Raw genomic sequence first — 57,273 nt, forward strand, 5'->3', positions numbered from 1 at the left:
GCTGCGGTGGAACCTGCGCCAAATGCAAAGCCACCAGTTACAGCAGAGCCTGCGCCGCTTGAGCCGCCGAAGCTGCCATTCCATTTGACCGATTGTGCTGCTGCTGGCAGAGCGCTCGCAGCAAGCAATGCGATAGATGCGATAATGATCTTTTTCACGATAAAACTCCTCTTGTTTCATAAAAACAAAGAGACAGAGCGGTTCTGATGCGTTGAGTAAGATGAAAGCTGCTCTAGGTCCCTCTCATGCCAGCATATCCCGACGATATACCCCGCTAATCATCATAAGCTTCATATGAGTAGAAGGCTGTATCGACGCTTTGCATCGGCCCAAAACGGCTTTCGGGCCGATGCAGGTTGCTTATTGTCTTTTCACATCAAGGGGCGCGAGCAGTACCATGCCTGACTATTGTTCGCCGTTGTGCGCAAAACACACCCTTTGGCCTTCAACTGATTTGAATTCAGGCCAAGTGCCTTGGCGGAGTAAGTGCGTTTACCGCCTGGCGTTTGTGTTGTGGCATTTGTTGCTATTGTGCGTGCAGGAATTGATGCGGGTTCTTCGTTAGATACCGAAGCAAAAAGCGGTACTCTTGTCCGGACCGGTTGAGCTGCAGCGCGGGTGGCGAGCCCCTGTGACGGGCAGACTACGCCTGTTGCATTCAGCGATGCTCTGACTTCCTTGTTGAGGCAGATCAGATCAAGTGCGGCCCTGTTTTGCCCCATGCCAAGAAGTGCTGCGGCATAGGCGCGCCGGTTACATTCACGCATTTCATAGGTGCTGCCAAAGCCTAAGCCCCAGCCGGTAGCGCCAACGCCGACACTTGTCGAGCCTGCACAGGAGTGAACGCCTGCCGCAACAAGTCCCGGTGCGAATGCAGGAACAGTGGTTTTGATTTTATCCGGCGAATTGCCGCCGCCGCCGATTGCAATAGCTGTTGCACCTGCTTGCGATGCGGAGTTTGTGTTGTTGTCGACGTTGACGGCTTGAGCGAATGCGCTTCCATTGAACAGAAGTATTGCGCCAGATAAGCAAAGGATACCCAGTTTAGACATAGCTAACCCCTTTAACTTCTACTTTCTATATTCGAGTTTTTATTATGATAAAGGCGCCGTTATCATTTATTATATTTTTCCATTTTGTGTATCAAAAAGGATTACTGAGATATGATGTAAAATATAGATTCTGTGAATATAAATGTTGTGCTATTTTTTACCTACAATGTGTAAGTGGTTTATTATTATTAATCTTTATTGTTATCGTTCGGATGTTTTTAGATGAAAAATTATGACCTTCGTTTTACTTCTAAACGAAAGTTTATGGGTTTTCGGTGGCTTTCGGTTCACAACCTTGGCCGCGGATTATGAAAATGCGGGCTTTCGCGCCACTTTCCCGCTGATTTGTCATCAAGCGGTTGCTTTCTCTTGCAAAAAAGCGAAATTAAAACACTCTAGAGCGGTTCCAGTTTAGAAAGAATCGTAGGAAACGCTCTATCCTTTGGTTTTTACGCATTATCCAACGCAAAACCGCTTCTCACTTTTGCTGGAAATGCTCTCGTTAGAACACTTCTATTGCCGGGCACAAAATGCAGCTTACTCCTCGCCACAATGCAATTCTGGATATAGCCCGCCGACAGGGTCAGGTTCTTGTCGATGATCTCGCGGCTGCTTTCGATGTAACGCCGCAAACGGTGCGCAAGGATCTCAATGATCTTTGCAAGGCGCGCCTGCTGCGGCGCATCCATGGTGGTGCGCTTTATCCATCCGGTGTCGAGAATATGGAGTATGAGGCACGTCGCCGTATTGCCGCCCATGAGAAGGAGCTGATCGGGCGGGCTGCTGCCGAAATGATCCCCGATGGTGCTTCGCTGTTCATAAATATTGGAACAACCACCGAAGCCGTCAGCCATGCGCTGATCGACCACAATAATCTGATGGTCATCACCAACAATATCAACGTCGCCAACACACTACGCGTCTATCCTGAAATCGAAGTCATTATTGCAGGCGGCGTGGTGCGTGCTTCCGATGGCGGTATTGTCGGCGAGGCGGCAGTTGATTTCATCCGCCAGTTTAAAGTTGACTTCGCAATCATCGGTGCATCGGCAATGGATGAAGACGGCGCACTGCTGGACTTTGATTTCCGCGAAGTGAAAGTGGCGCAGGCGATTATCGCCAATGCGCGTCATGTCATTCTGGTGAGCGATTCCACCAAGTTGGAACGCACGGCACCTGTGCGCCTTGGCCATATATCCCAGGTGCATACGTTTATCACTGATCGCTGCCCGTCGCAGCAATTGCGCGATTTGTGCCGCGAAAATGAGGTTGAGCTGATTGAAACAGCCCCTCAAAGCTCTTCCGAAGAGAAAGAATCGTAGTTTCGTTTCATTTTCGTTTTGCTTTCGTATTAAATAAATTATATTCGTTTTGGTGGTTGGAGATGATCTTCAGGGTTCACCATGGCGCAGCATAAAATATTCGACATTTTCGTAATCGGTGGCGGCATTAATGGCTGCGGCATTGCAAGAGACGCGGTTGGTCGCGGCTTTTCTGTCGGTCTCGCCGAGATGAGCGACCTTGCAAGCGGCACTTCATCGCGCGCTACCAAGCTTATTCATGGCGGCTTGCGCTATCTGGAGCATTACGAGTTTCGTCTGGTGCGCGAGGCATTGATGGAGCGCGAAGTGCTATGGGCCAATGCTCCGCATTTGATCCATCCAATGCGTTTTGTGCTGCCTTTTCATAAGGGTGGGGTACGCCCTGCATGGCTCTTGCGTCTGGGCCTGTTTCTCTATGATCATCTGGGTGGCCGCAAAATGCTGCCTGCAACCCGCACACTTGATATGCGCACCGATCCGGTCGCCGCGCCGCTCAAGCCGCTTTTCACCAAGGCTTTCGAATATTCGGATTGCTGGGTCGATGATGCGCGTTTTACGGCGCTCACTGCACGTGACGCCGCTGATCGCGGTGCGATGATCCGCACGCGCAGCAAAGTTGTTTCCGCCCGCCGTGATCATGAAGCATGGACAGTAACGCTTGAAAATATCGACACCGGTGCGCGGGAAGAATTTCGTGCGCGGCTTCTGGTCAATGCCGCCGGCCCCTGGGCCGACAAGGTGTTGCAGGGTGTCGAAGGTCACCGGCAATTGCACAATGTGCGTCTGGTTCAGGGTAGCCACATTGTAGTGCGCAAGAAATTCTCTGATCCGCGTTCCTATTTCTTTCAGAACAATGATGGCCGCATCATCTTTGCTGTCCCTTATGAGGATGATTTCACGCTGATTGGCACGACTGATCAGGATTATAAGGGCGATCCGGCCAAGGTTGCGATCACGCCGAGCGAAACAGATTATCTCTGCAATGCGGCGAGTGAATATTTCCGCGAGCCGGTGCGGGTGGAAGATATTGTCTGGACCTATTCCGGCGTGCGTCCGCTCTATGATGACGGCGCAAGCAAGGCGCAGGAAGCGACCCGCGACTACGTACTGAAGGAAGATGCGCCGCAGGGGGCCGCCCCGCTGATCAATGTGTTTGGTGGAAAGTTGACCACTGCACGCAAGCTGGCCGAGCATATGCTTGAGAAGATCGAGCATCATCTTGGCAAGAAAGGCGCGCCATGGACGCATGCTGCGTCTCTGCCGGGGGGGGATTTTGACGCGACGGCTTTCGACCAGGAACTCGAAAAGCTGAAAGCTGAGTATCCATTCCTATCCGCTCCCCATGCTCGTCGCCTGTTTAAGCTCTATGGGACACGCGCCCGCGTTTTGCTGGGTAAATCCAAATCTCTGGAAGAACTTGGCCGACATTTGGGTGCTGATCTTTATGAGGCGGAAGTGCGCTATCTCATCGAGCATGAATGGGCGCATACGGCGGAAGATATTCTCTGGCGCCGAACCAAACTTGGCCTGCGTATGAATGCGATGGAAGTCGCAGCCCTGGAGACTTTCGTCGAACCTGCCAAAGTCGCGTAACGGCTCGCTTGCAACCGGTCCGATAAAAAGTCATTATCTTTCCAGTGGGCCGTTTCCAGCCTTTCTGGGAGGAAAACATGGGTGCGCCGCAAGACCGGATACACGCAGATCGTATCCATTCCGAGATTGAGACAGGAGGAGCCGCTCGCTCGGCGCTGGTTGCTTCATGGCGACGCTCTGCGCGTCTCTATGGACTTGACCCTGCGGAAGTGGGCTCCGTTCAAACGCTCTCTGATCATGAATTGCGCACCGCCCGCCAACGTATGGAACGGGTAATTAGCATTGCACAAGCAAGCATGGATCGGCTTTACATGGCGGTTGGCGGTGTTGGCTGCTGCGTGCTGCTGGCTGATAGCCAAGGTGTGCCGGTTGAACGTCGCGGTGCTGCGGGTGATGACGATACGTTTTACGACTGGGGTCTTTGGACGGGTGCTGTCTGGAGCGAAGCAGTTGAAGGTACCAATGGCATTGGCACCTGCATTGCCGAGCAGCGTGCTTTGACCATTCATCGCGACCAGCATTTTCACACCCGCAATATCGGGCTTTCCTGCACAGTCGCGCCAATTCATGACCATCAGGGGCGCATTATGGCAGCGCTTGATGTTTCGTCCTGTCGCAGCGATTTGACAGAAGCCTTTGTGCAACTGATTTCAGTGGCTGTGATAGATGCCGCGCGCCGGATCGAGGCCGAGAATTTCCGCCAGGCTTTCCCGGATGCGCGTATTGTACTTGCCCCTAGTGCTGACAGAACAGGCGGCGCATTGATCGCGGTTGATAAGGATGACTTTGTAATTGGTGCTACACGTGCAGCCCGACTTTCGCTTGATCTGACGGATGAAGCGCTTTCGACCGCACTGCCGGCCGCTGACCTACTCGGCTGGAATGCCGATCCGCGTGAGGATATGGCAGAGTCTGAGCGCAGCGTTATTTTGCGCGCGATTGCGCGTTCAGAAGGCAATGTGTCATCGGCTGCCAAGCTTCTCGGCATCAGCCGGGCCACGCTTCATCGTAAGCTTAATCGCCTGAAAATTATCAGGGCACATTAGTTTTCCCGATGTGTCTCAATATTGAGACACATTGATACAGCATATTATCCAGCGCTGGATGACTCCTCCCAAGAGCCGCGCCACATTGTGTCTGAAACGCCGTTAGGAGCGGCGTTGAATTTTGGGAGGAATATATAATGAATAAGGTTGAATTTCATCGCTCCGTAAAGCCGGAGTTTGCCAAACGTTACGGCAATTTCATTGGCGGCAAATGGGTAGAACCCAAGTCTGGCCGCTATTTCGACAATACATCCCCGGTCAATGGTCAGGTTCTGTGTGAAGTCGCACGTTCCGATGCAGCCGATATTGATGCAGCACTTGATGCGGCACACGCCGCCAAAGAAGCATGGGGCAAAACAAGCCCTGCTGAACGCGCTGTAATCCTCAACAAGATCGCAGATCGTATTGAAGCCAATCTGCCAAAGCTTGCAGCGGCTGAAACATGGGACAATGGCAAGCCGATCCGCGAAACCACCCATGCCGATCTGCCGCTGGCAATTGACCACTTTCGTTATTTCGCCGGTGCGATCCGTGCGCAGGAAGGCGGCATTTCCGAAATCGATCACGATACGGTTGCCTATCACTTCCACGAGCCGCTCGGCGTTGTCGGTCAGATCATTCCATGGAACTTCCCACTGTTGATGGCTGTGTGGAAGCTCGCACCAGCACTTGCTGCGGGTAACTGCGTGGTGCTGAAGCCTGCGGAACAGACACCGGCTTCGATCCTCGTTCTGATGGAAGTAATCGGCGATCTTCTGCCAGCAGGTGTACTCAATGTGGTCAATGGTTTTGGCCTTGAAGCAGGCAAGCCGCTGGCATCAAGCCCACGCATTGCCAAGATCGCGTTTACGGGTGAAACGACGACGGGTCGTCTCATCATGCAGTATGCCAGCCAGAACCTTATTCCGGTCACGCTGGAACTGGGCGGCAAGTCGCCAAACATCTTCTTCTCCGATGTCACCGCCGAAGATGATGATTATTTCGACAAGGCCATCGAAGGCTTTGTCATGTTCGCGCTCAATCAGGGCGAAGTCTGTACCTGCCCAAGCCGTGCTCTGATCCATGAAAAGATCTATGACAAGTTCATGGAACGCGCACTGAAGCGCGTTGAAGCGATCGTTCAGGGTGATCCGCTTGATCCGGCAACCATGATCGGTGCGCAGGCCTCCAGCGAACAACTCGAAAAAATCCTGAGCTATATCGATATCGGCAAGCAGGAAGGCGCGGAAGTGCTGACGGGCGGTGGGCGCAATGAACTGGCTGGTGACCTTGCAGGCGGCTATTACGTCAAGCCGACCGTGTTCAAGGGCACCAACAAGATGCGAATTTTCCAGGAGGAAATCTTTGGTCCTGTTGTTTCTGTCACGACGTTTAAGGATGATGCTGAAGCGCTCGCGATTGCCAATGACACACTTTACGGTCTTGGTGCCGGTGTTTGGACACGTGATGGCACACGTGCCTATCGCTTTGGTCGCGCTATTCAGGCCGGTCGTGTCTGGACAAACTGCTACCACGCCTATCCTGCCCATGCTGCATTCGGTGGCTACAAGCAGTCGGGTATCGGTCGCGAAAACCACCTTAAGATGCTCGACCATTACCAGCAGACCAAGAACATGCTGGTGAGCTACAGCCCGAAGAAGCTTGGCTTCTTCTAACAATGAAAGCGATCCGCAGCATATCAGCTGCGGGTCGCTGCCTTTGAAATTTCACTGATTCAGTGCGGCTTTACAGCAGATCACGCCGAAGCCGCTCCCCCCTGTTTCCTCCCAGGAAAGGGTCGGGTCGGCAGGACTTTGTGCCTGTCTATCCGACCCAAAAGTTAGAAGGATGTTCTCGTAATGGCTAAGACAATGAAAGCTGCCGTGGTTCGCGAATTCGGTAAACCACTGACCATTGATGAAGTGCCGATTCCGGTGCCGGGTGATGGCCAGATTCAGGTGGCAATTCAGGCTTCGGGCGTATGCCATACTGATCTTCATGCCGCCGAAGGCGACTGGCCGGTCAAGCCGAACCCGCCGTTTATTCCGGGCCATGAAGGAGTTGGTTTTGTCTCGGCGGTTGGTCGTGGCGTCAAGCATGTGAAGGAAGGCGACCGCGTTGGTATTCCTTGGCTCTACACCGCTTGCGGTCATTGCGTGCATTGTCTTGGCGGCTGGGAAACCCTTTGCGAAGAGCAGCAGAATACAGGCTATTCGGTGAATGGTGGTTTTGCTGATTATGTTGTTGCTGATCCGAATTTCGTTGGCCATCTGCCGAAGAACATCGCTTTCAACGAGATCGCCCCGATCCTCTGCGCTGGTGTTACGGTCTATAAGGGCCTCAAGGTCACGGATACCAAGCCCGGTGATTGGGTTGTGATTTCCGGCATCGGTGGTCTTGGCCATATGGCGGTGCAATATGCGAAGGCCATGGGGCTGAATGTTGCTGCTGTCGATATTGACGACAAGAAACTCGATCTTGCCCGCAAGCTGGGCGCAACGGTTACGGTCAATGCCAAGACGCATAATGATCCGGCAGCTTATATCAAGAAGGAAACCGACGGCGGCGCGCAGGGTGTGCTGGTGACGGCTGTTTCGCCCAAGGCTTTTGAGCAGGCTATCGGCATGGCTGCTCGCGGTGGAACGATTGCCTTGAACGGCCTGCCAGCGGGTGAGTTTCCGCTTTCGATTTTCAATATGGTGCTGAACGGTATCACCGTGCGCGGTTCCATCGTCGGCACGCGTCTTGATTTGCAAGAGTCGATTGATTTTGCTGCAGACGGTAAGGTCAAGGCGACGATCCGCACCGACAAGATCGACAATATCAATGCGATCTTTGATGAAATGCGCGCTGGCCAAATCGAAGGCCGTGTCGTGATGGACCTGACGCAGTAATCGGTTCATACTAAAGCATGTCTCCCAAAATTGGGAACCGGTTTTGGGTTGAAGACATGCGCAAAAACAAAAAAGTAAAGCCGCCGTAGCGATGCGGCGGCTTTGTTCATGGGAGGAGGAACCATGCCACAAGTCTCTGAACAAGAGCAGGTCACTGCTACCGATGCAGCGCTGGAGCTGATCGCTGAATTGCAGGCTGAATATGGGCCAATCATGTTCCACCAATCGGGTGGCTGCTGCGATGGGTCATCGCCCATGTGCTATCCGCAAGGCGATCTGCTGCTGTCTGACGCTGACGTGAAGCTCGGCGAAATCGGTGGTGCGCCGTTTTATATCAGCGGCTCGCAATATGAAGCATGGAAGCATACCGAACTTATCATTGATGTTGTCCCCGGACGCGGTGGTATGTTCTCGCTCGATAATGGCCGCGAAAAGCGCTTTCTCACCCGGTCCAAGATATGTTCTATTTAGCTCTTTGCGCGCAGCAGCAAAGCGGATACTAAATTGCGTATATTTGTGGGAGAGAGTGCATAACGGCCATGGCCGCATCCAATAAAAGAGCGACGATCCATGATGTGGCACGTCTTGCAGGCGTATCTATCAAGACAGTTTCGCGTGTTTATAATGACGAGCCGAATGTCCGCGATACGATCCGTGAAAAGGTCAGACAGGCGGGTGCCGAGTTACGCTATCGCCCCAACGCGGCAGCGCGCAATCTGGTTGAGCGACGCTCGCATCTGATCGGGCTTTTCTTTGAAAATCCGAGCCAGAGCTATGTCACGGAATTGCAGGTCGGAGCGCTGGACCGTCTGCGCGGCACGCGCTACCGGCTTCTAATATTCCCGGTTGAAAACCGGGCGGATATTCGCGGATCGCTCATCGAGACAGCCCATGCGTCGGGTCTTGACGGGATTATCGTTACGCCACCCATGTCGGATGATCCTGAGATTTTGCAGGAACTAATTGCTTCGGCCATGCCATTTGCGCGGGTGGCGGGTGACTTCAATGTGCATCCGACTGACAGCGTTGCCATTGATGACGAAGCTGCAACGCTCGATCTCATGCAATATCTTCTTGATCTGGGGCACAAGAAAATCGCGATTGTTATTGGCGATTTGACCCACCGTTCGGCGCAATTGCGACTTGAAGCCTATCGAAAAGTTCTTGGTCAGGCCGGCATTGCGCATAATCCTGAGTACGAAGCAGAAGGTGGTTTCAGCTTTGCAAGCGGGCTGGAGGCAGGGCGAAAACTTTTATCGATGGAAGACAGGCCGACGGCAATTTTTGCTTCCAATGATGATATGGCTGCTGCCGTTCTGCAAATCGCCTATAATCAAAACATCGACGTGCCAAGCGATCTGACCGTTGTTGGCTTCGATGACAGCGCCATTTCGCGCATGGTTTCGCCGCAGATTACCACCGTTCACCAACCAATCCGCGAAATGACCTATGATGCGGTGGATATGCTGCTCAGCCAGATTGAAACTGGTGAAGCATCACCATCCCGCCAGATCGAATATGAGCTCATCATCAGGCAGTCTTCTGGCAAGGTAGCACCATAATAAAACGGGGCCGGTATTTCCGGCCCCATTCTCCTTCTTTATGATGGAAGAACGTCTTCCAACCCCTTGGTCAGTTCCAACGCCTGACGTTCGAACATACGGCGATAGATACCGCCGGGTTTGCGGATGAGCGCATCATGATCGCCTTCTTCAAGGATTTTGCCCTTGTCGAAAACCAGCAAGCGGTCAAGTGCACGAACCGTTGAAAGCCTATGTGCAATGACAAGCGTGGTACGACCTATCATCAGCCGTTCCATCGCCTGCTGGATCAGCACTTCCGATTCTGAATCAAGGCTCGATGTTGCCTCGTCCAGAATAAGGATTGGAGCATCGGCCAGAAATGCACGGGCAATCGCCACACGCTGACGTTCACCACCCGAAAGCTTCACACCGCGCTCGCCAACGAGCGTTGCATAGCCCTTCGGCAGACGCATGATGAAGTCATGTGCGCTGGCGAGCATGGCTGCATGCTCGATTTCGGCCTGTGTCGCACCGGGACGGGCATAGGCGATGTTCTCCGCCAGTGTGCGGTGAAACAGGATTGGTTCCTGCTGCACAATAGCAATCTGCGAACGAAGTGACCCCTGGGTGACCTCAGCAATATTCTGCCCATCAATGCGGATTGCGCCGCCACTCACATCGTAAAGACGCTGGATGAGCTTGACGAAAGTCGTCTTGCCCGAACCCGAGTGACCGACCAGACCAACCCGTTCCCCGGCTTCAATTTTGACCGAGAAGTCGCGATAGAGAGCTGTGTCATGGCTACCATAATGGAAGGTGACATTATCGAAGGTGATTTCGCCATTTCCGATCATGATCGCGTTCGAACCCGGCCTATCAGCGATACCGTAAGGCTCGGCTTCGATCTGAACCAGCTCTTCCATGTCGTTGACCGAACGTTGCAGGTTGCGGATATGCATGCCCACATCACGCAGATAGCCCTGCAACATGAAGAAAGCTGTCAGAACAAAAGTAATGTCACCTGCCGTTGCCTTGCCCTGGCTCCAGAGATAAAGCGCAAAACCAATGACCACGCCGCGCATGACCAGTAGGTTTGCACCCTGAATGAAGCCGTTCAGCGTGCCGATCAGCCATGTGCGGCGTGTACGCGAGCGCCACTTGGTGACGACCTTGGCAAGACGACCATCTTCACGGCCTTCAGCACCAAATGCCTTCACAACGGCATTGCACGAAATGGCATCGGCCAAAGCGCCGCCCATGCGTGTGTCCCAGCTATTGGCAAGCGTTGCGGCAGGCGCAACGAAACCCAGCGAAATCACAATCGTGCAGACGATGAAAAGCACCGAGCCGATGGCGACCAGTACGCCCATCATCGGCCAGTACCATGCGAGAAGTGCGACCGAGCCGAGCAGCATCAGGATGGATGGCAGCAGCGCAAGCAGCAACGTATCATTGAGCAAGTCAAGCGCCCACATGCCACGCGAAACCTTACGCACGGTCGATCCGGCAAAAGCATTTGCGTGCCAGTCGGTCGAAAAGCGCTGTAGCTTATGGAACGCGCTGGCTGCCATGTCGCTCATGATCTTCAGCGTGAAATCTGTGATGACATAGAAGGTCAGCTGGCGCGTGATCAACGCAACGGCGCCTAAGACAAGCAGAATGATTAGCGCGTGAATGGCAGCATCCCATGCTCCGTCCTGCCCAAGCGAAAGCGCATCGACCAGCTTGCCTGAATAAAGGGGTGTGAGGACGTCTGCGGCCGTTGCAAGCAGCATGCTGATAATAATCAGCGTCAGCCGCAGAGGCTGACTTCGCCAGTGGCTGACGGTGTAGCCGAGGACATTGCGGAAAGCAGGTCCCCGGAAATTGATACGAAACCGAGTCATATGAATAATACCAGGCCGCGCGAAGACGGATTCTGGTTCCTTTAAAATCATTTTCATTAAAAGTACGAAGCGGTTTTGCGTCGAACGATGTTTGAAAACGAAGACAAAACAAACAGCTGCTGAGAGCTGCGGCAAATTTGGAAGTTGTTAGGAATATGCCCTCTTAGGGAGGGCGGTCAGGCCTTAGCCTGCGACACGGGCCAAAGACTTAAAGCTTGGATGCGCCCGCGTTAACACCGGGCACCGACGGAAATGGATAGGATCGCATCTCATACCTCTTGCCAGTGTTTCAGATGCCTGCACAATAAATGAGCAAATCTATTTGCCAAGTGGCAAAATGCAGAAATTTAATTTCAATCTATTGGGTGTGACAAAAATGCTGCCTTACAGCTTTCGCGGCCATGCGGCCAGCTTGAGCGAAAAATGCGAGATCGTTGCATGTAAAAGCATGGTGAAGGCGGCCAGCACGAACAGGCTTGCGAACATCAGATCGACCTTGGCGCGACCATTGGCGAGCAGCATCAGATAGCCAAGACCTTTTGATGCTCCGACCCATTCGCCGACCACAGCACCGATGGGTGCGTAAACGGCTGCTAAGCTTAAACCCGAAGCGAGCGACGGGAAAGCCGCCGGAATGCGAATGCGAAACAGAATCTGCATGCGTTTTGCGCCAAGATTTTCGGCGGCATTAATCAGTGTCGGATCAGTGCGCTGCATACCATCGAGAAACGTAGAAGCGACCGGAAAGAAGATCATCAGAATGGTGACGGCAATTTTCGATGCCGGTCCATAGCCGAGCCAGAGTGTTAAGATCGGAGCGAGTGCAAAAATCGGGATCGCCTGAGAGAACACCATCATAGGCATGACCAGCCGTTGTGCAAGCGGCGACATCATCAGCCCTATGGCGGTCAACACGCCAATGGCAGAGCCGAGAAACAGTCCGCCCAGCACTTCGCCAAATGTCACGACTGCATTATCAGCAATCAACTGCGCATTGGTAATGAGCGATTGTACGACATCAAGCGGGCCGGGCAGGATGAAGCGCGGCATCTGCCAGATGCTCACCACAGCCTGCCAAAGTGTCAGCACAGCAAACGCCGACAGAAACCCGTCGGCGATGCGTTTTTTGCGCGAGCGAGGAGCGATGCTCGTCATGCTACTTTGAGACCCCCAGAAATACCCATTGACCAGAAGTTCGCTTCAAGCCTGCTTGCAGTAGCAAAAATCTGGCAGAGCTTTGGCCAGCGCGGGCTGCTCTCGAAATCCGTACCGATGCGGTCTTTTGCAGCCTGATCAAAAAGCTTGCCAACCGTGTGGCACATGTCCTGATAATCAGCGCCCGCATAGGTGTCGATCCACTCCTGATAGGGTGTGCCGGCTGTAGCGGTGGCTGCGAGATTGACCCCGATTTCGCCATAGCCATGCGCACAGGGAACAAGTGCGGTCAGCAGGTCGAGGAAATCGCCTGCCTGCCCGCAATCGAGCACATAACGCGTATAGGCGAGATTTTCCGGCTCTTCTTTTGTGTTGTAAAGATCGTCTTCGGTTATGCCTTCGCGTGCGCAGATTCCGACATGCAGCGGCAGTTCTGTGACCGCCAGCCCATGCATAATCTCGGCGCATAGCCGCGTTTCCTGCAAGCTCCCTGCCTTCACGACACCCAGCGCAAAGGCGCGGGCATAGTGATGCAGATAAACGTAGTCCTGCCTGAGATAATGCAGGAATGCCGATTTCGGCAGCGTGCCATCGCCAAGCCCGCGGACAAATTCATGATCGATATAGGGGTTCCAGTCATCAAGCGTTGCGGCACGCAAACGGGTGAACAGTTCAGATGAATAAAGCGTGTCACTCATGACTTGTCACCTCCCGCGTTGACGTCGATTGCAAATTTCTCGACAGGCAGGATCGAAGGCACGAGACCGTTATCCTTGAGATAGGTTTCGTAGCGGCTCCAGCGTCCATAATCGAGGCTTGCGGGTGAGCGCGAAAAACGGGCAACCGTGTCTTTCCAGGCGCGCTGGTTCAGCTCGTCTTTGAGTTCAGAACTATAAGACGCGAACAGGTCGTAGCTTTGCTCTGGATGATTGACGATATATTGCGCGGCTTTTTCAGTGGCTGCTAGAAAGCGCGAAATTCGCTCTTTTTCGTTCGCATCCAGCTTGTTTGAGTTGGCGACATAAACCAGCTCGTCATAGACCGGCACGCCTTCCTCCTCGACGAAGAAGCATTTGCCCGCAACCCCTTCAACCGCCATCTGGTTGAGTTCAACATTGCGATAGGCCCCCATTACCGCATCAACCTGTTTCGACATCAGCGATGGTGCGAGCGAAAAGTTCACATTGATGAGTTCAACATCGGACAGTTGAATGTCGTGCCGTTTGAGAATGGTGCCAAGCACTGTTTCTTCAACACCCGCGACCGAGAAGCCGATCTTCTTGCCTTTGAGATCGGCAATTGAATTGACTGAACCATCGTCACGCACCATCAGGCAATTGAGTGGGGAATCGACCAGAGTGCCAACGCGGATCAGCGGAATATCGGCATGAACATCGAGATGCACTTGCTGCTGATATGAAATTGCCAGATCAGCCTGTCCAGCCGCAACCATTTTCGGTGGCACGGATGCATCCGCAGGGGCGATGATTTCCACATCAAGACCCGCATCCTTGAAGTAACCGAGCTTGTCGGCCACGATGATAGGCCCATGATCCGGGTTCACATACCAGTCGAGTATGAGTTTGAATTTATCGTTCGCCTGAGCTGCCTGAGCTGACATCAGGGCGAACGAAGCCGTGGCGCTGAAAAGCGCAGCAAAAATCAGTTTTTTCAATGTTTCCTCCGGTTAGAGCGCATCCCGAAAAGTGTGAAGCGGTTTTCGGACAAAGATGCGCGTTAAAAAAATACTAAGCCTACTTTACATAGGGGCGTGTAACTTCGATCCATTGCCGCACGCGGGCTTCGGGATCGGGGTTGAGAGTGATGTCGGTGACGACTGAAACAATGTCGGCTCCGGCATTAAATACGCCCGCCGCTCGCTCCACATTCATGCCGCCAATGGCAACAAGCGGAATATCGCCAAGTGTGGCTTTCCATTGGCTGACGCGGTCCAATCCCTGTTCATGCCATTTCATCTTTTTGAGAATGGTCGGATAGACAGGGCCGAGCGCGATATAGGCTGGCTTTAGCGCTAATGCACGATCAAGTTCAGCCTCATCATGGCTGGATACACCGAGCTTCGCGCCGCTTGCGCGGATCGCATCAAGATCGGCATCGTCAAGGTCTTCCTGACCGAGATGAATGAAATCACAGCCTTCCTCAATTGCCAGCTTCCAGTAGTCATTGATGATGAGCTGGCAATCATGCCGTGCGCAAACTTCGCGGGCGGCGCGGATTTCTACGCGCAGTTCAGCGACGTTCTTATCCTTGATGCGCAGCTGCACGAGTTTGATGCCGAGCGGCACCATGCGCTCACAACAGCTGGCGCTATCAAAGATCGGGTAAAACGGATCAAGGGCCATTACAAAAATGCCTTTCCGAGTAATGGAGTGGAGGGGGCAGCCATGTCGCGGGCTTCAATCGGATCGGCTTCATAGGCGATGCGACCAGCCTCAACAGCGAGTGCAAAAGCGCGGGCGATAGCGGCTGGATCACCTGCTTTGGCAACCGCAGTGTTGATCAGCACGGCATCAAAGCCAAGTTCCATTGCGGCGGCTGCATGCGACGGCACGCCAATACCGGCATCCACGACCAGTGGAATATCGGGGAAATGCGCACGCATGGTTTTAAGCGCATAAGGATTGTTGAGGCCGCGACCTGAACCAATCGGCGCACCCCATGGCATCAACACCTTGCAGCCTGCTTCCAGCAATTTTTCCGCAACCACAAGATCGTCATTCATATAGGGAAAGACCTCAAAGCCTTCATCGCAGAGAATACGGGCTGCTTCGACCAGCCCGAAAGGATCAGGCTGCAACGTGTCGTGATCGCCGATGACTTCAAGCTTGATCCAGTTGGTGCCGAAAACGTCACGCGCCATTTTTGCCGTGGTGACTGCTTCGCGTGCGGTATGGCACCCGGCTGTATTGGGCAGAACCGAAACACCCAGATCCTTGATCAGTGTCCAGAAATCCTGACCGGCACGCATATTTCCGCTCTCGCGCCGCAGCGAAACTGTAACGATTTCCGTCTTTGACGAGCGGACGCTGTCAGTAAGAATAGAGGGAGATGGATATTGCGCCGTTCCCAATAGTAGGCGGCTTTCAAATGTTTTCCCATAAAATTCCAGCATCTTAGCCTCCCTGCATCGGCGCGAGCACTTCAATGCGGTCACCTTCACCGATGAGCGTTTCCTCGCGTTCATCGCGTGCAATGAATTCGCCATTGAGCGCGGTTGCCACCACGGCCTCATCTAGTTCGATTTCGGCAAGCAGGGCCAAAAGATTGGCGCTTTTGGTCTCAAAGACCTCGCCATTTAAAACGATGGTCATGAAAGGTTCTCCAGAAGTTCAGGTTGTTGTTCGGCCTCGGTTGCTGCCGCAACCGCCATGCGTGCAACCGCAGGCGAGAGTAGAAAGCCGTGCCGGTAAAGCCCGTTGACATAGATTGTTTGGCCACGCTTGCGCACACGCGGCAGATTGTCGGGGAAGGCCGGGCGTGCATCGACGCCGGTTTCCAGAATTTCCGCCTCGCCAAATGCCGGATGCAGCGCATAGGCGGCGCTTAACATTTCCAGCGTCGAGCGAACGCTGATGCCGCCTCTTTCATCGCTTTCGATCATGGTTGCGCCGATCATATGAATGCCGTCACCGCGCGGCACGATATAAAGCGGAATGCGCGGGTGCAGCAGGCGCACAGGGCGCGAAAGATTGATGTCGCGGGAGCGAACAATAAGCATTTCGCCCTTCACGCCGCGCAGATCCTGCAATTGATCGCGTGCTGCAAGGCCACGCGCATCGACAGTAATATCGGTATCGATTTTTACGTCTTTCGCATCTTGCCCGAGATGAAAGACGACGCCTTTCTTCTGCAGGTTTTCGGCAAGTTCGATCAGTGTGTTGCGTGGGTTGAGATGGCCTTCCTCAGCAAAGAAAAGCCCCTGCCGGAAACGGCCTGCAATATCCGGCTCCAGCGCATCGATCTGTTCGGAATCGATTGTGTCGAAGGCTTGTGTGCGGCGGGCAAAGCGGCGCAGCTCAGTCGTATCGCGTGTGTGGGAAATGACGAGCGTCCCCTTGCGGTGGACTGTCGAAACATGCCGTTCCCACCAGCCAATCGCTTGCTTCCCCAGCCTTACGACGGGCTCTTCCGCACTCTCGCCTTCGCACCACGGGGCCAGCATTCCGCCCGCAAACCACGAACAGCTGTCGGAGCCGATTGCGGTGCTTTTTGCAATGACAGTGACGACGTGGCCTTGGTCACTAAATTCTGCAGCGCAGGCAAGGCCCGCAACACCTGCGCCGATGATGGTGACGCGCATTATGCAATCTCCCACAAAGCGTGGAAGTGATGCACGGGGCCGTGCCCGCTGCCGACCTGCAATGTGTTAGCGGACCGGATGGCCGCTTGCAGATAAGTATGCGCTTCACGAAGTGCGCGTTCCAGCAAAAGGCCTTTGCCAAGACCTGCTGCAATTGCTGACGAAAGCGTGCATCCGGTTCCATGGGTGTTTTGCGTATAGATACGCGGCGCTTCCAGCTGGATAGTCGGCAGATGGGCACGGATGAGAAGGTCGGTGCAGATGTCGCCCTCAGCGTGCCCGCCTTTCATCAGCACGGCCTTTGCACCAAGCTTGAGCAAAGCGCGCCCCTGTTCTTCCGCCTCATCATTATTTCGCGCGATGGCACAATCGAGCAGGCAAGCAGCTTCTGGCCTGTTCGGTGTTAGAAGGCATGCAAGCGGGATCAGTTTTTCGCGCAGTGTCGAAATCGCGGCTTCGCTTAGCAGTCGGTCGCCGGATTTAGCCACCATCACCGGATCAAGAACCACTGGGCCGGAGAAACGCCCAAGGCCTTTGGCTATTGCCTGAATGGTTTCCGGCACTGACACCATGCCGATCTTGACCGAAGCCACATTGAGATCGCTGAAGACCGCATCGATCTGTGCAGCAACAATTTCAGACGGAACATCGTGGACAGCCGTGACCGCTAATGTGTTCTGTGCGGTGATCGCTGTAATGACGCTTGCGCCATAGACGCTCAGCGCTGAAAAAGTTTTGAGATCAGCCTGAATGCCAGCACCGCCGCCGCTGTCGGAGCCAGCAATAGTCACGCAAATAGGCACGGATGCCACATGACTGGCGCATGTCTTGGTTCGGGAGAGGCTTTGTTTTTGGTCCATAATATCGTCTCTCATTCCGAACGGAAAAGTGAGACGTCATGAACCTGATTGGAGTCTGAACTCCGTTGAGGGAAGCCCTCGGCCGCGACGCGTCAAACTCCGTTCCCTACGCAGGTATTACCCGGATCAGGTTCAATGGGTTAACGCGATAGCGTCTCTCAGCCTTTGGTGTCGCAAGAGCGGACGGAAAAACGCAATGCACTTTTCCTGATCTTGCTTCGAAGGCACCCCAACGAATTTTGTGCTTTAGGCATAGGCCGGAACCGCAGGCGGGTCAAGTCAGTGGCATTGTTGCTATTTAAGAATAAATTTATATGCTTCCAAATTTTCTCTATTTTCTTTTATATTACAGTGCACTAATCAATACATGGAAACTGTGGTCCTGCTGCAGACGATTTATTTGATTCTTGGGAACGGATCCTCTTTTGAGGACAGGGATTATGGGGTCAGTATCAGTCTGATGAGGGGGCTATCATGAGGAAGCGGGAAGCCGATCTGGCTCACTCGGATGTCGCTATGGCGCAAACATCCGAACAGGATTTCCGCATTCTTTTCACAACCCATCCGACCCCAATGTGGGTCTATGATCCTCAAACGTTACGCTTCATTGTTATGAATGAGGCAGCGCATGCGCTTTATGGTTATCCGGCTCATAAAATACCCGAAATGACAGTGCTCGACATTCGTCCGCAAACTGAGCGTGATCGGATGCTTGCTGCTGTACGCAGTGGCAGCGATCTTGAGCGCCCCGAACGCTGGCAGCATCTTAAATCCAATGGCGAGATCATCGATGTCATAACCTATGGGCGTGAGGTTATTTTTAATGGCAGGCAGGCAATTCTTGCGATTGTTCAGGATATGACCGCGCTTGAAGAAGCCAATCGGCAGGCAAGTCATGCACAGACGCTTCTCGATAATCTGGTTAACAACATGCCACTCGGTGTCTTTGTCAAGGACATGCAGGATAACGGGCGCTATGTGCTCTATAATCAGGCGGCATCGACTATCAGTGGTCATAAGCTTGATCATGTCGTGGGTTCGGTCGATACAGAAATTTTCCCCGAGGAGGAAGCGAAACTTCTGACGCAGCAAGATCGCCTTGCCATGCGTCGGGGAAATGTTCTGACGATTGAACGCGATATTCGATGCGCGGATGGTAATCCGCGCAGAATGCGCATTATAAAACGATCCATTCTGCTGTCGGAAGGTGGTCAACCGCGTTATTTGATCGGAATTGTCGAGGATATTACCGAGCGAAGGCTGATTGAACAGCGCATGACACATGTGGCCATGCATGACAGTCTGACTGATTTGCCCAATCGCGCCTATTTTTCGCAACACATTGAAAGTGTTCTGAAAAAAGGAGAGGCTGCAGCGGCATTTGCGCTTTATTATCTCGATATAGACCATTTCAAAAACATCAATGATAGCAGAGGGCATCAGGTCGGAGACCGATTGCTGCAACAGGTGGCAGGCCGCCTTAAAAGTATTACGTCTGGCCAATTCATCGCGCGTCTAGGTGGCGATGAATTTGCAATTATATATCGCTGCGATACGGTTTCGCAGATCGCAATGTTTGCCGATCTCCTTCTTTCGGTCTTTCAGGACCCGTTTGAGCTTGGCGATATTTCTGAATTTGTCTCGTGCAGTATCGGAATTTCCCAAGCACCGCTACATGGTAATAATCCTGATGTTCTTATGCGTAATGCCGATCTTGCGCTTTATGCTGCAAAAGCCGATGGCAGACGGACGTTCCGCTTCTATCAGCATTCCTTACGATTGGCAGTTGAGAAGCGCCATGCCATGACGACTGACTTGCGGCTGGCATTAGCAGCACAGCAGTTTGAGTTGCATTATCAACCCATCTTCAATCTTGGATCGGGTTGCATATCCGGGTTTGAAGCATTGTTGCGCTGGCGTCATCCTGTGTTGGGAACCGTATCGCCGGCTGAATTTATTCCAATTGCCGAAGAGGCTGGACTGATTGGCCCGATTGGTGACTGGGTGTTGCGGCAAGCATGTCGTCAAGCGGCGTCTTGGCCGCATGATATTAAAGTTTCCGTCAATCTATCTCCGGTCCAGTTCAAACAAACGACACTTCTTGATTCAGTTACTGATGCGCTTGGCGCGGCGTGCATTTCCCCTGATCGCCTGGAATTGGAAATTACGGAATCCGTATTCTTGCAAAACAGCAAGCACAATACCGAATTGCTGTTTGAGCTGCGTAGGCTGGGTGTGCGGATTGCGATGGATGATTTTGGAACCGGCTATTCGTCGCTGAGCTATTTGCGCTCGTTTCCCTTCGACAAGATCAAGGTCGACCGGAGTTTTGTATCCGGCATTGAAACCGATACACGTGATCTTGCGATCATTCAGGCTGTTGCCACGCTCGGTGCGGGATTTAGCATCGTCACAACAGCCGAAGGCGTGGAAACTGCGCAGCAGCTTGAATGCTTGCGTGCGCAGAATTTCGATGAGGTGCAGGGCTTTCTCATGGGACGCCCAATGCCAGCATCAGACGTGCTCGAATTCATCCACAGCCGCTGTGGTTCGATACTGGCAGCCGTGCAGCCGCAGAACGAAATGGCCGTTTGAAAGATCCTTCAGTTTAACGCTTGACCTTCCAACGGTGGGAAGGGGTACTTATCGTGAAACGCGTTATTTAACTCCTTGAAAGAGGGGGATGCAGCATCGGCCCAAAAATCGGGAACGATTTTTTGGAAGCAGGGTGCGCAGAAGAAGGAATTGCCGTGAACAAGCCTGTAAAACCCCAAGCCACAAGTTTTGCCATTCCTGTTGAGGGAATAAACTGCGCATCGTGCGTGTCATCCGTTGAAAAAGCTGTTGCGAAACTGCCTGGCGTCGAGCAGGTTTCGGTCAATCTGGCGACAGAGCGTGCCGATGTGACGTTTAAGGCGGCTCCCGATCTGCCTGGTGTCATCAATGCCATTCGCAGGGCCGGCTATGATGTGCCAACCAGCAGTGCTGATCTTGCCATTGAAGGTATGAGCTGCGCGTCCTGTGTGAGCAATGTCGAGAAAGCATTGAATGCAGTTCCCGGCGTAACGCGTGCAAGCGTCAATCTTGCGACGGAACGTGCCCATATTGAACTTGCAGGTCAGGTGCCGCTTTCCGATTTGATTAAAGCAGTCGAAAAGGCAGGCTATGAAGCGCGTTCGCTTGACGAGACAAGCAGTGACGCCAAGCAGGAAACGCAATCTGACAAGCGTGATGCGGAAGCACTTGAGCTGAAAAAGAACGTCATCCTTGCTGCTGTTCTGACGCTTCCCGTTTTCATTCTTGAGATGGGTTCGCATATATTTATGACCATGCATATGTTCGTCATGGACATAATCGGAATGCAGAATAGCTGGTATTTCCAGCTCGTGCTGACCACGCTTGTGCTCTTCGGCCCAGGTATGCGCTTTTTCAAAAAGGGTATTCCTGCTCTGTTGCGTGGCACCCCCGATATGAATTCGCTGGTTGTTGTCGGCACAACGGCCGCGTGGGGCTTTTCGGTTGTTGCGACCTTCTGGCCGGATATCCTGCCCGACGGCACGGTCAACGTCTATTTCGAGGCCGCAGCTGTTATTGTGACGCTGATCCTGATTGGCCGTTATCTTGAAGCACGCGCCAAGGGGCGCACTTCGGCGGCAATCAGCCGTCTGGTGGGTTTGCAGGCAAAGTCTGCGCGTGTGGTGCGCAATGGCGAAACGCTGGATGTGCCGCTTGATGATGTGCGCACGGGTGATATTGTTCAGGTTCGTCCGGGCGAAAAAGTCCCCGTCGATGGCGAAGTGATTGAGGGTTCATCCTACGTGGATGAATCGATGATTACCGGCGAGCCTATCCCCGTCGTCAAGGAAACGGGCGCAGAAGTTGTCGGCGGCACGATCAACAAGACAGGTGCTTTTACTTTCCGCGCAACCAAGGTTGGCCGCGATATGGTCATCTCGCAGATTGTGCGGATGGTGGAAGATGCACAGGCCGACAAGCTGCCCATTCAGGCCAAAGTCGATAAGGTCACGGGCTGGTTCGTGCCTGCGGTTCTCGGTGCAGCACTTGTGACTTTCATCGCATGGCTGATCATTGGTGGCACGGGCATGATGGGTTTTGCGCTGGTCAATGCGATTGCGGTTGTCATCATTGCTTGCCCCTGTGCGATGGGGTTGGCAACGCCGACCTCGATTATGGTTGGCACAGGCCGCGCTGCCGAATTTGGTGTGCTGTTCCGCCGTGGTGACGCGCTGCAAACGCTGCGTGATGCATCGGTGATTGCGGTTGATAAGACCGGAACACTCACACAGGGCAAACCCGCTTTGGCACATTTCGCCGTTGTCGATGGTGTCAACAAAGACGAAGCACTCGCTTTGATCGCTGCTGTCGAGGCCCGTTCGGAACATCCGATTGCAGATGCGATTGTAAATGCCGCCAAGGAAAAGAACCTTAAACTTAGTGATGTATCGGCCTTTGAATCGATTCCGGGTTTTGGCCTGAAAGCTCACGTTGCGGGTCACGAAGTTGCCATTGGTGCAGATCGTTACATGGCAAAACTCGGCCTTGATGTGGTGGTCTTTGCCGATGATGCAAGTCGCCTTGGTGATGAAGGCCAGACTCCGCTTTATGCAGCAATTGATGGCAAGCTGGCGGCGATTATCACGGTCGCTGATCCGATGAAGGAAACTACACCTGCCGCAATCGCTGCCATGCACGAGCAGGGCTTGAAAGTTGCGATGATCACCGGCGATAATCGCCGTACTGCGCAAGCCATTGCAAAACGTCTTGGCATTGATGAGGTGGTTGCGGAAGTGCTGCCGGACGGCAAGGTCGAGGCGTTGAAGCGTTTGTCGGCTGGCGGAAAACGTATTGCCTTTGTGGGCGATGGCATCAATGACGCACCAGCTTTGGCTTCCGCCGATGTGGGCATTGCTATTGGCACTGGGACGGATATCGCGATTGAAAGTGCCGACGTGGTGCTGATGTCGGGCGATCTGCGCGGTGTGGTCAATGCCATTGCAATCTCCAAGGCCACGATCCGCAATATCAGCGAAAACCTGTTCTGGGCCTTTGCTTACAATGTGGCGCTGATCCCTGTTGCAGCCGGTGTTCTTTATCCAATTACCGGAACGCTTTTGTCGCCGGTTTTGGCAGCGGGTGCTATGGCGCTTTCGAGCATTTTCGTGCTCAGCAATGCGCTCCGGCTGCGGGCTTTCAAAAGCCCAATGGCCTGATAGATTACGCAAAGATCGGCGGCCTTTTTGGTCGCCGGCAATTCTTGAGTTCTTTTGCATAATTGCCTCTGGATTTTTTGTTTTGCCGCCTATCTTTCAGGGCAGGCAGTGTTGTGTTGCGTGCAAGGTCTTTTGCTGCAACACTTCCACCAATCAGGAATACCTCGATTTTTCTTTATCCGTGCAGCTCTTTCAGTCGAACAGCAGTGCACGGTGGGATGGCAGTTACAGCTTTAAGGGGGTAACGTCTTGCTTGTTTCTCTGACTTCAATTGTTTTGATATTGATTGGCTTGGGACTGGGTGCCGCGGGCATTTACCTTGTCACACTGGGCGGCAGTTGGTTTTTCGTCATCGCTTCCATTGGCTTTTTGCTGACGGGCTTTTTTCTTTTTAAAAGAAGTGCGGTTGCACTTTGGATTTACGCACTTGTCATTCTCGGCTCACTTGGCTGGGCGGTCTCTGAAGTCGGTTTCGACTGGTGGGGATTGGGGTCGACAGGCGGCGTGATTGTTCTGCTTGGCCTGTGGCTGCTTACACCGTGGATCAGAAAGCCGCTCAATGGTGGTGGTTTACCGCTGACCGTTGCCACATTGGCAGCTCTGGTGGTCGCGGGTTATTCGATGACACAGGATCCGTGGAATATTTCGGGTGATCTGCCGACCGAAAGGGTCGCCGCGACAGCTGATCTGGGCGGCAATGTGCCCGATGGGGAGTGGCATCAATACGGACGTACACCCTATGGCCAGCGTTATTCGCCATTAACGCAGATTACACCAGAAAATGTCTCGAAACTTCAGGTTGCCTGGCAATATCAGACGGGTGATGTGAAACAGCCCGAAGATGTTGGCGAAACCACCTATCAGGTAACTCCGCTTAAAATTGGCGATTCGCTTTACCTGTGCACGCCGCATAACTGGGCCATTGCGCTTGATGCTGCGACCGGCAAGGAAAAGTGGAAATTCGACCCGAAGGTTGGCTTCAACACGGATCGCCAGCACCAAACCTGCCGTGGCGTAAGCTACTGGAAGGATTCGACTGCAACTGCTGGTGCCAAATGTTCCGAACGTGTTTATCTGCCAACCTCGGATGCACGTCTGATTGCGCTTGATACCCAGACGGGTGAAATCTGCACAGATTTTGCCAATGGCGGCACACTCGATCTCAGCCATGGCATGAAGTACAACCCGGCTGGTTATTACTACTCGACATCGCCACCAGCCGTGGTTGGTGACAAGATCATCGTCGGCGGTGCGGTCAATGACAACTATTCGACCGAAGAACAGTCGGGTGTTATCCGCGCGTTTGATATCCGTACAGGCAACCTCTTGTGGAATTGGGATTCTGGCAACCCGGATGTCACGACCCCACTGCCGGAAGGCCAGCATTACACGACCAACTCGCCAAACAGCTGGTCGGTTTCCAGTGTTGATGAAGGGCTTGGCCTGATCTTTATTCCGCTTGGCAATCAGGTTCCTGATCAGCTGGGCATGAACCGCAGCGATAATGTCGAGAAATACTCGTCGTCTATCGTGGCGCTGGATGTAAATACCGGACAGCCGAAATGGGTGCGTCAGACCGTACACCACGACCTGTGGGATATGGACGTTCCAGCCCAGCCAGTTCTTTTGGACATTAATGGCGTGCCTGCGCTGGTTGGACCAACCAAGCAGGGCGATATTTATGTACTTGATCGCCGCACGGGTGAGCCGATTATTCCGGTTCGTGAAATCCCAGCGCCGACGGGTGCGATACCGGAAGATCACACATCTCCTACGCAGCCGATTTCTGATCTGACATTCAGTCCCGCACCACTGACTGAAAGCAGCATGTGGGGCGTGACCCTGTTTGATCAGCTGGCATGTCGCATTGCTTTCCGTAAGCACTTCTATGAGGGCCGCTACACGCCGCCTTCACTGAAAGGCACGATTGTCTATCCGGGCAATTTCGGCGTCTTCAATTGGGGCAGTGTGGCCGTCGATCCGGTGCGTCAGGTAATGTTTGGCATGCCGACTTATCTGGCTTTCACATCGCAGCTTGTACCGCGTGCGGATATTCCGCCGCGTGGACAGGATGAGAAGGGCAGCGAGCAAGGGCTTAATCGCAATGACGGCGCACCTTATGGCGTCTTCATGGGTCCATTCGTTAGCCCGCTTGGCATTCCATGCCAGACACCGCCATGGGGCTTTGTCGCTGGTGTGGATCTGCGTACAGGCAAGATCGCCTATAAGCACCGCAACGGCACCATTGAGGATATGGCGCCGGTTCCGCTGCCGCTTAAAGTTGGCGTTCCGGGCATCGGTGGGCCAATGATCACGGCTGGTGGCGTTGTGTTCCTCGGTGCGGCGGTGGATGACTATCTGCGCGCTTACGACCTCACCAATGGTAAGGTATTGTGGGAAGCGCGCCTTCCTGCGGGCGGTCAATCAACACCGATGACCTATACCGTCGATGACGAGCAATTCGTGCTGATGGTTGCAGGTGGTCATGGTTCGGTGGGCACAAAGCCCGGCGACTACGTGATCGCCTACACGTTGCCGAAGTGATTGAGTTCAGCAAACAAAAACGCCGGGAAATTCCCGGCGTTTTTTAATTATATCTTGCCGTGCAGCAATTCGCCTTTTCGCGGCGCGGGTCTGTAGGACTTCTCAGAACTGCTATTGGCCAGTTCCTGAATGATCGGGCAATCGGGACGGTTATCGCCATGGCAATTATGTGCAAGATGGCGCAGCGTGTCGGCCATGTCCTGAAGCTGGCGCATCTTGGCTTCGAGTTCCTCGACGTGAATAAGTGCTACTTTCTTCACATCCGATGAGGCGCGATTGCGATCACGCCAGAGTGCGAGCAGCGCTTTAATCTGATCGACCTGAAAACCGAGATCACGGCTTGAGCGGATGAAGCGCAGCGTTTCGACATCTTTTTGCGTATAGACGCGATAGCCGGAACTGGTCCGATCGGCAGCCTCTATCAGTCCGATGGTTTCATAATGGCGGATCATTTTCGCCGATATGCCCGATGCGGTGGCTGCCTGCCCGATATTCATTCCGTTCCTCGCTGATTTAGCCTTCTACGGCATATAGGAACGCTTTATCGTCATTCATAGACTTAGCCGTTAATTTGTCCCATGCGTTTTGCAAGCAAGCGTTCAAGTGCCTGAAAGCAATCGAAAATAAGAATGGCAAGCGCTGAAACGACCAGCCCACCTTGCATGACAAAGGCAAGATTGTTGGAAATAAGCCCTGCAATAATCACTTCCCCAAGCGTCTTTGCGGCCACAGTTGAACCGATGGTGGCCGTTGCAAGTCCGATCACGGCAGAAAGCCTTATGCCTCCGAGAATGACCGGCGTTGCAAGAGGCATTTCCACTTTGACTAAGCGCTGCATGCTCGTCATTCCCATGCCGCGTGCGGCTTCGACAACGGGGGCTGAAAGGGTGGTTAAGCCCGTCAGCGTGTTCTCAAAAATCGGCAACATGCCATAAAGAAACAGCGCAATGAGCGTTGGCTTGTCACCAAACCCAAACGCCGGAACGCTAAGCGCCAGTACGGCAACGGGTGGAAAGGTCTGGCCGATATTCACCAGACTTCGTGAAAGCGGCAGGAACTCCGCACCCGATGAGCGCGTAACGCCGATTGCCATCGAAACGGCGATAAGTGCCGATGCAAAAGTTGCGACAGTGACAAGCCCCAAATGCTGCAATGTCAGCGTCATGAGATTGGCACGGTCATAGATGACCGGCGCACCTTCTTTAACGAGCGGACGCAACAACGGCTCGAATAGATATGGATTCAAAAGAAACAGCATCAAAACCAGAAAAAGCATCAGACGTGGAGCGAGAGACACGAACAATTTCATACGGGACGCTCTGCCTGATTGAGAAGTTTTTCCAGTGTCACGCGACCCAACGGCCGGCCATCATGATCGTGAATTGGCAGTGCTTTGCGCCCTGACCATAGCAGTTCGGCCAGTGCGTCGCGTTGTGAGGCTGTGACAGGAAAGCCATCACCCGTAGCTTCTCCCGATTGCAGCACAGTTTTCAGATCGGTCAAAGACAGCAGCCGGAAAGGGCGTTCGCCGGTTCCAACAAGCCGCTCCACAAATTCGGTCGCGGGATGCGCAAGAATTTCAGCCGGGGTGCCATATTGCAGCAGCTTTCCATCGTCCATCACCGCAATGCTGTCACCAAGCGAAATCGCTTCTTCCATATCATGTGTAACAAGCAGAATGGTTGTGCCGAGACGCTTCTGAATGGCTTTGAGGTCTTCCTGCGCTTTCAACCGTACGATGGGGTCAAGCGCTCCGAAAGGCTCATCCATCAGCAGAATATTCGGGCTTGCCGCAAGGGCGCGCGCAACACCGACGCGCTGCGCCTGTCCACCTGAAAGCTCATGCGGATAGCGATCACGATAATCTTGCGGCTCAAGCTGAAACAGTTCGAGCAATTCATCGACGCGGGTTTGAATGCGGCTTTTCGGCCATCCCAAAAGCACAGGAACAGTGGCGATATTTTCGGCAACGGTTCGATGCGGAAAAAGTCCATGTTGCTGGATGACATAGCCGATACGCCGCCGCAATTCATAGCCCGGCTCATCCATGATGCTTTTATTGTCGATGCGGATTTCGCCATCCGTCGGCTCGACCAAGCGATTGACCATGCGCAACAAGGTCGTTTTTCCTGACCCGGATGTGCCGACAATCGCCGCAATACTGTGTGGCTTGACCGTGAAGCTGACGCTATCCACTGCCGCGCGCCCATTATATCGCTTGGTGATATGATCAAACTCTATCATGCGGATCTGCCTTTCTGGGACATTTCTATGATGGCATCAAGAATAACACCCGCAGCAAAGGCCAGCAGAACGGTGGGCAGTGCACCCAAAAGCACCAGATCCATGGCATTCTGGCCAATGCCCTGAAAGACAAAGACGCCAAAACCGCCGCCGCCGATCAGGGCGGCAATTGTTGTCAGCCCGATATTCTGTACCATTACGATACGAATGCCGGTGAGAATGACCGGAAAGGCCAGAGGCATTTCGGTTTTAAAAAGCCGTTGCAACTGCGTCATGCCCATGCCGCGTGCAGCATCGGTTATAGGTGCAGGCACATTTCCAAGTCCTGTGACCGTATTGGCAACAATCGGCAGCAGTGAATAGAGAAACAGCGCCACAAAAGCGGGTGCTGCACCAATGCCGCGAATGCCAAGATTTGCCGCCCATGGAAACTGCATCGCAAACCAGCCAAGCGGTGCGATCAGTAGCCCGAAAAGCGCCATGGATGGGATCGTCTGAACGATGTTGAGACTATTGAGAACCAGGGCGCGCAGTTTTGGTATGCGATGGCAGATGAGGCCCAACGGAATGCCAAGCAGAGTTGCGGCAATCAGTGACCCCAACGCCAGTTCAACATGCCGCCGTGCTTCGTTCCAGAAATTGTCCGCACGGCTTTGATATTCCTTCATGAAAGAAATATTGTCCCAAAGCTGAGACGCTAACAGCAACCACAAAAGCATCATTGCAATTAACAAGAGCCCGATGCGTAAAAGCGGGCGCACCTGCAAGCGCACAAGACTGTCGGCGACATAAAGCGCACTCATGAAAATCAGCAGCCAGAAACCCGAAGCGGGCGACACGCGGGCATAGCTGTTGCCGTCTGGCGAGAGGTGGGAGGCCGCATATCCAAGCGCAACAAGCAAAAGCCCCAGCGAAAAACTGCTCGCCGCAAGCCTAACTATCCGATGATGGACAAAAAGCGCAATCAGCAGACTTGCAATCATGATAATCAGAAGCAGTGAGGCCATTGAAACCGGCAAGGCATCGAACAGGAAGCGCGGCTCTCCCTGCACGATGCGGTTTTGCCGAAACGTCGCAAAAGGCAGCAGCAATCCAAGCAGGCCCAGCACTGTGAAAACCAGACCAAGCCTGTCAAACAGGCGCGCTTTAGAAAGGGCTGGCTGGCGATGATTTGCAATAATGTCTGACAAGAATTCGCTGCCCTGTCAGCTTACTTGATGAAGCCGTTCTTTTTGAGAAAGTCGTCCGCAACTGCCTTCGCAGGTTCGCCGCCAAGCTGCACACGACTGTTTAAGTCCTGAAGCGTTGTCAGGTCGAGCCTCTCAAAGACCGGTTTTAGCAATTCCTCGATTTTTGGGTTCTTCTTGAGCACTTCCTCACGAATGATGGGGGCTGGCTGATAGACCGGCTGCACATGTTTGTCGTCTTCTAGAACCACCAAACCAGAAGGTGCAATGCCGCCATCCGTGCCATAGACCATGGCTGCATTCGCCCCGCTTGTCTGATTGGCTGCTGCTGCTATTGTTGCAGCCGTATCACCGCCGGAAAGCGTGATGAGCTGATCGGGTTTCAGCGTGAAGGCATAGGCCGTCTGAAATGCAGGCAAGGCCGCAGCCGAATTTACAAATTCGGACGATGCAGCCAACACGATCTTGCCGCCATCGGCAGCGTATTTTCCGAAATCGCTGAGATTCACCAGTCTGTTTTCGTCAGCAATATCCTTGCGGATAGCGATGCCCCAAGTGTTATTGGCAGGCGAGGGCGTTAGCCAGACGATCTTGTTGGCGTCATAATCGAGCTTTTTTGCCGTTTCATAAGCCTTGGCTGGATCTTTCCAGAGAGGATCATCGGCCTTGTTGAAAAAGAACGCCGCATTGCCGGTATATTCGGGATAAATGTCGATTTCACCTGCCGTTATGGCCTGACGAACAACAGGTGTTGCGCCAAGCTGGATGCGATCGGTGGTCTCGATATTATTGGCGTTGAGCACGGCAATGATAATATTGCCAAGCACGCCGCCTTCGGTGTCGATCTTGGATGAGACGACAACTTGTGCCTGCGCCATGCTTGCAAAAGCGCTTGTACCGGCGAAAAGGACGAGTGCGAAAGCAGTCCCCTTCACAAAGCTCTGATAAGACATGTTTCTCTTCCCACTGCGCTGATTTTCTTCTGTTGAGATAAATAAGGCGCGCGGGCAAAAAGAAAAGTTAGTTAAACTCTCCCTCCTGACAGCAAGCTGGCAGGAGGGATTTCGTCAAGGCAGAGGATCAGGCCGCAAAATCGTTTTGCGTACCGTGTGCTTCGATGGCCTGTGCCAGCCGCTCAAGCGCATGCACGTAAGCAGCCGTACGGACACTGACGCCATGTTGCTTGGCGTGGTTCCAGATGGCGCGGCCTTCTCGTTCCATAATGGTCTTGAGGCGTTCATGGATTTCTTCGAGCGTCCAGTAATAGCCCTGACGGTTCTGTACCCATTCGAAATACGAAACTGTCACGCCACCAGCATTTGCCAAAATATCTGGCAGGATGATGACGCCCTTTTCAGCCAGAATTTTGTCGGCCTCAGCGGTCACGGGACCATTCGCAAGTTCCACAATCAGCTTGGCCTTGATCGAACCGGCATTGTCGGCGTGGATCATGTTTTCCATGGCGCTTGGTACCAGAACATCACAATCAACCGCGACCAGTTCGCTCGCTGTAACGGCTTCGTGACCGTTGCGACCTGCGGTGGAGACGACCGACTTGTTCGCATTCTTGGCTTCAAGCAGAATGTCGAGATCAAGTCCGTCAGCGCAGTAGACAGCGCCTGATGAATCCGAAACGGCAACGATTTTATGCCCATCGCTGGCCATAAGCTTGGCGATGAACTGACCAGCATTGCCAAAACCCTGAACTGCGACACGAAGCGTTGAGGCAAGTCCCAAATCGTCCGACAGGTGACGCACAAGATAAAAACCGCCGCGTGCGGTCGCATCGTTACGGCCGAGCGAGCCGCCGAGTGCCAGTGGCTTGCCAGTGATAACTGCCGGTGATGACTGGCCCACGATCTGCGAATACTCATCTGCCATCCAGCCCATAATCATGGAGTTGGTATAGACATCCGGTGCTGGAATATCGCGATCCGGGCCGATAATGCCGGAGAAAGCCTGAATATAGGCACGCGAAAGACGCTCAAGCTCGGCCTTGGAAAGCTGGCGCGGGTCAACCTGAATTGCACCCTTGCCACCGCCATAAGGCAGGTTCATCACGGCGCATTTAAACGTCATCCAGAATGCGAGCGTCTCGACTTCCTCAGCGGTTGATTCCGGGTGGTAGCGGATTCCGCCCTTGGTTGGACCGCGGGTGTCGTCGTAGCGGCAGCGCCATGCAAGAAAGGATTTACGCGAACCATCGTCCATACGGATCATAAGCCGCACTTTCATGGTCTCACGGGCATATTTCAGTTTTTCGATAACATCCGGATCAATGTTGATGTGGCTTGCTGCTTCATCAAGACGAACGAGTGCACTTTCAAGTAGATTTTCCCTAGTCACGAAATCACCTTTCTTGCGCTTAAGTGTTTTTAAATGCGATTTTGCGCAAGTCTGCGTAGCTCCTCACGCAATAAAAGAAAAGGGGATAGGACAACATTATTGTCCTATTAGCTGGGAATCTTTTTGAGGGTTTCTAATGTATGTCCACTTATGAACTGCAGGGATTTAGTTTCGTCGCAATCTTCACACTGGCCGCATATTGGCCCCATGTCGCGAAATGGTGTCGATGTCGTATTTGTGACGTGTTTTGACGCAAGCCTGCTGTCGATATCCGGTTCTAAATAATACAAATGGAATCTATGGCTTTGTAAGTGTGGCGTTGCTGCACGCAGACGCGCAAATGGTGGTTAGTGATGTCCCGCTTTTCTCTGGCTTCAGTCGTTAAGAATGCTTTTTCCGGCAATAAGAACTGGGAGCCGCAATGGCCCGATTCAGAGCCGAAGGCTGAATATGACGTTATTATCGTCGGGGCTGGTGGTCATGGTCTTGGCGCTGCTTATTATCTTGCAAAAGAGCATGGCATTACCAATGTCGCGGTGATTGAAAAGGGCTGGTTGGGTGGCGGCAATACGGGGCGCAACACCACGATTATCCGCTCCAATTATCTTTATGATGAAAGCGCCCATCTCTACGAACATTCCATGAAGCTGTGGGAGGGGCTCAGTCAGGACCTCAACTACAATGTCATGTTCTCGCAGCGCGGCGTGATGATGCTGGCGCATACGGTGCATGACGTGCAGAGCTTCAAGCGCCATATCCATGCTAATCGCCTCAATGGCATCGACAACGAATGGCTGACGAAAGAAGAGGCCAAAGAGTATTGCCCGCCGCTCGATATTTCACCCAATGCCCGCTATCCGGTGGTGGGTGCAAGTTTGCAGCGGCGCGGCGGTGTAGCCCGTCACGACGCGGTTGCATGGGGCTATGCGCGCGGTGCGACTGAACGCGGCGTCGACATTATCCAGAATTGTCCGGTTACAGCCATTCGTCGGGATGCTTCGGGGCGTGTAACGGGTGTGGAAACCCCGCGCGGTTTCATCAAAGCAAAGAAGGTAGCGGTTTCTGCTGCAGGGAGCACGTCGATTGTGATGGACACAGCAGGCGTGCGCATGCCGCTTGAAAGCTATCCGCTACAGGCGCTGGTATCAGAACCGGTCAAGCCGATCTTTCCATGCGTAGTCATGTCCAATACCGTTCATGCCTATATCAGCCAGTCTGATAAGGGCGAGTTGGTGATTGGTTCCGGCACCGACCAATATGTATCTTACAGCCAGCGCGGCGGTCTGCCGTTAATTGAGCATACGCTGGCTGCAATCTGCGAAGTGTTCCCGATCTTCACCCGCATGCGCATGCTGCGTAAATGGGGTGGCATTGTTGACGTTACGCCGGATCGTTCGCCGATCATCGGCAAGACGCCGGTTCCAGGTCTTTATGTAAATTGCGGCTGGGGAACTGGCGGCTTCAAGGCAACGCCGGGGTCGGCCAATGTCTTTGCACATACAATTGCCCGCGACGAACCACACTGGATCAACGCACCGTTCACGCTTGAACGCTTCACCACCGGTCGTTTGATCGATGAAGCTGCTGCGGCTGCCGTGGCTCACTAAGGAAATAGGGGAACCATCAAATGCTTCTTATCCGTTGCCCTTATTGCGAAATGGAACGTCCTGAGCTGGAGTTTGCCTATGCAGGCGAAGCCCATATTGCGCGTCCCGCCGTTCCTTCGACGCTCTCCGATGATGAATGGCGCGATTTCCTGTTCACGCGCTCCAATCCACGCGGCACCCATTATGAACGCTGGCGGCATATCAATGGCTGTGGCCGCTTCTTCAATGCGGTGCGCGACACGGTGAGCGACAAGTTTGTCACCACCTACAAGGCCGGTGAGCCCCGTCCTGCTTTGGCAGAAACTCCGGCTGCGGAGACGAAATAATGACCGATATGCGTTTGACGAATAAAGGCCGCGTCAACAAGGCCAAATCTGTCCGCTTCTCCTTTAACGGCAAGAGCTATCAGGGTTTTGAAGGCGACACACTTGCCTCTGCGCTGATTGCTAATGGCGAACATCTTGTTGCACGTTCGTTCAAATATCACCGCCCGCGCGGCATTCTTTCCGCAGGTTCGGAAGAACCCAATGCGTTGATGGATGTTTCTCGTGGTGGCGCTCGCAAGGAACCAAACACTCGCGCAACCGTTCTTGAACTCTATGACGGCCTGAAGGCTGAAAGTCAGAACCATTGGCCATCGCTCAAGCACGATGTTGGCGCGATCAATGATGCATTCTACATGTTCTTCTCGGCGGGCTTTTACTACAAGACCTTCATGTGGCCGAAGAGCTTCTGGAACAAGGTTTATGAGCCTTTTATCCGGGGTGCTGCTGGTCTTGGCAAATCGCCATCCGAACCAGATCCCGACACCTATGCCAGCCGCTATGCGTTCTGCGATGTGCTGATTGCCGGTGGTGGACCTGCCGGTCTGGCAGCAGCGTTAGAAGCTGCAAAGAGCGGCGCAAAAGTCATCCTCGTTGACGAGCAGGCTGAGTTCGGCGGTTCGCTTTTGTCGGAACCAGAGCCGGTCATCAATGGCCGCGCAAGCTGGGATTGGCTCAATGAAACCTTAGCTGCCCTTAAAGCCAATCCGAATGTTACGCTTTTGCCGCGCACAACCGCCATTGGCTATTATCATCAGAATATGCTTGGTCTGTGCGAGCGTCTGACCGATCATCAGGCAAAACCCGCCACAAATGCGCCGCGTGAGCGCATGTGGCGCGTGCGTGCAAAACAGGTTGTTCTCGCACAGGGATCTATTGAAAAGCCGCTTATCTTTGCAGGCAATGACCGCCCTGGCGTGATGCTGGCATCGAGCGCACGTACCTATCTCAATCGCTATGGCGTGAAGGTTGGCAACAAGGCCGTTGTTGTGACTTCGCATGACAGTGCCTGGCTTGCGGCTTTTGATCTCGCCGTTGCGGGTGTGAAGGTACCGGCTATCATTGATGTGCGTGAGCAAGTTGCTGACAGCCTTATCAATCGCGCAAAAATGCTTGGTATTGAAACACTGACCGGCTGGACGGTGAGTGATACGGGCGGTCGTCATCGTGTGTCGTCGGTGCGGGCCAATCCGGTCAGGAATGGATCGGTTGGTGCTGCACGTACCATTGCCTGTGATGTCGTGCTGATGTCCGGCGGTTGGACGCCAAGCGTGCACCTCTTCTCTCATACCAAGGGACAACTGCTCTGGGATGAAGCTCGTCAGGCCTATCTGCCAGGTGAACGCACCGAAGAAAGCCGCTGCGCCGGTGCAGGCAATGGCAATTTTGATTTGCAGGCCGCTTTACGCGAAGGTGCGCAAGCAGGTGCGTCTGCCGCAAATGATGCAGGCCATAAGACCAAGGCATCCGAATATGCGGTTGCCGGTGATTTTATCTGCGATGGTGTGAGCGTTCGCGAACTGCCAACGGATCGTGATCCGGGCAAGGCAAAGGCTTTCATCGATTTTCAGAATGATGTGACTGCCAAGGACATTCGTCTGGCCGTGCGTGAAGGCTTCCGCTCCATCGAACATATTAAGCGCTATACCACCAACGGCATGGCAACCGATCAGGGCAAGACCTCCAATATCAACGGTCTGGCTGTAGCATCCAATGCGCTGAGCCGTCCGGCTCCGCAGGTGGGCCTCACCACCTTCCGTCCGCCTTATACGCCGACGACCTTTGGTGCTTTCTGCGGTTACAATCGCGGAAAACTGTTTGATGTCACGCGCAAGACGCCAATTGATAGCTGGGCCGAACAGCATGGCGCGGCATTCGAGCCGGTCTCGCTGTGGCGTCGCGCATGGTACTTCCCAAAGACTGGCGAAGACATGCATCAGGCCGTGGCGCGCGAGTGCAAAGCGACACGTCAGTCGCTTGGCATGTTCGATGCGTCAACGCTTGGCAAGATCGAAGTGGTCGGCCCGGATGCCGCCGAATTCATGAACCGCATGTACACCAATCCATGGACCAAGCTTGGTGTTGGCCGCTGCCGTTATGGTTTGTTGCTGGGTGAAGATGGCTTTATTCGTGATGACGGTGTGGTCGGTCGTCTGACGCAGGACCGCTTCCATGTGACGACCACAACCGCCGGTGCCGCGCGTGTTCTCAATATGATGGAAGATTATCTCCAGACCGAATGGCCTGAGCTGAAAGTCTCGCTCACCTCGACCACTGAGCAATGGGCGGTGGTTGCGATTAATGGTCCGAATGCGCGTAAGCTTATTGAGCCGATGGTCGAAGGGCTGGATATTTCCGACGAAGCGTTCCCGCATATGTCGGTTGCAGAATGCAAATTCCTCGGCGTTCCAGCGCGTCTGTTCCGCATGAGCTTCACCGGCGAACTGGGCTACGAAATCAACGTGCCTGCCCGTTTTGGCCTATCACTCTGGAAGGCGCTTTACGAAGCTGGTCAGAAATACGACATCACGCCTTATGGCACAGAAACCATGCACGTTCTGCGCGCGGAAAAAGGCTATATCATCGTCGGTCAGGATACTGACGGCACGATCACGCCGGATGATGCAAGTCTTGGTTGGGCCGTTGGCAAGCAGAAGCCGGATTTTGTCGGCAAACGTTCGCTGTCGCGCCCAGATATTCTGAAATCTGATCGCAAGCATCTGGTCGGTCTTCTCACCAAAGACCCGAAATTGGTTCTGGAAGAAGGCGCACAGATCGTTGCCGATCCAAAACAGGCTATACCGATGACCATGATCGGTCATGTGACATCGTCTTACTGGAGTGAGGCGTTGGGTCGTTCCATTGCGATGGCCGTGGTTTCGGGCGGTAAGGATCGGATGGGCGAAACCATGTATATGCCAATGCCGGATGGCAGCGTGCACGAGGCGGTTATTTCGGGCATGGCTTTCTATGATCCCGAAGGAAAGAAACTGAACGGATAATACTACAGCTGCATTCTTCGTGATGCCGGGCTGTAAAGAGCAATTTGTCTGTGTTCCGGTGCTCTCGTACTTTAAGTACGCTCCGCTCCGGTACTCGAAAATCACTCTTTTCGTCACGGCCTGACGAATTTGCAACTGTAGTGATAAGGATTTAACCATGCTTGTTGAGACAAAACCTTATTCGAACCGCAAGGTCGTCATTCCCAGCCGTCTGGCAATCCACGCAGCCGATGATGCGGCCCGCTTTATCCTGCGCATTGCGCCGGAAAAGCTTAACGTGGCTGAAAAAGCTTTGGGTGCAAAAATTCCGACAAAGATCGGCGATCTGATCCGCACCGGCGATATTGCGGTTGCCTGCATTGGACCGGATGAATGGTATATCTGGGCTGATGAAAGCGACGGTGATGCTGTTACGCAGGCTTTCGCCACGCTTTATGAGACCGAACCGCATAGCCTGACGGAAGTGAGCCATCGCGAAACCGGCATTGATATTACCGGCCCTAAAGCGGAGTGGCTGCTCAATGCTGCTTCCCCGCTTGATCTTTCTGAGATGAGCTTTCCGGGTGCTGCCCGCACGATTTTCGATCATGCTCAGATCATTCTTATAAAATGGGATGCCGACCATTATCGCATTGAAGTGTGGAATTCCTTTGCCGATCACGTCTGGACCTTGCTTGAACTGGCAAGTCAGGAAGTCTAACGCTTAATCTGATTAATCGCTTATTCCGTTCAAAACGCTGCCCCGCTGGGCGGCGTTTTTGCATCCCGCCTCCAATTTCAGTATTGCCTTCTATAAATCCATATGTGAAGACTATATTCACATAAGAAATTCATGAGGAGGGGATTTCCCGATGTCGGAAAGTGAACTGCCGCTGAGCGGGCTTGTCGTTGTCGATATGAGCCAGTTTCTGTCGGGGCCTTATTGCTCGTTGCGTCTGCTGGATCTGGGCGCACGCGTCATCAAGATTGAACGGCCTGATGGTGGTGATCTCTCGCGCAGGCTCTATCTGAGCGATACGGAAATCGGCGGCGATTCCACGATTTTTCATGCGATCAATCGTGGCAAGGATAGCCTTGCCATTGATCTGAAAAATCCCGACGATCTCAACGCGTTGAAGAAACTTCTGACGCAGGCTGATGTGCTTATTCAGAATTTTCGCCCCGGCGTTATCAAGCGTCTAGGCCTTGATTATGAGGCGGCTAAAGCCATCAATCCGCGTCTCGTCTATGCATCGATCAGCGGTTATGGCGAAGAGGGTCCGTGGGTCGGGCGTCCGGGACAGGATTTGCTGGCGCAGGCGCGTTCCGGCCTGATGTGGCTCAATGGCGACGAAGGGCAGGGGCCGGTGCCATTTGGTCTGGCGGTTGCCGATATGCTGGCAGGGGCTGCGGCAGCGCAGGGCATTCTCGCAGCACTTGTTCGCCGCGGCATCACCAACAAAGGTTCGCATGTCGAAACCAGCCTTCTCGAAGCGCTGGTTGATTTCCAGTTTGAAGTGCTGACCACCCACCTTAACGATGGTCGCCGTCTGCCGAAGCGTTCTGAGTTCCGTAGTGCCCACGCCTATCTCGCAGCACCTTATGGTGTCTATCCGGCAGCGGACGGTTATCTCGCTATTGCCATGATGCCGATTGCGAAACTGGCACCACTGCTCGAAACAGAGACACTTGCGCCTTTCATTGACGATCCGAAGATCGCATTCGCCAAGCGCGATGAAATCAAGCGCCTGATTGCAGCACGTATTGCCGAAAAAACCGTCGATGAATGGCTCGCAATTCTTGAGCCTGCCGATATCTGGTGCGCACGTGTTCTTAATTGGGAAGAACTGCTTGCAAGCGAAGGTTTTTCGACCCTCGACATGCTCCAGACCGTCACGCGTGAGGATGATGTTTCCATCACCACCACACGTTCCCCGCTGCGTATTAACGGGCAGCGCCCGAAAGTCGCGAAAGCAGCACCGCGCATTGGCGAGAACAGCAAGGAAATTCGCGAGGAGTTCGGTCTATGAGCACGATCAAGCTGAAAGGCATGACCTGGAGCCACCCGCGCGGCTATGACCCGATGGTTGCAGCTGCTCAACAATGGTTGCAGGATAAGGGCGTCGAGATCGAATGGCAAAAGCGTTCCCTACAGGATTTTGAGACCTTTCCGGTCGAGGAGCTGGCGCGTAATTTCGATATGATCGTGATCGATCATCCGCATGTGGGCCAGATCACCAAGGAAAATTGCCTTGTTCCGCTCGATGTCGCTGGACGCGAAACAGACCTTGCCGCGCTCGCAGAAGGTTCGGTTGGGCAGTCCTTCCCGAGCTATAATTGGCAGGGGCGGCAATGGGCGTTTCCGCTGGATGCGGCAACGCAAGTGCAGGCGTGGCGTCCTGATCTGATGGACAAGCCCGCAACGTCGTGGGGCCAAGTGCTGCGGCTTGCACGCTCTGGAAAAGTGCTGTTGCCACTGCGTTCGCCACATTCGCTGATGAGTTTTTACACACTTGTCGCCAATGCCGGAACACCTTGCGCGGTTGAGGGCGAGCTGATCTCTGTCGAGGATGGTGCAAAGGCTTTCGAGAAGTTGCGTGAGCTTGCTTCACTGGTTGCGCCCGAATGTTTCGGAATGGATCCGATTGCTGTGTTTGAGGAAATGGCGAAGCCTGATTCCGAGATAGCCTGTTCCCCGTTGATCTACGGCTATGTCAATTATGCCATGCCGGGCTTCCGCGATCGCCTGATCCGCTTTGCCGATATTCCATCGGGAGCGGCGGGCGTTGCGGGTTCCGCATTGGGCGGCACCGGCATTGCAGTTTCCGCCTTCAGCAAGCATCCTGAAGCGGCAATCGATTTTGCTTACTGGGTTGCGAGCGGTGACGTACAGAAAGGGCTTTATGCGGCCTCCAACGGGCAGCCGGGACATGCGGATGCATGGGAAGACGATACCGTAAACAACGTCACCTCGGGCTTCTATCGCGATACGCGCGCAACGCTTGAAGGTGCATGGGTGCGTCCGCGTCATGATGGCTATATGCCGTTTCAAGAAGCAGCATCCGAACGGATCAACAGGGGCTTGCTGGACAAGGAGAAGGCGGAAGTCGTCGTCGCCGATCTCAATCGGCTTTTCCGCGAAAGCTTTTAATGGGAGCGCATCCCGAAAAGTGTGAAGCCGTTTTCGGGATGCGCTCAAAAAATGTTTGGCTGGCGAGAAACTCGCCAGCCTTTAGGTTTAAATCTTCCAGATGCGCTGCGCATTGTCCGCAAGGAGCAGCGCCTTTTCGTCTTCGCTGCATCCTTTGAGCAGCGCATGGGTTGTCGCAACCCAAGTGGAAAGCCCGGCATCGACATTGCTGGCCAATGTGCAAACCGGCCAATCACTGCCCCAGACAACGCGTTCCCAGCCGAATGACTGAATGACATGCTCCACATAGGGGCGTAGGGTCTCTACCGTCCAGCTTTCAGCGTTGGCATAGGCGACCACACCAGAAATCTTGGCAACCACATTGTCGCGCTGCGCAATCTTGGTAATGCCCTTCTGCCAGCCGTCAAAAGCGCTTGATTTGATGTCAGGCACACCGCAATGATCGAGGACGAATTGTAAGTCTGGCGCAAGGTCAGCAAGCGCTATGGCTTTATCGATTTGATGCGGCAAAGTGCAGAGATCAAATGTCAGGCCGGTACCTTCCAAGCGCCTGATATTTTCGCGGAACAAAGGCTTTTCCGACAAATCGTCAGGCACGACATGCAACACGCGGCGAAAGCCTTTGACGAAAGGATTGCGGCGGCTCTGTTCAAGATATTCGGCAAATCCCGGCTCTTCCGGGCGGCAGGATGCGATTGCGCCCCTGATGAAGCCATTATTGGCTATGGAAATATCCTGAATGTGATTGGTTTCAGCCGCAATATCAGCGATTAAAACATCTACTTCCATGTGGAGGGCGGTTTTAATTCCGCAACGCTCGGCTTGTTGTTTATACGTTTCGAACAGGAAATCGCGGTCGAGCGCCGGGACGTCACCCAGCCATGGATAGGTAAGGGCTGCCTTGTCGATCAGATGCAGATGGGTATCGATAATCATGAAAACTCCTCCTTCTTTATCTTTTCAAAAAAGAATTAAGTTTTCAAATACGAATTTTATATAATTCTAGTCGATGGTGCCAATATCCGATCCAACCAGCTTTGAGAGGTCTTTGACGGTCTTTTGTAGCAGGTTGATTGTCTGTGTGATGTCAGGTGCAGAGGTTGAGTTGACAAGGGTCACATAAGGACAGGTTAGTGCCGCGATGCAGGAACCTTCAGGACCGAGAATCGGTGCGGAGAGGTTGTAAACGCCAGCCACCTGCGCGCTGGGCATCATTTCATAGCCGCGTTCGCGAATCTGATCGAGGCGCTCATAGAAGCTCTCATCAAGGTGCGCGCTTTCGCTTCCTTTCACATATTCGGCAATCATCATCTTGCGTTCTTCTGGTGAGCGGAAGGCGAGAAGAACATGACCGGAACCTGTATCAAACAGGCTGATATGTGAACCGACGCGGATCGAAATTCCCCAGTAATCCGGGGCTTCCTGCTGTGCAATAACCACGACGGAGCCGCGATCAAACACTGCAAGCTGGTTGGCCTGTTTCGAACGATCGGCGAGTTCGCGCATGAAGGGCGTGGCGAACGACGCCAGCCTGCGGACCGGCGCATGAAGATGCGCAAGGCCGAACAGCTTGAGCGTTAGCGAATAACGGTCGCCTTCGAGCTTGGTCACGTACCCGCGCTTCACCAGACGATCCAGCATCCGGTAAAATTCGTTGGGGCTGCGGTCTAGATATTTGGCAATCTCGGCCTGACTCAATCCGCCATCGACGCTTGCCAGCAATTCGAGAATATCCAGCCCTTTGTCCAGTGCGGGTGCGCGGTAGCGATCGTCTGTTTCCAAGTCTCTTCCTCTCATGAATAACTTGCTTCATATACGAATATATCGCGCTATGAAAGATCGGATTGCATCGAAAGCGCCTTGACCGGTTGTGAATATTATGTTTGCATATAAATACACAATTTACAATTGGGTGTGGACACGGGAGATGTCCGCCATGAGGAGGAAAGCATGAGGAATTTTACAACGTCCGTGCTGGCAGGTTCTGTTCTGCTTGCGCTGGGTATGGTTTCTGCGGGGGCAGCGGACCTTCCGGGTAAATTTGAAGGCGTTACCATCAACGCCAAGCTCATTGGCGGCCAGCAATATGAAGCGCTGTATTCTCGCATTGCTGAATGGGAAAAAGCGACCGGTGCCAAGGTCAATATCCTGTCCAAGAAGAATCACTTCGAACTGGACAAGGAAATCAAATCGGACATCGCATCACGTTCGATCAATTGGTGCGTTGGGTCCAATCACTCGTCTTTCGCGCCGCAATATCCTGATCTTTATGCCGACCTGAACGGCCTGCTGCCAAAAGAAGAAATCGAAGGCTTTGTGCCGTCCGTTATCAAAGCTTCGACGCTCAATGATAAGCTGATCATGCTGCCGCGTGCGCAGTACGACGTCTCGGCGATGTACTATCAGAAGAGCCTCTACGAAGACGACGCCAAGAAGACAGAATTCAAGGCAAAATACGGCTACGATCTCGCACCGCCTAAAACATGGAAAGAAGTTTCCGATCAGGCTGTGTTCTTTGCCGATCCGCCAAATTTCTACGGCACGCAGTTTGCGGGCAAGGAAGAAGCCATCAATGGCCGCTTCTATGAAATGCTGGTCGCTGAAGGCGGCGAATATCTGGATGGCGAAGGCAAGCCAGCATTTAATTCAGAAGCCGGTGTGCGTGCGCTAGATTGGTTCGTAAACGTCTACAAGGCGAAGGCCGTTCCTGCTGGCACCACCAATTATCTCTGGGATGAACTTGGCGCAGGTTTTGCGTCCGGCACCATTGCTCTCAATCTGGATTGGCCGGGCTGGGCGACTTACTTCAACGATCCAAAGTCGTCGAAGGTTGCTGGCAATGTCGGTGTGACCGTTGCACCGGAAGGTTCTTCTGGCAAGCGTACTGGCTGGTCGGGTCATCACGGTTTCTCGGTTACTGAATCCTGTGACAACAAGGATGCAGCCGCATCGCTCGTCTGGTTCCTGACCAATGAAGATTCGCAGAAGCAGGAATCGTCGGCTGGCACATTGCCAACCCGTACCGCTGTCTGGGATTACGTGATCGAACAGGCCGCTGCCGATCCATATAAAAAGGAAGTGCTTTCGGTGTTCCAGGAAACGGCAAAGACCGCTTTTCCTGTTCCGCAGACACCATCATGGATCGAGATTTCCAACGCTGTTTATCCTGAGCTTCAGGCTGCAATTCTTGGTGACAAGACCTCACAGCAGGCTCTCGACGATGCAGCCAAGAAGGCAACGCAGATCCTTGAGGACGCTGGGGAACTCTAATTTCGCCTTGTGATTTTAAACCTGTGACTTCATGGCCCGCTCTGAACGGGGCGGGCCATTTCAAGTGCATCCCAAAAAGCGCGTAGCGATTTTCGGATAGGATGCGCGTGTGCCTTGATGCGCTTACAATCGCTTCGGAAGAACAATGTTTAAACGAATTTCCCCGCCGGTTTTGCTTTTGCTTCCGGCCTTCATCATTCTCGCAGCGGTGGTTCTGTTTCCCCTTGCGCTTTCGCTTTATTCAAGCTTCACGCCATTCCGGCTGACGCGTCCCGACAGCCTGTTCAACTTCATCGGACTGCGCAATTATCAGCGCATCATGACCGACTGGGTGTTCTGGGCTGCATTCATTCGCACGGTGATCTTTCTCACCATCGCGCTCAATCTGGAAATGCTGCTAGGACTTGGCCTGGCACTGCTCATCAACAAGGCCACCCACGGCCAGCGCGTTTTACGCACGCTGATGATGTTCCCGATGATGTTTTCGCCGGTTCTGGTCGGCTTCCAGTTCAAATTCATGTTCAACGACAATATCGGTCTTGTGAACAATGCGCTGCAATCGCTGGGTATAACCGACACTGCAATTCCATGGCTGATCGACGGCAATCTGGCACTGTTTGCCATTCTGATGGCAGAGGTCTGGATGTCGACCTCGGTGTTTGCGATCCTCATTCTGGGCGGTCTTCTGTCGATGCCGCAAGATCCGGTGGAAGCGGCGCGCGTTGATGGCTGTACCCCTTGGCAGACCTTCCGCTATGTCATCTGGCCTTATCTGATGCCGTTCGCCTTCATCGCTATGACCATTCGTTCGCTCGATGTGGCACGCGCTTATGACATCGTGAAGATCATGACTGATGGTGGTCCGGCACGTCGAACCGAGCTGATCTGGACGCTTGTTGGGCGAACAGCATATTCGGATGCGCAGATGGGGCTTGCTAACGCTATGGCCTATGTCGCGATCCTGCTTTCGATCATCTTCACCGTAATGTTCTTCCGCAAGCTTGCAGCCGCACGTGCGCAAATCGGAGCGGAGTGGTAATCATGGCATCAACAACACTCTCTAATGATCAGCATCGCCTGCTGCGTCGCGTCAAGAAAGTCGCCTATCTGATTGGCCTGTTTCTCGCGATGACGATCATCTGCCTGCCCGGTCTGTGGATCGTGCTGTCCTCGCTGCGCCCGCCGGTTGAAATCATGGCAAAGCCGCCTGTCTGGATTCCGCAGGAAATCACGCTTGATGCTTATTATGCGATGTTCTCTGGTGCTGGCGGCGGCGGTATTCCGGTCTGGGACTATTTCCGTAACTCGCTGATTATCTCGGTTACATCCACGATCATTGCTTTGGTTGTCGGCGTTTCGGGTGGCTATGCTTTTGCGCGTTTCCGCTTCTGGGGCAAATCGACAACCTTCTTGGGTCTGATGCTGACGCGCTCGGTGCCGGGCATTGCGCTTTCGCTGCCGCTTTTCATGCTTTATTCGCGCATTGGCATCATCGACACGCATTTTGGCTTGATCATCACTTATGTGGCGCTCAACGTGCCTTTCACCATCTGGCTGATTGATGGTTTCTTCCGTCAGGTGCCAAAAGATCTGGCCGAAGCAGCGCAGATCGACGGCTGCACACGCTGGCAGGCTTTCTGGCAGGTGGAATTTCCACTGGCCGGTCCCGGCATTGCGACCGCTGGCATCTTCGCCTTTCTCACTTCATGGAACGAATATGCGCTGGCTTCCCAGCTCACCCGCTCCATCAATTCCAAGACCCTTCCTGTCGGTCTTCTCGATTACACCGCTGAATTCACCATTGACTGGCGTGGCATGTGTGCGCTCGCAGTCGTGATGATTATTCCGGCGCTGACCCTCACATTCATCGTTCAGAAGCATCTTGTTGCTGGTCTGACGTTCGGCGCGGTTAAAGGTTGATATTACAATGGCTCAGCTTTCCATTAAAAATCTCGTCAAGCGCTATGGCACAATCGAAGTCGTGCATGGCATCAATCTCGAAATCGCCGACAAGGAATTTGTAGCGCTCGTCGGTCCGTCGGGCTGTGGGAAGTCCACGACGCTGCGCATGATTGCAGGTCTTGAAAGCATCTCAGATGGTGCGCTCGAAATCGGCGGCAAGGTTGTCAATGATCTACCGCCGCGTGATCGCAATATCTCGATGGTGTTCCAGTCCTATGCGCTCTATCCGCATATGTCGGTGCGTGAGAATATGGGTTTCTCGCTCAAAATCGCCAAGCAGCCGCAAGCGGAAATCGACCGCCGTGTGAATGAAGCCTCCGCCATTCTTGGTCTTGAAGCGCTGATGGACCGTCGTCCGGCACAGCTTTCCGGCGGTCAGCGCCAGCGTGTCGCCATGGGCCGTGCCATCGTGCGCAATCCGGAAGTGTTTCTGTTCGACGAACCGCTTTCCAACCTCGATGCGAAGCTGCGCACGCAGATGCGCACCGAGATCAAAAAGCTTCATGCCAAGGTGCAGTCGACTGTCGTTTACGTGACGCATGATCAGGTTGAGGCCATGACGCTGGCTGACCGCATCGTCATCATGCGCGATGGTCATATCGAGCAGGTTGGCACCCCGGACGAAGTGTTCAAGCGCCCGGATACGCAGTTTGTTGCAGGCTTTATCGGCTCGCCACCTATGAATATGGCGGAAGCAACTGTGCAAGGTGCGGAACTGGTTTTTGCCAATGGGGACTGTCTTCCAGTACCGCAGCAGTTCAAAGCCAAGGTCAGCGAAGGCGCGAAAGTAACATTTGGTCTGCGTCCAGATGATCTTTTTCCGAAAGGCCACGGGCTTTCTTCGGGAGATGCTATTCATGAAGGCGAATTGCGCGTTTCGATCACCGAACCGCTTGGCAATGAAACGCTGGTCTTTGCCGAATTCGCTGGCAAGGAATGGGTTGCGCGTATGTTGAACCCGCGTCATCTGCATCCGGGTGAAGCTGTTGTGATGCAATTTGATCTGTCGCAGGCGCATCTGTTTGACGCGGTAAGCGGCAAGAGCTTGGCGGTTTAAACATGGCACGCATTGAAAAAGTCGAACTGCGCATGGTTGACCTTCCGCCGAAGGTCAAGCGCACCGATGCGATCCAGAGCTTTGTCAGTCAGGAAACGCCAATCGTCACCATCACGGATAGCGATGGTGCGGTCGGAACGGGCTATAGCTACACTATCGGTACAGGTGGTTCGTCCGTCATGCGATTGTTGAACGACCATCTGGTGCCGCTGATCCTCGATGAGGATGCGGATCGCATCGAAGCGATCTGGCGCAAGCTCGAATTTGCGACCCACGCCACAACCATCGGTGCGATTACAGCGCTAGCACTTGCGGCGATTGACACAGCCCTTTGGGACTTGCGTGCGAAAAAGCAGAAGTTGCCGCTTTGGAAACTCGCAGGCGGTGCCAAGGACCGTTGCCCGCTATACACGACCGAGGGCGGCTGGCTGCATATCGAAAAAGAAGCGCTCGTCGAGGATGCACTGCAAGCCAAGGCCAAGGGCTTTTCCGGCTCTAAGGTGAAAATCGGCAAGCCGCATGGCTCGGAAGATCATGCGCGTCTGGCCGCCGTTCGTGCAGCAGTCGGTGACGGCTTTGAAATCATGACCGATTGCAATCAGGGCTTTAGCGTTGATGAGGCTATCCGCCGTGCAGAACGTCTGAAAGAGCTTGATCTGGCATGGATTGAAGAACCGCTTCCAGCGGATGATCTTGATGGCCATATCCGCCTGACGCGCTCGACACCGACGCCGATTGCGGTGGGTGAATCGATCTATTCGATCCGTCATTTCCGCGAATATATGCAGAAGGGTGCTTGCTCCATCGTGCAGGTCGATGTGGCGCGCATCGGCGGCATCACACCATGGCTGAAAGTGGCACATGCGGCGGAAGCCTTCGATATTCCTGTCTGCCCGCACTTCCTGATGGAGCTGCATGTGAGCCTCGCCTGCGCGGTGCAGAATGGCCGTTATGTCGAATATATCCCGCAGCTCGATGAACTGACGACCAAGGGCATGGAAATCCGTGACGGCCACGCCATTGCTCCATCGGAGCCGGGCATTGGTATTTCGTGGGATTGGGATGCCGTGCGCGCGCGTTCGGTTTCCGAATTCACCCGCGAGATCGTGAGCGCGTCATGAGTGAACGCATGGGGATGGTGATCGGGCTGAAGCCTGAGAAGATCGCGGACTATAAAAAGCTGCACGCGAGCGTGTGGCCGGAGATTCTCGCGCTTATTTCAGAATGCAACATCACCAATTATACGATCTTTCTCAAAGAGCCAGAAAACTTGCTGTTTGGCACATGGGACTATGTTGGCACCGACTTTGAAGCCGACATGAAGAAAATGGCCGATAATCCGAAAAATCAGGAGTGGTGGTCGGTCTGCATGCCATGCCAGAAGCCGCTTGAAACCCGCAAAGAGGGCGAGTGGTGGGCAATGATGGAGGAGGTTTTCCATCATGACTGACACTTTCGATCCAAAAACCCTGCGCCAGTGGTGGCCGAAGCCCACGCAGCCGAAGCCTATCGTGATTTTTGGTGCAGGCAGCATTGTTGATGATGCGCATCTGCCAGCCTATAAGCTGGGTGGTTTTCCGGTTGCGGGCATTTTTGATCCCAATTTCGAAAAGGCATCAGCGCTTGCTGACAAACGGGGCGTGAAGGCTTTTGGAAGCATTGAAGAAGCGTTGGCTATCGAAGGTGCGATCTTCGATTTGGCAACACCGCCGTCAGCCCATGCTTCTATCCTGTCGCAATTGCCGGAACGCGCACCCGCCCTCATCCAGAAGCCGATGGGCAGCGACCTCGATGCAGCCACGGAAATCCTGAAAGTCTGTCGTGCGCGTAATCTCAAAGCGGCGGTGAATTTCCAGCTGCGCTTCGCGCCGATGATGCTTGCTCTTTACGATGCCGTCGATAAGGGCTTGCTTGGCGAAGTGGTGGATTTCGATGCATGGCTGGCGCTTGCGACCCCATGGGGTCTGTGGCCGTTCCTGAAAGGTCTGCCGCGTATAGAGATCGCCATGCATTCGATCCATTATCTGGATTTCGTGCGTGGACTGCTTGGCAATCCGCAAGGCGTTCACGCCAAGACCATTGGCCATCCGAACCATGAAGTCGCACAGACCCGCACGGCTGCGATTCTGGACTATGGCAACCGCGTGCGTTGTGCGCTGTCGATCAATCATGACCATGATTTCGGCCGCAAGTTTCAGGCCTGCGAGTTCCGCATTTGCGGGACTGAGGGTGCGGCCTATGTGAAACTCGGCGTCAATCTCGACTATCCGCATGGTGAACCGGATGAGCTCTGGATCAAGCCAAAGGGCGACGACGACTGGGTGCAGGTCGCACTTGAAGGCGGGTGGTTCCCGGATGCATTCTTAAACCGCATGGCGCAGTTGCAGCGTTTCGCAACCGGCGAAGATGCCGAGCTTATTGGCTCTGTCGAAGATGCCTGGCACACCATGGCACTGGTCGAAGCGGCCTATCAATCAAGTAGCGCGCCTGCCACGCCGCTTGCTGCAAAACCGGAGTTTTGATCATGTCTGAACAGACAATCTATTTTGAAGATTATGAACTTGAGGCTCAGCGCGTAACCTATGGCCGCACGATCACTGAAACAGATTTCGTGGTTCATGCCGGACATACGGGCGATTTCTTCCCGCATCATATGGATGTTGAATTTGCAAAGACATTGCCGGGTGGCCAGCGCATTGCGCATGGCACAATGGTTTTCGCGATTGGCGTTGGCCTGACAGCCACGCTCATCAATCCGGTCGCTTTTTCTTATGGCTATGACCGCTTGCGTTTTATACGTCCGGTGCATATCGGCGATACGATCCGCACGCGTGTGACGATCAGTGCCAAGGAAGACGACCCGAAGAGGGCAAATATGGGCCGCGTGAATGAGCGGTGCGAAGTGCTTAATCAGCGGGATGAAGTGGTGCTGGCATGCGACCACATCCTGCTTGTTGAACGGAAGGCATGACTATGACGATACGATTTGATGGAAAAACCGCGCTGATTACGGCGGCGGCGCAGGGCATTGGCCGCGCAAGTGCTTTGGCTTTCGCAGAAGCGGGTGCCAAGGTCTATGCGACCGACATCAACGAGAACGCACTCAAGGAACTCGAAGGTATTTCGGGCATCACCACCCGCAAGCTTAACGTGCTAGATGATGCAGGCGTCAAGGCACTGGTCACTGAAATTGGTCAGGTCGATATCTTGTTCAATTGCGCAGGCGTTGTCCATGGCGGCTCGATTTTGGAAATGAAAGACGAAGACCTCGACTTCGCCGTCAATCTCAACGTCAAGGCGATGATCCGCACTATTCAGGCCGTGCTGCCGGGCATGCTGGAGCGCAAAGATGGTGCCATCGTCAACATGGCATCCGTTGCTTCGAGCGTTAAAGGTGTTCCGAACCGCTTTGCTTATGGTGTAACGAAAGCTGCTGTCATTGGTCTTACCAAAGCCGTTGCTGCCGATTATGTCGGTCAGGGCATTCGCTGCAACGCCATCTGCCCCGGCACGGTTGAAAGCCCGTCGCTGCAGGATCGCCTGCGCGCGCAGGGCGATTATGAAAAGCAGCGCGCAGCTTTCATCGCCCGTCAGCCAATTGGCCGTATTGGACAGCCGGAAGAAATTGCCGATCTCGCGGTCTATCTCGCGGGTGCGACCTATACCACGGGTCAGGCGTATAACATTGATGGTGGCTGGACGATTTAGAGCTATCGCTATTCAGGCTCTGGCGGCCTGCAAACGGCATTTTCTGCGCTTCCGGTGCTCATGTACCTTTAAGTACACTCCGCTCCGGTTCTCGAAAAACACCATTTTCGGCACGCCATAACCAGAATTTCGACAGCTCTAGGCATCCGACTACCACCAATTCTATCCCCACAAGGAGTAAACTCATGAAATTTCTTCGCTATGGCGAAACCGGACAGGAAAAGCCGGGCCTTCTCGATGCCGATGGCAATATCCGCGATTTGTCTGCCCATGTAAGCGATCTGTCGGGCGCAGTTCTCAGCCCTGAAACCCTTGCAAAGCTTGGCTCGCTTGATGTGAATGCATTGCCAAAAGTCGAAGGCAATCCACGTCTTGGACCATGCGTTGCAGGCACTGGCAAGTTTATCTGCATCGGTTTGAACTATGCCGATCACGCGGCTGAATCCGGCATGGCTGTGCCGCCAGAACCCGTTATCTTCATGAAGGCAACATCCGCTATCGTCGGCCCGAATGACGATCTGCTGATCCCGCGCGGCTCCGAAAAGACTGACTGGGAAGTCGAGCTTGGCATCGTCATTGGCAAGACCGCGAAATATGTCTCGGAAGAAGATGCGCTTGACTATGTCGCGGGCTATTGCACGCTGCATGACGTCTCGGAACGCGCTTTCCAGATCGAACGCGCTGGTCAGTGGACCAAGGGCAAATCCTGCGACACATTTGGTCCTACCGGCCCATGGCTGGTGACAAAGGACGAAGTTGCCGATCCGCAGAATCTTGGCATGTGGCTCAAGGTCAATGGCGAAACTATGCAGGACGGCTCGACCAAGACCATGGTCTATGGCGTTCGTCATCTGGTTTCTTATTTATCGCAGTTTATGTCGTTGCAGCCGGGTGACATCATTTCCACTGGCACACCTCCGGGCGTTGGCATGGGCATGAAGCCACCGCGTTATCTCAAGGCTGGCGACGTTGTCGAACTCGGCATCGAAGGCCTCGGCACGCAGAAGCAGAACGTGCGCGCAGATATTTGAATTGAGATAAATCATGACCAAAATTACTGATCTGCGCGTTTTCGATCTGCGCTTCCCGACTTCGCAAAGTCTGGACGGATCGGATGCGATGAACCCGGACCCGGATTACTCGGCCGCCTATGTCATCCTCGATACGGATGACGAGGCGCTGAAAGGCCACGGTCTGACTTTTACCATCGGTCGCGGTAATGACATATGCTGTCAGGCCATTCTTGCCATGCGCCATCTGGTGGTCGGCGTCGATCTCGATGTGGTCCGTTCGGCTCCGGGCAAATTCTGGCGGCATCTGACAAGCGATAGCCAGTTGCGCTGGATCGGCCCTGAAAAGGGCGCGATGCATCTTGCAACAGGTGCTGTGGTCAATGCTTTCTGGGATCTGTTGGCAAAGCAATCCGGCAAGCCAGTCTGGCGTCTGGTGTCGGAAATGTCGGCAGAAGAAATCGCCGATATTGTCGATTATCGCTACATCACGGACGTGCTAACCCGCGACGAAGCAGTCGAAATTCTGCGCAAAGCAGAAAGTGGCAAGGCAGAGCGCATCGCTCAGCTCGAAGCAACCGGCTATCCTTGCTATACGACCTCTGCTGGCTGGCTCGGTTATGGCGATGAAAAACTGCGTCGTCTCTGTCAGGAAGCGATTGACGAAGGTTTCAACCACATCAAGATGAAAGTTGGCCGCGATCTGGAAGATGATATTCGTCGTCTCACCATCGCGCGTGAAGTCATCGGCCCTGATCGTTATCTGATGATTGATGCCAATCAGGTCTGGGAAGTTAATCAGGCAATTGAGTGGGTCAACAAGCTCGCTTTCTCCAAGCCTTTCTTCATTGAAGAACCAACCAGCCCAGATGATGTTGCAGGCCATCGCAAGATCCGCCAAGCCATTGGCGATGTGAAGGTTGCGACTGGCGAAATGTGCCAGAACCGCATCATGTTCAAGCAGTTCATCGCAGAAGGCGCGGTTGACATCGTTCAGATCGATTCATGCCGCATGGGTGGTCTCAACGAAGTTCTGGCTGTGCTGCTGATAGCTGCCAAGTATAACAAGCCGGTCTGGCCACATGCGGGCGGCGTTGGTCTGTGTGAATATGTGCAGCATCTCTCGATGATCGATTATGTTGCCGTTTCAGGCACCATGGACGGTCGTGTGATCGAATATGTCGATCATCTGCACGAGCATTTCATCGAGCCATGCATCATCAAGGACGCGGCCTATATGCCGCCGTCGCTGCCCGGCTTCTCCATCGAAATGAAAACACAATCAATTACGGAATATACGTTCAAGGGCTGATGGAACCTGATGTGAACTCGAAGCCGCGCTGCCGAAATTATCTTTCGCAGCGCGGCTTTTTATTATTGATCACTTAAGAATAGTCTGTTCCTGTGGGAACCATTAATTTGGAAAAGGGGTCGTGATGAAAAAGGCAATTTTGGCGCTGGGTGCTTCCATTCTTCTGGCAGCAACATCTTCCGGGTCGGCACAGGTCAGTGCGGAAGTTGGTGTGCTTTCGTGTGATGTATCGGCTGGTATTGGCTTGATCATCGAGCAGAAGCAGAAGGTCAGCTGCACGCTGTCGAATGGCAATGGCCTGTCGCAGCAGTATAATGGCTCGATTGACCAGTATGGTCTGGAACTCGGCGAAACCACTGGTGGCCAGATGACATGGACAGTTCTCGCTGCGACCACCACTATGGAGCCTGGTGCGCTTGCTGGCACTTATGCTGGTGCGGAAGCTGATGCAAGCCTTGGCCTTGGTGCAGGCGTACAGGTGCTGGTTGGCGGAACAGGTCAGGCTTTCACATTGCAGCCGCTTGCCGTTGATACCGAAAAGGGCACGGCTCTTTCCGCTGGCGTTGAGACGCTGACGCTGGAATTTGTTCAGCCGTAACAGTGATTTGAGTTTAAAAAAGTGCGTCTGATTCCAGGCGCGCTTTTTACTTCTGCTCGCCGGTGGAGATAAGATTCTTACCGCGACGCTTGGCATCATAAAGCAGAGCATCTGCAGCATAAATTGCCCCAGCCACATCTGTGGGTGCTGCTGTAAATGAAACGAGGCCCATTGAGAAACTTACACAGAAGCCTGCGCGTGAGACCTCATCATCAAGCATAGCCTTAATCTGCTGTGCTTCGGCAAGATCACTTTCCTTTGTACCGCCGAGCCGCAGGACGATGAATTCATCGCCGCCGGGGCGTGCACTGACCTCATCGGGGCGATTACGCCCCACAAGTGTCTCGCCAATCAACCGCAACAATTCATCGCCCGCTGCGTGTCCACGTTCATCATTGACTTGTTTAAAGCGATCAACGTCAAAATAGAGCAGCGAGAAGGGCAGGCCATGATTGCGCAGCGCTATAATGGCCTTCTCGATTTCAAGCTCAATGCCGGTGCGATTGGCAATCCCGGTTAAACCGTCGACAAGTGCTAGTTTACGCGCTTCGCGCATGTGGCGGCGCATGTTGAGAATCTCGACCGCCGTGCTGGCGAGGCTTGCAAGCTTTGCCTTCTCTTCAAGAGTGCAGAGCCTTGTTTTGGTATCGAGTGCGCAGATGGCGCCCAATGTTGAGCCATCTGGTGCAACCAGCGGAGCTCCAAGATAAAAACGAACGCCTGGATCACCCTTGACGAAAGGATTGGTTGCAAACCGATCATCGGAAGTCGCGTCTTCAATCAGAAAAGGATCTGTGCTTTCAATGGTATGGGAGCAGAACGTATTTTCGTTCGGCAAATCTCCGAACACGCAACCCGCCATGCCGATATGATGCGTGACATGTTCGTCGACGAGCGATACCGCAGCCATCGGAACGCCAAACGTCGACAAGACGAGATTGCAGAGCGCATCCCGTGTGCGATCCTGTCCCATCTCTATGGTGTTGTAGGAAGTGAGAACAGCGAGCCGATGTTTGTCGTGTAGAAGCATGGGCCTTATTAAGCAAATTGGATTGTCTCAATCAACTATCAAATGCGGCTGATTTGAACATGTGAAGATGGGATGGAAACGCGACCCTTTCAAAGGCCAGACTTCAAGAAAGGGGCTATAATTGTGAGAAAAGTGGTGCCCGGAGACGGATTTGAACCGCCGACACGCGGATTTTCAATCCGCTGCTCTACCAACTGAGCTATCCGGGCATCCTGTCAGTGATTTCTCACTGTGTGGCGGTGTTGGTGTCCGCCGGAAGTGGGTGGGTTATAGCATTAAATTTCGCGCTGTCCAGCACCCTATCGCAATTTTTACAAGATTTCTTATAAACTTGCTAAAGCACCGATTTTGCAGAGAAAATCATGGTGCAACAAACTCAGTTGTCGTTTTCTTCCTCTTCCTCAATCGTTTTTCCGGCAATGACATAGCTTCCCGAAAGCCAGCGGTTGAGATCGATACTTTTGCAGCGTGGTGAACAGAACGGATAAGTGTCGCGAGCAGACGCCTTACCGCATTCCGGGCAGGGGCGAACGGGACGCAATAGCGTAACGCGCGCGCCCTCTGCTGTCGATATGTCTTTTTTGTCGCTCATAGATATTTCAGACTTTGCCACTTTGCCAGTTATCATAAACCGGATAATTGCCGTCAGCCAGCAAGCTTACAACTTCCTGTAAAGGAAGGCCTACGACATTGGTGTAGGAGCCGACCAGTTTAACAACGAAGCTGCCGGCGAGCCCCTGAATGGCATAGCCACCCGCCTTGCCTCGCCACTCGCCCGAAGAGAGATAGGCATCAATTTGCTTGGCCGTCAGGCGTTCAAAACGCAGGCGCGTTTCAACAAGCGTCTGGCGCAGATTGCCATTGGGCAAAACGAGGCAGACGCCTGTGAAAACCTTGTGCGTACGCCCCGACAAAAGACGCAGGCATTCCCGCGCTTCGTCGGTGATTTCTGCCTTGGGCAGAACCCGTCGTCCCACGGCAACAACCGTGTCAGCCGCCAGAACAAAAGCATTGGCGAAGGCTTCATCACCCTGCAATTGTTGCTGCGCAGCCTTGGCCTTTTCCCGCGCAAGACGTCGCGCCAGAGAACGCGGATGCTCCGCGCGCTGAGGCGTCTCGTCAATATCAGCCGGCTGGATATGATCTGGCTCAATGCCGACCTGCCCCAGAAGCTCGATCCTGCGGGGAGAGCCGGAGGCAAGAACCAGCTTATGTTGCGCGTTCATAGACAACGGTTTTCCTGCGTGTGCGTGATTGGCTTACTTGAAGCGGTAGGTAATACGACCCTTGGTCAGGTCATATGGGGTCATTTCGACCAGAACCTTATCGCCTGCGAGAACACGGATGCGGTTTTTGCGCATACGGCCAGCAGTGTGAGCAATGATTTCATGTTCGTTTTCGAGCTTAACGCGGAACATTGCATTTGGCAGCAGTTCCGTAACAACACCCGGAAACTCTAGGACTTCTTCTTTCGCCATGCGATACCTTTAACTTTCTTTGACAGATTGGCCCAAAACCGGGCCGCAGCTTTAAATTTGGCCGGAACCTATATGATTAGACTGCATTTGTGAACAACCGAATTGGATTAGGCTTGAGGGCTGTTAATTCGGGGCTAATCTCCGTGTGATTTGCCCTTTTAAGCGATCCCGCACATCACGATAAGCATTCATAATCTGCTCGCGACTTCCCGTTACAAGGGTCGGGTCAGGGGTCGGCCAATATTCCACATTCACCGAAAACCCGCGCATGCGTTCAAGCACTGTATGATGGGCCAGCGGGGTAAGTGTAATGATGAGATCGAAATAGCCGTCCGCTAGTTCTTCCAGCTCACGCGGTTGTCGGTTGTCGAGCGATAGGCCTTCCTCAACCAGAACTGCATCTACAAACGGGTCACGCTCCCCGCGCTGAACACCCGCAGATGCAATATACATATTGGATGGAAGCAGCTTTCTTGCAAGCAATTCGGCAATTGGCGAGCGAATGGAGTTTTTACCGCAAACAAAAAGTATAGAACTTGGGCTTTTGACGGCCTCACTCTCATTGGTTTGGGCAATCGCATCCTGTGCGCTCATCTATGATCAGCCCCGCCAGTGCAGCACGCAGACGAGCGTGAAAAGCCGCCGAGCGGTTGTAAAATCGACTTCAATTTTACCGTTCAGCCGTGTTTGCAAAACTTGTGAACCTTCATTGTGCAACCCGCGCCGACCCATATCGATGGCTTCAATCTTGCTTGGGGTCGCTGAGCGGATCGCTTCATAATAGCTTTCGCAAACCATGAAATAGTCGCGCACCACGCGACGAAGGGGAGTGAGCGACAAAATGTGAGTCGCAACAACGTCGCCGCTTTCCCGCATGATGGAAAAAATCAAACGTGATTCCATCAAAGAGAGTTTGAGCTTGTAAGGCCCACCCATATCGTCCCCGACCGGGTGAAACGCATTTTCCTCAATGAGATCGAAAATTGCGACTGCGCGTTCATGCTCGACATCAGGCGTCGAGCGGCCGATGGACTCATCAAGCTCGACGTCAATAAGGCGGGCATTAGGAACGCCAGCAGTCATGGTGCCTCATAGATTAAGCCGAATGGCGACAGATTGTGCGTGAGCGTCGAGGCCTTCGGCACGGGCAATTTCGATCGCCGCTGGGCCGAGTGCACGCAATTGTTCCGGGCCGAGTTTGAGCAGCGACGTGCGCTTCATATAATCGAGCACCGAGAGACCGGACGAGAATCGGGCCGAGCGAGCGGTCGGCAAAACGTGGTTACAGCCGCCGACATAATCCCCGATCACTTCCGGCGTATAAGCGCCAATGAAGATGGAACCAGCATTGCGAATCTTGGGTAAAAGCGCGTCCGGATCGGCGGTTGCGATTTCGAGATGCTCTGCGGCGATGCGGTTGGCGAGCGGAATGGCGGCGTCAAAATCTTCAACCAGAATGATCGCGCCAAAATCGCGCCAGCTGGCGCTCGCCGTTTCTGCGCGCGGCAGGGTTTTGAGCTGACGTTCAACGGCTTCTTCAACAGCCTTTGCAAAAGGTGCGTCATTGGTCATGAGGATCGACTGCGCAGCCGTATCGTGTTCGGCCTGAGCCAGAATATCCGCAGCCAGCCAGTCCGGATTGTTGTCCTTATCGGCAATCACCAGCACTTCCGAAGGACCGGCAATCATATCAATGCCGACCGTGCCGAAAACGATGCGCTTGGCAGCGGCAACATAGGCATTGCCGGGGCCGACGATCTTCGCGACCGGTTCGATGGTTTCAGTGCCATAGGCAAGTGCCGCAACAGCCTGTGCGCCACCAACCCGGTAGATCTCCGTAACGCCCGCAAGGCGCGCTGCCACCAGAACCAGCGGGTTAAGCTTGCCATCTGGCGACGGCACCACCATGACAATCCGCTCAACGCCAGCGACCTTGGCAGGCACCGCATTCATCAGCACCGAGCTTGGATAGCTTGCGGTGCCGCCCGGCACATAAAGGCCGACAGCCTCTATTGCCGTCCAGCGTGAACCGAGTTCAACGCCGAGCGCATCGGTGTAAAGATCATCTTTCGGCAACTGTCGCGCATGATGTTTTTCAATGCGCTCATGCGCGAGCTTGAGCGCTTCAATCGTCGAGGCAGGTGCCTCCTCAAAAGCCGCATCGATTTCCGCTTCGGTCACCCGAATACCGGTTTTGTTAAGATCGATGCGGTCAAAACGGAGCGAATATTCAATCAGTGCCGCATCGCCTTCTCGGCGCACACGATCAACGATTTCGCGGGCAGCGCGATCCACGTCTTCCGAGACTTCGCGCTTGCCGGTCAGGAAAGCTGCAAAATTCTGTTCAAAATCGGGGTCGGTTTGTCTGAGCGTCGTGACCACGCTGGTATTCCTTTAATTTTCAGTCTGGGCGGTGCCCGTCAAGTATGTGTAGCGGTTTTGAGCAGCAATCAGGCTTCGTGTTTTGGCAACGAAGCTGTTTCCCAGGCAGGCCCCAGATCTGTCAGCTGTGCTTCAATGCATTCTACATCCAGACGGATAGCCGCATTTGCCGAGAAAGTCAGTTCCAATGTTCCGGCTGGTGCTTCGCCGGGAACAAAGCG

The 57,273-nt window shown here is 53.7% G+C and carries 55 protein-coding genes, 1 tRNA gene and 1 riboswitch (2 of these 57 only partly in view); of the genes, 28 read left to right on the forward strand and 28 right to left on the reverse strand.

Going from position 1 to position 57,273, the window contains the following annotated elements; genetic code table 11:
* Both CEV31_RS06580 and CEV31_RS06585 read right to left on the reverse strand, forming a co-directional pair.
* Positions 1–158, reverse strand: the start of a protein-coding gene (locus tag CEV31_RS06580) for a hypothetical protein (protein WP_094506227.1). 241 nt of this gene lie to the left of the window's left edge; only the first 158 of its 399 coding nucleotides appear in the window; its start codon is at positions 156–158; its stop codon lies off the left edge, out of view.
* A gap of 213 nt (positions 159–371) precedes the next feature.
* The gene (locus CEV31_RS06585; protein WP_094506228.1) at positions 372–1,052 is read right to left on the reverse strand and encodes a hypothetical protein; all 681 of its coding nucleotides are present in this window, start codon (positions 1,050–1,052) and stop codon (positions 372–374) included.
* Between the two features lie 530 nt (positions 1,053–1,582).
* Here CEV31_RS06585 and CEV31_RS06595 point away from each other — a divergent pair.
* The 7 genes from CEV31_RS06595 to CEV31_RS06625 all read left to right on the forward strand — a co-directional run bounded on the left by CEV31_RS06595 (position 1,583) and on the right by CEV31_RS06625 (position 9,448).
* A complete protein-coding gene (locus CEV31_RS06595; protein WP_094506229.1) occupies positions 1,583–2,374 on the forward strand; it encodes a DeoR/GlpR family DNA-binding transcription regulator in 792 nt (263 codons plus the stop codon).
* An 81-nt stretch (positions 2,375–2,455) separates the two neighbouring features.
* Positions 2,456–3,967, forward strand: a complete 1,512-nt coding sequence (gene glpD, locus CEV31_RS06600) for a glycerol-3-phosphate dehydrogenase (RefSeq protein ID WP_094506230.1) — start codon at positions 2,456–2,458, stop codon at positions 3,965–3,967.
* Positions 3,968–4,044: 77 nt separating this feature from the next.
* The gene (locus CEV31_RS06605; protein ID WP_094506231.1) at positions 4,045–5,013 is read left to right on the forward strand and encodes a GAF domain-containing protein; all 969 of its coding nucleotides are present in this window, start codon (positions 4,045–4,047) and stop codon (positions 5,011–5,013) included.
* A gap of 137 nt (positions 5,014–5,150) precedes the next feature.
* Positions 5,151–6,668 (forward strand): aldehyde dehydrogenase, encoded by a 1,518-nt coding sequence (adh, locus tag CEV31_RS06610; protein ID WP_094506232.1) that lies wholly within the window; start codon positions 5,151–5,153, stop codon positions 6,666–6,668.
* Between the two features lie 183 nt (positions 6,669–6,851).
* On the forward strand, positions 6,852–7,886 hold the full coding sequence (gene adhP / locus CEV31_RS06615) for an alcohol dehydrogenase AdhP (protein WP_094506233.1): 1,035 nt from the start codon (positions 6,852–6,854) through the stop codon (positions 7,884–7,886).
* A 123-nt stretch (positions 7,887–8,009) separates the two neighbouring features.
* Positions 8,010–8,357 (forward strand): DUF779 domain-containing protein, encoded by a 348-nt coding sequence (locus tag CEV31_RS06620; protein WP_094506234.1) that lies wholly within the window; start codon positions 8,010–8,012, stop codon positions 8,355–8,357.
* A 68-nt stretch (positions 8,358–8,425) separates the two neighbouring features.
* On the forward strand, positions 8,426–9,448 hold the full coding sequence (locus CEV31_RS06625) for a LacI family DNA-binding transcriptional regulator (protein WP_094506235.1): 1,023 nt from the start codon (positions 8,426–8,428) through the stop codon (positions 9,446–9,448).
* A gap of 38 nt (positions 9,449–9,486) precedes the next feature.
* Here CEV31_RS06625 and CEV31_RS06630 read toward each other — a convergent pair whose 3' ends face one another.
* From CEV31_RS06630 to thiD, 9 genes are all read right to left on the reverse strand, one after another.
* Positions 9,487–11,295, reverse strand: a complete 1,809-nt coding sequence (locus CEV31_RS06630; RefSeq protein WP_210190894.1) for an ABC transporter ATP-binding protein — start codon at positions 11,293–11,295, stop codon at positions 9,487–9,489.
* Between the two features lie 384 nt (positions 11,296–11,679).
* Positions 11,680–12,450: an ABC transporter permease gene (locus CEV31_RS06635; RefSeq protein ID WP_094506237.1), complete on the reverse strand. Its 771-nt coding sequence runs from the start codon at positions 12,448–12,450 to the stop codon at positions 11,680–11,682.
* Entirely contained in the window at positions 12,447–13,148 is a 702-nt protein-coding gene (gene tenA / locus CEV31_RS06640; RefSeq protein WP_094506238.1) for a thiaminase II, read from the reverse strand. The genes CEV31_RS06635 and tenA overlap by 4 nt, the downstream gene beginning before the upstream one ends.
* Entirely contained in the window at positions 13,145–14,125 is a 981-nt protein-coding gene (locus CEV31_RS06645) for an ABC transporter substrate-binding protein (RefSeq protein ID WP_094506239.1), read from the reverse strand. Before CEV31_RS06645 ends, tenA begins: the two co-directional genes overlap by 4 nt.
* A 79-nt stretch (positions 14,126–14,204) precedes the next feature.
* The gene (locus CEV31_RS06650; RefSeq protein ID WP_094506240.1) at positions 14,205–14,813 is read right to left on the reverse strand and encodes a thiamine phosphate synthase; all 609 of its coding nucleotides are present in this window, start codon (positions 14,811–14,813) and stop codon (positions 14,205–14,207) included.
* On the reverse strand, positions 14,813–15,583 hold the full coding sequence (locus CEV31_RS06655; RefSeq protein WP_094506241.1) for a thiazole synthase: 771 nt from the start codon (positions 15,581–15,583) through the stop codon (positions 14,813–14,815). The genes CEV31_RS06650 and CEV31_RS06655 overlap by 1 nt, the downstream gene beginning before the upstream one ends.
* A 1-nt stretch (position 15,584) precedes the next feature.
* Positions 15,585–15,782: a sulfur carrier protein ThiS gene (gene thiS, locus CEV31_RS06660; RefSeq protein WP_094506242.1), complete on the reverse strand. Its 198-nt coding sequence runs from the start codon at positions 15,780–15,782 to the stop codon at positions 15,585–15,587.
* Positions 15,779–16,771 carry a glycine oxidase ThiO gene (gene thiO, locus CEV31_RS06665; RefSeq protein ID WP_094506243.1) on the reverse strand — a complete coding sequence of 331 codons (993 nt, stop codon included), beginning with the start codon at positions 16,769–16,771 and terminating at the stop codon, positions 15,779–15,781. Before thiO ends, thiS begins: the two co-directional genes overlap by 4 nt.
* Complete coding sequence (gene thiD, locus CEV31_RS06670; RefSeq protein WP_094506244.1) at positions 16,771–17,631, reverse strand: bifunctional hydroxymethylpyrimidine kinase/phosphomethylpyrimidine kinase; 861 nt, start codon at positions 17,629–17,631, stop codon at positions 16,771–16,773. The genes thiO and thiD overlap by 1 nt, the downstream gene beginning before the upstream one ends.
* Positions 17,632–17,717: 86 nt before the next feature.
* Positions 17,718–17,873, reverse strand: a riboswitch (TPP riboswitch).
* Between the two features lie 232 nt (positions 17,874–18,105).
* Here thiD and CEV31_RS06675 point away from each other — a divergent pair.
* The 3 genes from CEV31_RS06675 to CEV31_RS06685 all read left to right on the forward strand — a co-directional run bounded on the left by CEV31_RS06675 (position 18,106) and on the right by CEV31_RS06685 (position 25,406).
* Positions 18,106–20,226: a sensor domain-containing protein gene (locus CEV31_RS06675; protein ID WP_094506245.1), complete on the forward strand. Its 2,121-nt coding sequence runs from the start codon at positions 18,106–18,108 to the stop codon at positions 20,224–20,226.
* A 155-nt stretch (positions 20,227–20,381) separates the two neighbouring features.
* Positions 20,382–22,862, forward strand: coding sequence for a heavy metal translocating P-type ATPase (locus tag CEV31_RS06680; RefSeq protein WP_094506557.1), 2,481 nt, complete (start codon positions 20,382–20,384; stop codon positions 22,860–22,862).
* Between the two features lie 249 nt (positions 22,863–23,111).
* Positions 23,112–25,406 (forward strand): glucose/quinate/shikimate family membrane-bound PQQ-dependent dehydrogenase, encoded by a 2,295-nt coding sequence (locus CEV31_RS06685; RefSeq protein WP_094506246.1) that lies wholly within the window; start codon positions 23,112–23,114, stop codon positions 25,404–25,406.
* 47 nt (positions 25,407–25,453) lie between these two features.
* On the opposite strand, the gene cueR is transcribed toward CEV31_RS06685, so the two are convergent.
* The 6 genes from cueR to CEV31_RS06715 all read right to left on the reverse strand — a co-directional run bounded on the left by cueR (position 25,454) and on the right by CEV31_RS06715 (position 31,183).
* Positions 25,454–25,903: a Cu(I)-responsive transcriptional regulator gene (gene cueR, locus CEV31_RS06690; RefSeq protein WP_094506247.1), complete on the reverse strand. Its 450-nt coding sequence runs from the start codon at positions 25,901–25,903 to the stop codon at positions 25,454–25,456.
* A 62-nt stretch (positions 25,904–25,965) separates the two neighbouring features.
* Positions 25,966–26,715, reverse strand: a complete 750-nt coding sequence (locus CEV31_RS06695) for an ABC transporter permease (RefSeq protein ID WP_094506248.1) — start codon at positions 26,713–26,715, stop codon at positions 25,966–25,968.
* On the reverse strand, positions 26,712–27,650 hold the full coding sequence (locus tag CEV31_RS06700) for an ABC transporter ATP-binding protein (RefSeq protein ID WP_094506249.1): 939 nt from the start codon (positions 27,648–27,650) through the stop codon (positions 26,712–26,714). Before CEV31_RS06700 ends, CEV31_RS06695 begins: the two co-directional genes overlap by 4 nt.
* Positions 27,647–28,840: an ABC transporter permease gene (locus CEV31_RS06705; RefSeq protein ID WP_094506250.1), complete on the reverse strand. Its 1,194-nt coding sequence runs from the start codon at positions 28,838–28,840 to the stop codon at positions 27,647–27,649. Before CEV31_RS06705 ends, CEV31_RS06700 begins: the two co-directional genes overlap by 4 nt.
* 20 nt (positions 28,841–28,860) lie before the next feature.
* Positions 28,861–29,790, reverse strand: coding sequence for a glycine betaine ABC transporter substrate-binding protein OsmF (gene osmF, locus CEV31_RS06710; protein WP_094506251.1), 930 nt, complete (start codon positions 29,788–29,790; stop codon positions 28,861–28,863).
* Between the two features lie 127 nt (positions 29,791–29,917).
* Entirely contained in the window at positions 29,918–31,183 is a 1,266-nt protein-coding gene (locus CEV31_RS06715; RefSeq protein ID WP_094506252.1) for a Glu/Leu/Phe/Val family dehydrogenase, read from the reverse strand.
* Between the two features lie 353 nt (positions 31,184–31,536).
* Here CEV31_RS06715 and CEV31_RS06720 point away from each other — a divergent pair, with 353 nt between their 5' ends.
* The 6 genes from CEV31_RS06720 (at position 31,537) to CEV31_RS06745 (ending at position 39,245) form a co-directional block, all read left to right on the forward strand.
* Positions 31,537–32,790: a sarcosine oxidase subunit beta family protein gene (locus CEV31_RS06720; protein ID WP_094506253.1), complete on the forward strand. Its 1,254-nt coding sequence runs from the start codon at positions 31,537–31,539 to the stop codon at positions 32,788–32,790.
* A gap of 20 nt (positions 32,791–32,810) precedes the next feature.
* Positions 32,811–33,116 (forward strand): sarcosine oxidase subunit delta, encoded by a 306-nt coding sequence (locus CEV31_RS06725; protein ID WP_094506254.1) that lies wholly within the window; start codon positions 32,811–32,813, stop codon positions 33,114–33,116.
* Positions 33,116–36,115: a sarcosine oxidase subunit alpha gene (locus tag CEV31_RS06730; protein WP_094506255.1), complete on the forward strand. Its 3,000-nt coding sequence runs from the start codon at positions 33,116–33,118 to the stop codon at positions 36,113–36,115. The genes CEV31_RS06725 and CEV31_RS06730 overlap by 1 nt, the downstream gene beginning before the upstream one ends.
* Positions 36,116–36,272: 157 nt before the next feature.
* Positions 36,273–36,815, forward strand: coding sequence for a sarcosine oxidase subunit gamma (locus CEV31_RS06735; protein WP_094506256.1), 543 nt, complete (start codon positions 36,273–36,275; stop codon positions 36,813–36,815).
* A 151-nt stretch (positions 36,816–36,966) separates the two neighbouring features.
* Entirely contained in the window at positions 36,967–38,124 is a 1,158-nt protein-coding gene (locus tag CEV31_RS06740; protein ID WP_094506257.1) for a CaiB/BaiF CoA transferase family protein, read from the forward strand.
* Entirely contained in the window at positions 38,121–39,245 is a 1,125-nt protein-coding gene (locus CEV31_RS06745; protein WP_094506258.1) for an ABC transporter substrate-binding protein, read from the forward strand. The genes CEV31_RS06740 and CEV31_RS06745 overlap by 4 nt, the downstream gene beginning before the upstream one ends.
* A gap of 87 nt (positions 39,246–39,332) precedes the next feature.
* Here the strand turns inward: CEV31_RS06745 and CEV31_RS06750 are convergent, their stop codons facing one another.
* A complete protein-coding gene (locus CEV31_RS06750) occupies positions 39,333–40,181 on the reverse strand; it encodes an amidohydrolase family protein (RefSeq protein ID WP_094506259.1) in 849 nt (282 codons plus the stop codon).
* 66 nt (positions 40,182–40,247) lie between these two features.
* Positions 40,248–41,042: an IclR family transcriptional regulator gene (locus tag CEV31_RS06755; protein ID WP_094506260.1), complete on the reverse strand. Its 795-nt coding sequence runs from the start codon at positions 41,040–41,042 to the stop codon at positions 40,248–40,250.
* Positions 41,043–41,195: 153 nt separating this feature from the next.
* On the opposite strand from CEV31_RS06755, the gene CEV31_RS06760 reads away from it, so the two are divergent.
* From CEV31_RS06760 to CEV31_RS06815, 12 genes are all read left to right on the forward strand, one after another.
* Positions 41,196–42,515, forward strand: a complete 1,320-nt coding sequence (locus tag CEV31_RS06760; RefSeq protein ID WP_094506558.1) for an ABC transporter substrate-binding protein — start codon at positions 41,196–41,198, stop codon at positions 42,513–42,515.
* A 145-nt stretch (positions 42,516–42,660) separates the two neighbouring features.
* Positions 42,661–43,554: a carbohydrate ABC transporter permease gene (locus CEV31_RS06765; RefSeq protein ID WP_094506261.1), complete on the forward strand. Its 894-nt coding sequence runs from the start codon at positions 42,661–42,663 to the stop codon at positions 43,552–43,554.
* Between the two features lie 2 nt (positions 43,555–43,556).
* Positions 43,557–44,435: a carbohydrate ABC transporter permease gene (locus CEV31_RS06770; RefSeq protein WP_094506262.1), complete on the forward strand. Its 879-nt coding sequence runs from the start codon at positions 43,557–43,559 to the stop codon at positions 44,433–44,435.
* Between the two features lie 7 nt (positions 44,436–44,442).
* A complete protein-coding gene (locus tag CEV31_RS06775; RefSeq protein WP_094506263.1) occupies positions 44,443–45,534 on the forward strand; it encodes an ABC transporter ATP-binding protein in 1,092 nt (363 codons plus the stop codon).
* 2 nt (positions 45,535–45,536) lie between these two features.
* Positions 45,537–46,655 (forward strand): mandelate racemase/muconate lactonizing enzyme family protein, encoded by a 1,119-nt coding sequence (locus CEV31_RS06780; protein ID WP_094506264.1) that lies wholly within the window; start codon positions 45,537–45,539, stop codon positions 46,653–46,655.
* Entirely contained in the window at positions 46,652–46,984 is a 333-nt protein-coding gene (locus tag CEV31_RS06785; RefSeq protein ID WP_094506265.1) for an L-rhamnose mutarotase, read from the forward strand. The genes CEV31_RS06780 and CEV31_RS06785 overlap by 4 nt, the downstream gene beginning before the upstream one ends.
* Positions 46,977–48,056, forward strand: a complete 1,080-nt coding sequence (locus CEV31_RS06790; RefSeq protein WP_094506266.1) for a Gfo/Idh/MocA family protein — start codon at positions 46,977–46,979, stop codon at positions 48,054–48,056. The genes CEV31_RS06785 and CEV31_RS06790 overlap by 8 nt, the downstream gene beginning before the upstream one ends.
* A 2-nt stretch (positions 48,057–48,058) precedes the next feature.
* Positions 48,059–48,505, forward strand: a complete 447-nt coding sequence (locus CEV31_RS06795) for a MaoC/PaaZ C-terminal domain-containing protein (protein WP_094506267.1) — start codon at positions 48,059–48,061, stop codon at positions 48,503–48,505.
* Between the two features lie 2 nt (positions 48,506–48,507).
* Positions 48,508–49,242: an SDR family oxidoreductase gene (locus CEV31_RS06800; RefSeq protein WP_094506268.1), complete on the forward strand. Its 735-nt coding sequence runs from the start codon at positions 48,508–48,510 to the stop codon at positions 49,240–49,242.
* A 185-nt stretch (positions 49,243–49,427) separates the two neighbouring features.
* Entirely contained in the window at positions 49,428–50,273 is an 846-nt protein-coding gene (locus CEV31_RS06805; protein ID WP_094506269.1) for a fumarylacetoacetate hydrolase family protein, read from the forward strand.
* A gap of 13 nt (positions 50,274–50,286) precedes the next feature.
* Complete coding sequence (locus tag CEV31_RS06810; protein WP_094506270.1) at positions 50,287–51,564, forward strand: L-fuconate dehydratase; 1,278 nt, start codon at positions 50,287–50,289, stop codon at positions 51,562–51,564.
* Positions 51,565–51,688: 124 nt separating this feature from the next.
* The gene (locus tag CEV31_RS06815) at positions 51,689–52,162 is read left to right on the forward strand and encodes a DUF992 domain-containing protein (RefSeq protein WP_094506271.1); all 474 of its coding nucleotides are present in this window, start codon (positions 51,689–51,691) and stop codon (positions 52,160–52,162) included.
* 46 nt (positions 52,163–52,208) lie between these two features.
* Here the strand turns inward: CEV31_RS06815 and CEV31_RS06820 are convergent, their stop codons facing one another.
* From CEV31_RS06820 to CEV31_RS06860, 9 genes are all read right to left on the reverse strand, one after another.
* Positions 52,209–53,192, reverse strand: coding sequence for a sensor domain-containing diguanylate cyclase (locus tag CEV31_RS06820; RefSeq protein ID WP_094506272.1), 984 nt, complete (start codon positions 53,190–53,192; stop codon positions 52,209–52,211).
* A gap of 133 nt (positions 53,193–53,325) precedes the next feature.
* Positions 53,326–53,401: transfer RNA gene (locus tag CEV31_RS06825), tRNA-Phe, on the reverse strand.
* Positions 53,402–53,568: 167 nt separating this feature from the next.
* Positions 53,569–53,784 (reverse strand): DNA gyrase inhibitor YacG, encoded by a 216-nt coding sequence (yacG, locus tag CEV31_RS06830; protein ID WP_094506273.1) that lies wholly within the window; start codon positions 53,782–53,784, stop codon positions 53,569–53,571.
* A 7-nt stretch (positions 53,785–53,791) separates the two neighbouring features.
* Complete coding sequence (locus CEV31_RS06835) at positions 53,792–54,418, reverse strand: Maf-like protein (protein WP_094506274.1); 627 nt, start codon at positions 54,416–54,418, stop codon at positions 53,792–53,794.
* A gap of 33 nt (positions 54,419–54,451) precedes the next feature.
* Positions 54,452–54,670 (reverse strand): translation initiation factor IF-1, encoded by a 219-nt coding sequence (gene infA / locus CEV31_RS06840; RefSeq protein WP_002965531.1) that lies wholly within the window; start codon positions 54,668–54,670, stop codon positions 54,452–54,454.
* Positions 54,671–54,793: 123 nt separating this feature from the next.
* The gene (locus CEV31_RS06845) at positions 54,794–55,264 is read right to left on the reverse strand and encodes an arsenate-mycothiol transferase ArsC (RefSeq protein ID WP_094506275.1); all 471 of its coding nucleotides are present in this window, start codon (positions 55,262–55,264) and stop codon (positions 54,794–54,796) included.
* 6 nt (positions 55,265–55,270) lie between these two features.
* Positions 55,271–55,753 (reverse strand): UPF0262 family protein, encoded by a 483-nt coding sequence (locus CEV31_RS06850; protein ID WP_094506276.1) that lies wholly within the window; start codon positions 55,751–55,753, stop codon positions 55,271–55,273.
* Positions 55,754–55,759: 6 nt separating this feature from the next.
* Entirely contained in the window at positions 55,760–57,052 is a 1,293-nt protein-coding gene (hisD, locus tag CEV31_RS06855) for a histidinol dehydrogenase (RefSeq protein WP_094506277.1), read from the reverse strand.
* 68 nt (positions 57,053–57,120) lie between these two features.
* On the reverse strand, positions 57,121–57,273 hold the 3' end of the coding sequence (locus CEV31_RS06860) for a DUF2948 family protein (RefSeq protein WP_094506278.1). Its footprint extends 288 nt past the window's final position; the window shows 153 of its 441 coding nt (coding positions 289–441); the start codon falls outside the window, past its right edge; the stop codon is at positions 57,121–57,123.

Origin of the sequence: Brucella thiophenivorans (assembly GCF_002252445.1) — a bacterium.
GTDB classification, from domain to species: domain Bacteria; phylum Pseudomonadota; class Alphaproteobacteria; order Rhizobiales; family Rhizobiaceae; genus Brucella; species Brucella thiophenivorans.

What these genes read in the sequence shown, in the direction of transcription:
- thiD (WP_094506244.1), bottom strand. Translation starts at nt 17,631, where the DNA reads ATGGACCAAAAACAAAGCCTCTCCCGAACCAAGACATGCGCCAGTCAT.
- CEV31_RS06730 (WP_094506255.1), top strand. Translation starts at nt 33,116, where the DNA reads ATGACCGATATGCGTTTGACGAATAAAGGCCGCGTCAACAAGGCCAAA.
- CEV31_RS06700 (WP_094506249.1), bottom strand. Translation starts at nt 27,650, where the DNA reads ATGATAGAGTTTGATCATATCACCAAGCGATATAATGGGCGCGCGGCA.
- CEV31_RS06740 (WP_094506257.1), top strand. Translation starts at nt 36,967, where the DNA reads ATGTCGGAAAGTGAACTGCCGCTGAGCGGGCTTGTCGTTGTCGATATG.
- CEV31_RS06750 (WP_094506259.1), bottom strand. Translation starts at nt 40,181, where the DNA reads ATGATTATCGATACCCATCTGCATCTGATCGACAAGGCAGCCCTTACC.
- CEV31_RS06720 (WP_094506253.1), top strand. Translation starts at nt 31,537, where the DNA reads ATGTCCCGCTTTTCTCTGGCTTCAGTCGTTAAGAATGCTTTTTCCGGC.
- adh (WP_094506232.1), top strand. Translation starts at nt 5,151, where the DNA reads ATGAATAAGGTTGAATTTCATCGCTCCGTAAAGCCGGAGTTTGCCAAA.
- CEV31_RS06760 (WP_094506558.1), top strand. Translation starts at nt 41,196, where the DNA reads ATGAGGAATTTTACAACGTCCGTGCTGGCAGGTTCTGTTCTGCTTGCG.
- CEV31_RS06755 (WP_094506260.1), bottom strand. Translation starts at nt 41,042, where the DNA reads ATGAGAGGAAGAGACTTGGAAACAGACGATCGCTACCGCGCACCCGCA.
- cueR (WP_094506247.1), bottom strand. Translation starts at nt 25,903, where the DNA reads ATGAATATCGGGCAGGCAGCCACCGCATCGGGCATATCGGCGAAAATG.
- CEV31_RS06650 (WP_094506240.1), bottom strand. Translation starts at nt 14,813, where the DNA reads ATGGCCCTTGATCCGTTTTACCCGATCTTTGATAGCGCCAGCTGTTGT.
- CEV31_RS06775 (WP_094506263.1), top strand. Translation starts at nt 44,443, where the DNA reads ATGGCTCAGCTTTCCATTAAAAATCTCGTCAAGCGCTATGGCACAATC.
- CEV31_RS06845 (WP_094506275.1), bottom strand. Translation starts at nt 55,264, where the DNA reads ATGAGCGCACAGGATGCGATTGCCCAAACCAATGAGAGTGAGGCCGTC.
- adhP (WP_094506233.1), top strand. Translation starts at nt 6,852, where the DNA reads ATGGCTAAGACAATGAAAGCTGCCGTGGTTCGCGAATTCGGTAAACCA.
- CEV31_RS06655 (WP_094506241.1), bottom strand. Translation starts at nt 15,583, where the DNA reads ATGCTGGAATTTTATGGGAAAACATTTGAAAGCCGCCTACTATTGGGA.
- CEV31_RS06805 (WP_094506269.1), top strand. Translation starts at nt 49,428, where the DNA reads ATGAAATTTCTTCGCTATGGCGAAACCGGACAGGAAAAGCCGGGCCTT.
- CEV31_RS06810 (WP_094506270.1), top strand. Translation starts at nt 50,287, where the DNA reads ATGACCAAAATTACTGATCTGCGCGTTTTCGATCTGCGCTTCCCGACT.
- infA (WP_002965531.1), bottom strand. Translation starts at nt 54,670, where the DNA reads ATGGCGAAAGAAGAAGTCCTAGAGTTTCCGGGTGTTGTTACGGAACTG.
- CEV31_RS06765 (WP_094506261.1), top strand. Translation starts at nt 42,661, where the DNA reads ATGTTTAAACGAATTTCCCCGCCGGTTTTGCTTTTGCTTCCGGCCTTC.
- CEV31_RS06790 (WP_094506266.1), top strand. Translation starts at nt 46,977, where the DNA reads ATGACTGACACTTTCGATCCAAAAACCCTGCGCCAGTGGTGGCCGAAG.
- CEV31_RS06795 (WP_094506267.1), top strand. Translation starts at nt 48,059, where the DNA reads ATGTCTGAACAGACAATCTATTTTGAAGATTATGAACTTGAGGCTCAG.
- CEV31_RS06620 (WP_094506234.1), top strand. Translation starts at nt 8,010, where the DNA reads ATGCCACAAGTCTCTGAACAAGAGCAGGTCACTGCTACCGATGCAGCG.
- CEV31_RS06735 (WP_094506256.1), top strand. Translation starts at nt 36,273, where the DNA reads ATGCTTGTTGAGACAAAACCTTATTCGAACCGCAAGGTCGTCATTCCC.
- CEV31_RS06585 (WP_094506228.1), bottom strand. Translation starts at nt 1,052, where the DNA reads ATGTCTAAACTGGGTATCCTTTGCTTATCTGGCGCAATACTTCTGTTC.
- CEV31_RS06725 (WP_094506254.1), top strand. Translation starts at nt 32,811, where the DNA reads ATGCTTCTTATCCGTTGCCCTTATTGCGAAATGGAACGTCCTGAGCTG.
- CEV31_RS06605 (WP_094506231.1), top strand. Translation starts at nt 4,045, where the DNA reads ATGGGTGCGCCGCAAGACCGGATACACGCAGATCGTATCCATTCCGAG.
- glpD (WP_094506230.1), top strand. Translation starts at nt 2,456, where the DNA reads ATGGCGCAGCATAAAATATTCGACATTTTCGTAATCGGTGGCGGCATT.
- CEV31_RS06785 (WP_094506265.1), top strand. Translation starts at nt 46,652, where the DNA reads ATGAGTGAACGCATGGGGATGGTGATCGGGCTGAAGCCTGAGAAGATC.
- CEV31_RS06770 (WP_094506262.1), top strand. Translation starts at nt 43,557, where the DNA reads ATGGCATCAACAACACTCTCTAATGATCAGCATCGCCTGCTGCGTCGC.
- CEV31_RS06850 (WP_094506276.1), bottom strand. Translation starts at nt 55,753, where the DNA reads ATGACTGCTGGCGTTCCTAATGCCCGCCTTATTGACGTCGAGCTTGAT.
- osmF (WP_094506251.1), bottom strand. Translation starts at nt 29,790, where the DNA reads ATGTCTTATCAGAGCTTTGTGAAGGGGACTGCTTTCGCACTCGTCCTT.
- CEV31_RS06835 (WP_094506274.1), bottom strand. Translation starts at nt 54,418, where the DNA reads ATGAACGCGCAACATAAGCTGGTTCTTGCCTCCGGCTCTCCCCGCAGG.
- CEV31_RS06780 (WP_094506264.1), top strand. Translation starts at nt 45,537, where the DNA reads ATGGCACGCATTGAAAAAGTCGAACTGCGCATGGTTGACCTTCCGCCG.
- CEV31_RS06800 (WP_094506268.1), top strand. Translation starts at nt 48,508, where the DNA reads ATGACGATACGATTTGATGGAAAAACCGCGCTGATTACGGCGGCGGCG.
- thiO (WP_094506243.1), bottom strand. Translation starts at nt 16,771, where the DNA reads ATGCGCGTCACCATCATCGGCGCAGGTGTTGCGGGCCTTGCCTGCGCT.
- CEV31_RS06815 (WP_094506271.1), top strand. Translation starts at nt 51,689, where the DNA reads ATGAAAAAGGCAATTTTGGCGCTGGGTGCTTCCATTCTTCTGGCAGCA.
- yacG (WP_094506273.1), bottom strand. Translation starts at nt 53,784, where the DNA reads ATGAGCGACAAAAAAGACATATCGACAGCAGAGGGCGCGCGCGTTACG.
- CEV31_RS06695 (WP_094506248.1), bottom strand. Translation starts at nt 26,715, where the DNA reads ATGAAATTGTTCGTGTCTCTCGCTCCACGTCTGATGCTTTTTCTGGTT.
- thiS (WP_094506242.1), bottom strand. Translation starts at nt 15,782, where the DNA reads ATGACCATCGTTTTAAATGGCGAGGTCTTTGAGACCAAAAGCGCCAAT.
- tenA (WP_094506238.1), bottom strand. Translation starts at nt 13,148, where the DNA reads ATGAGTGACACGCTTTATTCATCTGAACTGTTCACCCGTTTGCGTGCC.
- CEV31_RS06635 (WP_094506237.1), bottom strand. Translation starts at nt 12,450, where the DNA reads ATGACGAGCATCGCTCCTCGCTCGCGCAAAAAACGCATCGCCGACGGG.
- CEV31_RS06630 (WP_210190894.1), bottom strand. Translation starts at nt 11,295, where the DNA reads ATGACTCGGTTTCGTATCAATTTCCGGGGACCTGCTTTCCGCAATGTC.
- CEV31_RS06820 (WP_094506272.1), bottom strand. Translation starts at nt 53,192, where the DNA reads ATGCTTCTACACGACAAACATCGGCTCGCTGTTCTCACTTCCTACAAC.
- CEV31_RS06675 (WP_094506245.1), top strand. Translation starts at nt 18,106, where the DNA reads ATGAGGAAGCGGGAAGCCGATCTGGCTCACTCGGATGTCGCTATGGCG.
- CEV31_RS06625 (WP_094506235.1), top strand. Translation starts at nt 8,426, where the DNA reads ATGGCCGCATCCAATAAAAGAGCGACGATCCATGATGTGGCACGTCTT.
- CEV31_RS06595 (WP_094506229.1), top strand. Translation starts at nt 1,583, where the DNA reads ATGCAGCTTACTCCTCGCCACAATGCAATTCTGGATATAGCCCGCCGA.
- CEV31_RS06745 (WP_094506258.1), top strand. Translation starts at nt 38,121, where the DNA reads ATGAGCACGATCAAGCTGAAAGGCATGACCTGGAGCCACCCGCGCGGC.